This window comes from Actinoplanes subglobosus (genome assembly GCF_042650585.1).
In the GTDB taxonomy this organism is placed as follows: Bacteria; Actinomycetota; Actinomycetes; order Mycobacteriales; family Micromonosporaceae; genus Actinoplanes; species Actinoplanes subglobosus.
Window position 1 is genome coordinate 1 of sequence record NZ_JBHSBL010000037.1, and the last position, 57,671, is coordinate 57,671.

The 57,671-nt window shown below is 71.1% G+C and carries 37 protein-coding genes (1 of these 37 running past the window's edge); 15 read left to right on the forward strand and 22 right to left on the reverse strand.

Going from position 1 to position 57,671, the window contains the following annotated elements; all coding sequences use genetic code 11:
* Together ACFO0C_RS46595 and ACFO0C_RS46600 are read right to left on the reverse strand one after the other, a co-directional pair.
* A partial coding sequence (locus ACFO0C_RS46595) for a non-reducing end alpha-L-arabinofuranosidase family hydrolase (protein WP_449192084.1) occupies positions 1-957 on the reverse strand: 957 nt, incomplete at its 3' end.
* 200 nt (positions 958-1,157) lie between these two features.
* Entirely contained in the window at positions 1,158-2,561 is a 1,404-nt protein-coding gene (locus tag ACFO0C_RS46600) for a sigma-70 family RNA polymerase sigma factor (RefSeq protein ID WP_378073321.1), read from the reverse strand.
* Between the two features lie 182 nt (positions 2,562-2,743).
* On the opposite strand from ACFO0C_RS46600, the gene ACFO0C_RS46605 reads away from it, so the two are divergent.
* On the forward strand, positions 2,744-3,163 hold the full coding sequence (locus tag ACFO0C_RS46605; RefSeq protein WP_378073322.1) for a hypothetical protein: 420 nt from the start codon (positions 2,744-2,746) through the stop codon (positions 3,161-3,163).
* A 103-nt stretch (positions 3,164-3,266) separates the two neighbouring features.
* Here the strand turns inward: ACFO0C_RS46605 and ACFO0C_RS46610 are convergent, their stop codons facing one another.
* On the reverse strand, positions 3,267-3,686 hold the full coding sequence (locus ACFO0C_RS46610) for a hypothetical protein (protein WP_378073323.1): 420 nt from the start codon (positions 3,684-3,686) through the stop codon (positions 3,267-3,269).
* A gap of 132 nt (positions 3,687-3,818) precedes the next feature.
* On the opposite strand from ACFO0C_RS46610, the gene ACFO0C_RS46615 reads away from it, so the two are divergent.
* Both ACFO0C_RS46615 and ACFO0C_RS46620 read left to right on the forward strand, forming a co-directional pair.
* A complete protein-coding gene (locus ACFO0C_RS46615; protein WP_378073324.1) occupies positions 3,819-4,547 on the forward strand; it encodes a hypothetical protein in 729 nt (242 codons plus the stop codon).
* A 57-nt stretch (positions 4,548-4,604) separates the two neighbouring features.
* Positions 4,605-5,459 carry a Clp protease N-terminal domain-containing protein gene (locus tag ACFO0C_RS46620; RefSeq protein WP_378073325.1) on the forward strand — a complete coding sequence of 285 codons (855 nt, stop codon included), beginning with the start codon at positions 4,605-4,607 and terminating at the stop codon, positions 5,457-5,459.
* Here ACFO0C_RS46620 and ACFO0C_RS46625 read toward each other — a convergent pair.
* Positions 5,407-6,075: a maleylpyruvate isomerase family mycothiol-dependent enzyme gene (locus ACFO0C_RS46625; RefSeq protein ID WP_378073326.1), complete on the reverse strand. Its 669-nt coding sequence runs from the start codon at positions 6,073-6,075 to the stop codon at positions 5,407-5,409. The two genes, ACFO0C_RS46620 and ACFO0C_RS46625, sit on opposite strands and share 53 nt — an antisense overlap.
* A gap of 5 nt (positions 6,076-6,080) precedes the next feature.
* Positions 6,081-6,305 carry a DNA-binding protein gene (locus ACFO0C_RS46630; RefSeq protein ID WP_378073327.1) on the reverse strand — a complete coding sequence of 75 codons (225 nt, stop codon included), beginning with the start codon at positions 6,303-6,305 and terminating at the stop codon, positions 6,081-6,083.
* Between the two features lie 79 nt (positions 6,306-6,384).
* Between ACFO0C_RS46630 and ACFO0C_RS46635 the strand changes: the two genes are divergently transcribed.
* Positions 6,385-6,948 (forward strand): TetR/AcrR family transcriptional regulator, encoded by a 564-nt coding sequence (locus ACFO0C_RS46635; protein WP_378073328.1) that lies wholly within the window; start codon positions 6,385-6,387, stop codon positions 6,946-6,948.
* Positions 6,945-8,063, forward strand: coding sequence for a glycosyltransferase (locus ACFO0C_RS46640; RefSeq protein ID WP_378073329.1), 1,119 nt, complete (start codon positions 6,945-6,947; stop codon positions 8,061-8,063). The genes ACFO0C_RS46635 and ACFO0C_RS46640 overlap by 4 nt, the downstream gene beginning before the upstream one ends.
* 19 nt (positions 8,064-8,082) lie before the next feature.
* Here the strand turns inward: ACFO0C_RS46640 and ACFO0C_RS46645 are convergent, their stop codons facing one another.
* Entirely contained in the window at positions 8,083-9,309 is a 1,227-nt protein-coding gene (locus ACFO0C_RS46645; RefSeq protein ID WP_378073330.1) for an MFS transporter, read from the reverse strand.
* A gap of 46 nt (positions 9,310-9,355) precedes the next feature.
* On the opposite strand from ACFO0C_RS46645, the gene ACFO0C_RS46650 reads away from it, so the two are divergent.
* Positions 9,356-10,534, forward strand: coding sequence for an ROK family transcriptional regulator (locus tag ACFO0C_RS46650; RefSeq protein WP_378073331.1), 1,179 nt, complete (start codon positions 9,356-9,358; stop codon positions 10,532-10,534).
* Here the strand turns inward: ACFO0C_RS46650 and ACFO0C_RS46655 are convergent.
* Both ACFO0C_RS46655 and ACFO0C_RS46660 read right to left on the reverse strand, forming a co-directional pair.
* Positions 10,506-14,486, reverse strand: coding sequence for a PAS domain S-box protein (locus tag ACFO0C_RS46655; RefSeq protein WP_378073332.1), 3,981 nt, complete (start codon positions 14,484-14,486; stop codon positions 10,506-10,508). The two genes, ACFO0C_RS46650 and ACFO0C_RS46655, sit on opposite strands and share 29 nt — an antisense overlap.
* Before the next feature lie 48 nt (positions 14,487-14,534).
* Positions 14,535-15,713, reverse strand: a complete 1,179-nt coding sequence (locus ACFO0C_RS46660) for a cytochrome P450 (protein ID WP_378073333.1) — start codon at positions 15,711-15,713, stop codon at positions 14,535-14,537.
* Positions 15,714-15,804: 91 nt separating this feature from the next.
* Between ACFO0C_RS46660 and ACFO0C_RS46665 the strand changes: the two genes are divergently transcribed.
* From ACFO0C_RS46665 to ACFO0C_RS46685, 5 genes are all read left to right on the forward strand, one after another.
* Positions 15,805-15,999, forward strand: a complete 195-nt coding sequence (locus ACFO0C_RS46665) for a ferredoxin (RefSeq protein WP_378073334.1) — start codon at positions 15,805-15,807, stop codon at positions 15,997-15,999.
* Between the two features lie 230 nt (positions 16,000-16,229).
* Positions 16,230-22,466 (forward strand): carboxypeptidase regulatory-like domain-containing protein, encoded by a 6,237-nt coding sequence (locus ACFO0C_RS46670; protein WP_378073335.1) that lies wholly within the window; start codon positions 16,230-16,232, stop codon positions 22,464-22,466.
* Between the two features lie 16 nt (positions 22,467-22,482).
* Complete coding sequence (locus ACFO0C_RS46675) at positions 22,483-28,632, forward strand: RHS repeat domain-containing protein (RefSeq protein WP_378073336.1); 6,150 nt, start codon at positions 22,483-22,485, stop codon at positions 28,630-28,632.
* A complete protein-coding gene (locus tag ACFO0C_RS46680; RefSeq protein ID WP_378073337.1) occupies positions 28,632-28,967 on the forward strand; it encodes a hypothetical protein in 336 nt (111 codons plus the stop codon). Before ACFO0C_RS46675 ends, ACFO0C_RS46680 begins: the two co-directional genes overlap by 1 nt.
* Before the next feature lie 342 nt (positions 28,968-29,309).
* Positions 29,310-29,918: a TetR/AcrR family transcriptional regulator gene (locus ACFO0C_RS46685; protein ID WP_378073338.1), complete on the forward strand. Its 609-nt coding sequence runs from the start codon at positions 29,310-29,312 to the stop codon at positions 29,916-29,918.
* Between the two features lie 1,190 nt (positions 29,919-31,108).
* On the opposite strand, the gene ACFO0C_RS46690 is transcribed toward ACFO0C_RS46685, so the two are convergent.
* The 7 genes from ACFO0C_RS46690 to ACFO0C_RS46720 are packed head-to-tail and all read right to left on the reverse strand — an operon-like array spanning position 31,109 to position 43,121.
* Positions 31,109-33,196 carry an AMP-binding protein gene (locus tag ACFO0C_RS46690; protein ID WP_378073339.1) on the reverse strand — a complete coding sequence of 696 codons (2,088 nt, stop codon included), beginning with the start codon at positions 33,194-33,196 and terminating at the stop codon, positions 31,109-31,111.
* Position 33,197: 1 nt separating this feature from the next.
* Entirely contained in the window at positions 33,198-34,841 is a 1,644-nt protein-coding gene (locus ACFO0C_RS46695; RefSeq protein WP_378073340.1) for an acyl-CoA dehydrogenase family protein, read from the reverse strand.
* Positions 34,729-35,538 carry a thioesterase II family protein gene (locus tag ACFO0C_RS46700; RefSeq protein WP_378073341.1) on the reverse strand — a complete coding sequence of 270 codons (810 nt, stop codon included), beginning with the start codon at positions 35,536-35,538 and terminating at the stop codon, positions 34,729-34,731. The genes ACFO0C_RS46695 and ACFO0C_RS46700 overlap by 113 nt, the downstream gene beginning before the upstream one ends.
* Positions 35,535-38,423 (reverse strand): type I polyketide synthase, encoded by a 2,889-nt coding sequence (locus ACFO0C_RS46705; RefSeq protein ID WP_378073342.1) that lies wholly within the window; start codon positions 38,421-38,423, stop codon positions 35,535-35,537. Before ACFO0C_RS46705 ends, ACFO0C_RS46700 begins: the two co-directional genes overlap by 4 nt.
* Complete coding sequence (locus tag ACFO0C_RS46710; protein WP_378073343.1) at positions 38,420-39,745, reverse strand: MFS transporter; 1,326 nt, start codon at positions 39,743-39,745, stop codon at positions 38,420-38,422. The genes ACFO0C_RS46705 and ACFO0C_RS46710 overlap by 4 nt, the downstream gene beginning before the upstream one ends.
* A gap of 2 nt (positions 39,746-39,747) precedes the next feature.
* A complete protein-coding gene (locus tag ACFO0C_RS46715) occupies positions 39,748-39,951 on the reverse strand; it encodes an MbtH family protein (protein WP_378073344.1) in 204 nt (67 codons plus the stop codon).
* 23 nt (positions 39,952-39,974) lie between these two features.
* Positions 39,975-43,121, reverse strand: coding sequence for a non-ribosomal peptide synthetase (locus tag ACFO0C_RS46720; RefSeq protein WP_378073345.1), 3,147 nt, complete (start codon positions 43,119-43,121; stop codon positions 39,975-39,977).
* Positions 43,122-43,250: 129 nt separating this feature from the next.
* On the opposite strand from ACFO0C_RS46720, the gene ACFO0C_RS46725 reads away from it, so the two are divergent.
* Both ACFO0C_RS46725 and ACFO0C_RS46730 read left to right on the forward strand, forming a co-directional pair.
* A complete protein-coding gene (locus ACFO0C_RS46725; protein ID WP_378073346.1) occupies positions 43,251-44,138 on the forward strand; it encodes an ArsR/SmtB family transcription factor in 888 nt (295 codons plus the stop codon).
* Positions 44,139-44,179: 41 nt separating this feature from the next.
* Positions 44,180-44,713 carry a GNAT family N-acetyltransferase gene (locus ACFO0C_RS46730; RefSeq protein WP_378073347.1) on the forward strand — a complete coding sequence of 178 codons (534 nt, stop codon included), beginning with the start codon at positions 44,180-44,182 and terminating at the stop codon, positions 44,711-44,713.
* A 46-nt stretch (positions 44,714-44,759) separates the two neighbouring features.
* On the opposite strand, the gene ACFO0C_RS46735 is transcribed toward ACFO0C_RS46730, so the two are convergent.
* Positions 44,760-47,531: a glycosyl hydrolase gene (locus tag ACFO0C_RS46735; RefSeq protein ID WP_378073348.1), complete on the reverse strand. Its 2,772-nt coding sequence runs from the start codon at positions 47,529-47,531 to the stop codon at positions 44,760-44,762.
* Between the two features lie 164 nt (positions 47,532-47,695).
* Between ACFO0C_RS46735 and ACFO0C_RS46740 the strand changes: the two genes are divergently transcribed.
* The gene (locus tag ACFO0C_RS46740) at positions 47,696-49,291 is read left to right on the forward strand and encodes a tetratricopeptide repeat-containing diguanylate cyclase (protein ID WP_378073349.1); all 1,596 of its coding nucleotides are present in this window, start codon (positions 47,696-47,698) and stop codon (positions 49,289-49,291) included.
* A gap of 13 nt (positions 49,292-49,304) precedes the next feature.
* Here the strand turns inward: ACFO0C_RS46740 and ACFO0C_RS46745 are convergent, their stop codons facing one another.
* From ACFO0C_RS46745 to ACFO0C_RS46765, 5 genes are all read right to left on the reverse strand, one after another.
* Positions 49,305-49,976: a response regulator gene (locus tag ACFO0C_RS46745; protein WP_378073350.1), complete on the reverse strand. Its 672-nt coding sequence runs from the start codon at positions 49,974-49,976 to the stop codon at positions 49,305-49,307.
* Positions 49,976-51,388, reverse strand: coding sequence for a sensor histidine kinase (locus tag ACFO0C_RS46750; protein ID WP_378073351.1), 1,413 nt, complete (start codon positions 51,386-51,388; stop codon positions 49,976-49,978). The genes ACFO0C_RS46745 and ACFO0C_RS46750 overlap by 1 nt, the downstream gene beginning before the upstream one ends.
* 26 nt (positions 51,389-51,414) lie before the next feature.
* Positions 51,415-52,218: an ABC transporter permease gene (locus tag ACFO0C_RS46755; protein ID WP_378073352.1), complete on the reverse strand. Its 804-nt coding sequence runs from the start codon at positions 52,216-52,218 to the stop codon at positions 51,415-51,417.
* Positions 52,215-53,153, reverse strand: coding sequence for an ATP-binding cassette domain-containing protein (locus tag ACFO0C_RS46760; protein WP_378073353.1), 939 nt, complete (start codon positions 53,151-53,153; stop codon positions 52,215-52,217). Before ACFO0C_RS46760 ends, ACFO0C_RS46755 begins: the two co-directional genes overlap by 4 nt.
* A gap of 136 nt (positions 53,154-53,289) precedes the next feature.
* On the reverse strand, positions 53,290-55,263 hold the full coding sequence (locus ACFO0C_RS46765; protein WP_378073354.1) for a cellulase family glycosylhydrolase: 1,974 nt from the start codon (positions 55,261-55,263) through the stop codon (positions 53,290-53,292).
* Between the two features lie 150 nt (positions 55,264-55,413).
* Here ACFO0C_RS46765 and ACFO0C_RS46770 point away from each other — a divergent pair, with 150 nt between their 5' ends.
* Positions 55,414-56,514, forward strand: a complete 1,101-nt coding sequence (locus ACFO0C_RS46770; protein WP_378073355.1) for a cellulose-binding domain-containing protein — start codon at positions 55,414-55,416, stop codon at positions 56,512-56,514.
* 46 nt (positions 56,515-56,560) lie between these two features.
* On the opposite strand, the gene ACFO0C_RS46775 is transcribed toward ACFO0C_RS46770, so the two are convergent.
* A protein-coding gene (locus ACFO0C_RS46775; RefSeq protein WP_378073356.1) for a hypothetical protein crosses the window boundary here: on the reverse strand, positions 56,561-57,671 show its 3' portion. It continues 14 nt past the right edge of the window; the window shows 1,111 of its 1,125 coding nt (coding positions 15-1,125); its start codon lies off the right edge, out of view; it ends in the stop codon at positions 56,561-56,563.

The following is a 57,671-nucleotide window of genomic DNA, read 5'->3' on the forward strand; positions in this document are numbered from 1 at the left end:
GCCGGAGCCGGAGATGCTCCCGGAGAACAGCGTCTGCGGTGCCGACCAGCCGTTCACATTCGCCGGATCGGTCGACGTGCGGTAGGAGAACGCCGGCCCGCCCCACTGGTAGGCCAGTACCCAGATGTTCTTGGGCGCGAAGTAGAACAGCGACGGCGCGACCGCTGAGAACGGCATCGCGTTCTGGCCCGCCGACGCCATGTCCGACCAGTTGGTGAACAGGCCGAAGTTCATCGAACCCCAGGACGTTCCGGTGTCATGGGTGGTCGCATAGACCAGCTGCCGCCCGTTGTACGGGGCGTGAGTGAAGTCCTTCAGCGACACCCAGCCCGAACGAGGGTTCGCCAGCGAGCCGGTCGACGTCCATCGGTAGGCCGACGGCAGTGACGTGCAGGCGCTCGAACCCAGCCGTACCAGCTGCCACTGCTGGTTGGCGCCGTTCCAGTCGGTGTACTGCACGATGTTGGCTCCGTCGGCGGTCGACGCGCCCTGCACCTCCAGGGCCTTGCCGCTGTTGCGGTTGATCAGCTGGATGTAGCCGTCGATGTCCTGAACGCTGAACTGCTGACTGGTGGCGTTGCTGTCGGCCCACTGCACGATCGCGCCGCCGTCGGCCGTCGACCGGTTGGAGACGTCGAGGACCTTCCCGGAGTGCTTCGACTTCAGCCGGTAGTAGCCGCCGCCGGAGTCGACGAACTGCCACTGCTGCTGCGCCTGATCGTTGCGCGTCCACTGGGTGATCCGGGCGCCGTCGGCGGTGGACAGGTTGTAGACGTCGAGGGCTTTGCCGCTACCGCGGTTGACCAGCACATACGACGCGCTGGTGTCGATCGTCGCGGCCGACGCGGCGGTCGCCGTGATCGCGACGGCTCCGCCGCCGGCGAGCAGAACCAGCGCGGCGAGGGCATGGCGCCAGACCGGACGCTTTTTCGGGGGTACGGGCGTGAGGTCACCCATGGACATGAGGTTCTCCCGGGGATGAACGATGAAGGGAACGGATGAATGGGGGCGATCGGCGAAATGGGAGCGCTAACATTTCGTGGCTGCGATGTTGCCAGAGGATTTCGGGCGCTTCAAGGCGACCATCTGGTGGGCACGCGCATAACGAATAACGCGTTCGAGAAAACGGTTATACGGGAGCGGGTCGCCGAGTCGCGTCAATCGGCCAGCGGTGGCCGTACCAGAAAAGAATCGTCCGCGCCGAAGGCAGCGGCGCCCTTGGACTGATCGACCCACAGCTCGTCACCGCGGTGGCGGAGGAACCAGCCGGGATAGTTCGACGCCTCCAGCGTCACCGAACCGGCGGTCCGGCCGGTCCCGGGGCAGAACGTGGCGTCGCCGCGGAAGAGATTGGTCCCGATGTTCTCGTCCAGGCGGACCCGCCACGACGAATGCCGCAGATAACGGCCGTCCCCCACCCGGAAGGAGAAACAATTCGCGTCGTTCAGCCCGGCGACCACCTCGAATGTCGCCTGCCGCCGCGCCGTCACGGTGTTCGACGGGCCGACCCGGGTGAGCACGCCCAGGCCGCCGGACGCCGTGACGAAACTGCCGGTCGCGTTCGCCGACTCCAGCGAGAACGACCCCGGCCGCAGCGTCTCGGCCACCGGCGCGCTCACCGGCGGCGGGTCGTCCTCCGCGGTGGCCAGCACGGCCGTCAGGCCCGCCACCAGGGCAGCCACGGTCGCCGCCACCATCACCGGATGTGCCGCGACCAGCTGACCGGGCCCTCGTGGCCGGTCCGGCGCGAGCGCCACCGCCGGGCCGTCGGCCGGGTTGCGGGCCAGGACCGCGGCGACCAGCGCGGCCGGGGCCGGGAGCATCACCAGGTTCGGCAGGAGCCGGTCGGTCTCCACCAGGTCGACCGCCGCCATCGAGCAGACCGGGCAGCCGCGCACGTGCCGGGCCAGCCGCTTGCGCCACAGTGGTCCCGGCACCTCACCGCCGGCCGGCAGCCCCGGGCAGCGCGGCCGGGCGTCCAGGGCGGCCACGATCGTACGAGCCAGGTCGAGTTGCGTACGCATCCGCTGGACCCGCACGCCCGCGTGCAGGATGGTGACCCCGAGCGCGGCCGCCAGCTCCGCGCGGGTCAGCTCGCCCGCCACCTCCAGCCACCACAGGGACAGCAGCGCCCGGTCCTCCGGGTTCAGCCACAACCCGGCCCGCCGCACCTGACGCCGCTGCGCCGACAGATCCACCCGCAGTGCCGTCACACCCTCGAACGGCGCGCCGTCGTCCGGCAGGTCCACGGCCTCGTCGAGTGGCAACGTATGCGCCGCGGCCCGGTTCACCCGATGCTGATGGGTGCTGACGTGCCGTAACGCGATGGCGGCCAGCCACGGCCGGAAACTCTCCGGCGACCGCAGCGACGGCAGCTGCCGCAGCGCCCGCACCATCACGTCCTGGGTCACGTCGTCGGCGTCCGGATGCCCGCCGAGCACCTGCCGGACGATCGCATAGACCATCGGCAGATGCGCCGCGACGAGCTCGTCCCGCGCGGCCCGGTCACCGGACTGAGCCGCCCGCACCAGTCCGGCGCCGTCCACTCGGGTAGCTCGCATGTTCGGGTAGCTCTCACACTCGGGAAGACCGTCGATGAAGACTTACCGAGGTTGGGCGGCGTACGCAAGGTTTCCGTTTCATTTCCCGCCATCTTCCGCGGCCGCCGATTCCACCACCGGAAAAGTGTTATGTGCGGGACCTGGAAAAGGTCGCCGGTTCCGGGCGTACCTACCATGGCGGCATGGGGTACGACCTGCATGTCACCCGGGCGATCTGGGACTACGAGAGCCCGCGCTTCCCGATCCTCGACGACGAGGTGGTGGCCGCGGTGCGGGCCGCGGCCGATCTGGTCGTGCCGGAGGACGCGCCGCGACGGCCCGGGTTCTGTTACGTGTTCTGGGCCGGGTCGGCGAGCGAGGAATACCTGCTGTTCCAGGACGGGCGGCTGTCCACCAAGAACCCGGAGGACGCGTTCGTGCGGCGGATGACCGAGCTGGCCGGGGAACTCGACGCCTGGGTGATCGGGCAGGACGCGGAGCTGTACGACTGGGACGGCACGAGTGTCGTCCGGCGGTGGCGCGGCCGGGAGGCCTATGCGCGCCGGAAACGCCTGGGCATCCGTCCGGGCGGCCCGTCCCGTTCTTCCACGACGAGGACCTGATCGAGGTCACCGACGCCGACGAGCCGACCGTGCACCGGATGACGGAACTCGCCGTCGTGCTGGCGGCCCGGGTGTCCGATCCGGACGAATAGGTGTTCCTCGCCTACGCCGTCGGCAGTTTCGCGTAGGCGTACCAGCCTCCGTCGTAGAAGAAGAACAGCCGGTCGCTTCTGGCGTCGAGGCTCGGCCCGCTCGAATTGACGTCCTTTCCCGCCAGGCGGCGGAAGTTCAGGTGCACGACGGATCTCCGTTTCTCCGGATCCTCGATCGGTGACGACAGGCGCCAGAATCCGGATCCGTCGATCGCCGCTCCGTCCGCAACGGGGGTGTCGAACATCCGGGCGGGCAGATCGGTGGCGGTGAACGTGCCGTCGCCGGCGAACACGAACGTGCGCCCCGGATCGCCCTGCCAGGTGCCCACCACGTTCTCGTACCGCAGATCGACGGGTTCGCCGTCGTCATTCACGCCACACCCGGAGACGGCGATCATCAGGGCGACGGTCACCGCGACGTTGATCTTCACGCACTCACTCAAGCAGCGAGTCGTGGAGATCCGGTGTGGCGATCGCGGAGAACCCGTCGCGGACATCGGCAGGTTTCGTGGTGGCCAGAGGCAAGGTCGAGTGTGACGATGAGGCGTTGCGGGGGAGGCCGGATGGGTATCGATTTCAGTTACGACTTCCTGGTGCGGCCGGAGGACGCCGGGCGTTTCCTGGCCGCCGTGTCGACGATCTGTGATCCGGAGGAGACCAGGTCGACCACCGTGATCCTTCCGGAGGGCGGGGAGGTCCGGGTTCCCGGGACGTACAGGTTCGCCGGCGATCAGACCGTCGAGCTGGCGAAACTGCTGGCCACTGGGGATCTCGACCTGTCCCTGCTGTTCCCCGAGGACGGTCCGCTTCTCGAGTACCGGGCCGACTCGTACACGCCGGAGAAGGCCGGCCCGGTCATGGTCGGATATGTCTACCTCCGCTTCTACGACGGCTCGTGGCTCCTGCCCGGCCACCTGAACCTCAGCTTCACGCCGGCCACCTCGGAACAGAGCCGGCTCTTCCTGCGGTCGCCGTCGATCCGGGAGACCTTCGCGAACCTGGCTGTGACCACCGGGACGCCGCTGTGCCTGTTCGACGTCGAGGCCGGCGACCGGATCATCGTGAGCGCCGGAGAACACCGCGTCTCCACCCGGGTGCCGGGGCCGCTGCTGCTGTGGCACGGCGGCGCCCCCGGCGACGAGGCGGCCGCCGAACTCCGGGCACTGCTCGACGGGCACCCCGCCGACCCGCCGCTGTGGATCATCGAGCCGGACCGGACTTTCGTCGACGACCTCGCCGAACTGTCCCGGGTCGAGCCGCGCCACTGGCTCGCGGTACGACCTGAGTCATAGACGGAATCGGTCTGTGGGCCGACGCGGAGTATGGCGGTCGATTTCTAGTCTCTGGTCATGACTGACAAGGTTTCCGCGGTGATGACCGTGGCGAAGGCTCTCGGCGGCGAGCGGATAGGCACCGAACACCTGCTCGCCGGGACGCTGAGAGCCGGGGCCGGGGTGCGGTCGGTGCTCGACGCCTACGACATCACGCCGACCGTGCTGCACGCCGTGCTCCGGTACCGGGCGGAGCGGGGGGCGGCACCCGACGACGGTCCGGCCGCCGTCGACCGGGCGCGGCTCACCCACGGTGAGCCCAGCGCCGAACAGCTGCTGGCGGTGCTGCTCGACGACCCACGGTCGCAGGCGGGGGAGCTGCTGCGGGAGTGCGGGGCCGACGTCGGCGCGGTGCGGGAGGCGCTGCGGTCCGGGCGGGCGCCGGTGCGGGTGGAGCGGGTGCCGGCCGATCTGCGCGCGGTCCGTGACCGGATGATCGGGCGGGCCCGTTACCGCGGACGGGGCCTGCGGGATTACCTGCTGACGGCGGTCGTGCGGGTGCGCATCAACTACGCCGAGACGCCGGTCCTGTGGGCGTCACTCGAGGCGGATCTGATCGCCAAGGCGCGCGGTGGCCCGAAACGGACCGACGACGTGCTGCGGGCGATGCTGATGACATACGAGGTGGCGTGCGCTTACCCCCACCTGATCGGCCCGGCGAACGAACGTTACGAGGGGGTTCGTGCACTGGTCGAGGTCGGGGTGGACTGGCGGCACGTCGCCCGGTGGGAGGGCGACGACGACCAGGTGCCGGTGAAGGAGCTGCTCAAACCGGGGTCGGACTGGCCGGAGGACACCAGCGCTCTGCTCGGTGTGCTGGTCAGCCACCCGGGGAACCGGGCGGGGCGGCTCCTGGCGGAGAACCTGGTGTGAGACGCGCGGTGCCGGGGCCGCTCAGCTCACCCGGACGGGTGGGGCGGCCGGACACCGCCAGCAGGAGGGCGAGGGCGCTGCCCCGGACGGCCGGGGAATTGCCGCCCACGTCGAGCGGCGCGTCGGAGGCGATGAGCCGCAGCCCCGCCGCGCGCTCCCGGCCACCGCCCATCTTGACCGAGGTGCGCAGCTGGAACTCCAGCGCCTGCACGGTCTCGGCGACCGGATAGTCACCGGTGTGCCCGATCGCCCGCCGGATGTCCTCACCGTGGACGAACGCCTCGACCAGCCGGGTCGCGATCGGCGCCGGTGGCGTGCTCGTGTGCGTCACGACCGCGCGCAGGGCGGCCAGGGTGGAGGCCGGCTCGGCCCGGCGCTCCCGCGCGACTCCCCGCGCATTCTGCCGGTCGAAGTCGAAACCGGCGGCGATCATGTCACGGACGAAGCCGAGCCGGGTCGTCCGCGCGCTGTCGACCAGGTGGGCCACGACGTCGTGCACATCCCAGCCGGCGCACGCCGTGGGGGTGCTCCACAGGTCGACGGTCATGGACTCCAGGTCGCGGACCAGGGCGGCGCGCTCACGGTGGACCGCCAGCCACACTCTGCCGTTGCTCACGGCGGTCACGTTACCCGCCGGGGCCTGCGGCGGGGCTCCAGCACACCCGGGTTGGCCGCCACCCACGCCTCGACCTCGGCGCCGAGCCACACCTTGCCCTGGGCGAGGTCGGCGATCGGATCGGGGAAGTCGGGGCGGGACGCGATCTGATAGGCGCGCTGGCGGGTGATGTCGCCGAGCAGGACGCCGATCTCTCGGGCGCCCACGAGGTACAGCGGTGGCCGGGCCATGCGGGAGACTATAGTCCAAGGACTAGATGGCTTCGGGCAAGGGGGTCCACTGTGGCATTCGGTGTTAACGTCCATTTACATGAAAGTGCCGCGCGCCTACACCCAGATCGCCCGCGCCGAGTCGGTGGCCGCCACCCGCCGGCGCATCGTCGAGGCCACGGCGGCGGCCCTCGGCAGGTCCCCCGAGCCGACGCTGGCCGAGGTCGCGGGCCGTGCCGAGGTCAGTGTGCAGACGGTGCTGCGCCACTTCGGCAGCCGGGACGCACTGATCGTGGAGACCGCCGGGTTGCTCGCCGCCGAGCGGGCGGCGGCGCCCGGCGATCCGGTGCCCGCCGTCCGGGCCCTCTACTGGCAGTATGAGCGGCGCGGCGACGCCAACATCCAGCTCCTCGCCCGGGAGGGCGGCGACCCGGCGGTCAAGCGCCTGATGGACCGGGGCCGTGCCCTGCATCGCGACTGGGTCGCGGAGGTTTTCGCCCCGCCGCTGCGGTCGCGTCCCGCGGCCGGGCGTGACGTGCTGGTCGACCTGCTGGTCGTCGCCACCGACGTCTACACGTGGAAACTGCTGCGCCGCGACCGCCGGCTCAGCCGCCGGGCGGCCGAGGCCCGGGTCGTGCGGCTCGTCGAGGGGATCCTGCGATGAGCGAGGTCCTGGTCGTCACGTGGGACGGTGGCGGCGCGGTCCCGCCGGCTCTCGGCATCGCCGGGGAGCTGCAAGACCGAGGCCATGTGGTGCGCGTACTCGGTCACGAATCACTGCGGGCCCGGGTCGAGTCGGCGGGGTTCGTCATGCACACGTATCGGCGGGCCCGCACCTGGCGGCCGTCCGCGCGGCAGAGCACCCGGCGAGCGGAGCTGGCGTTCCTCGCCACCTGTCTCGACCGGGGTGTCGGGCGGGACGTCGCGGCGGTGCTGCGGGCGCACCCGTGCGATCTCGTGGTCGTGGACTGCATGCTGTTCGGCGCGTTCGCGGCGGTCCGGCGGGCCGGGGTGCGGCATGTCTCGCTGGTGCACACGCTCTACGCGTACATGCGGCGGGAGTTCGGGTCCGGCGTGCTGGACGCGGCCGCCGCGGTGAAGGGGCTACGGCCGGGGCGGCTCTGGGACGGGGCCGATCGTGCCCTGGTGACGACCTTGCCGTCGCTGGAGGCGGCCTCGCCGCTGCCGTCCAACACCCGTGTCGTCGGCCCGGTCATCCCGCCCACAGCCGCTGCCGTGTCGGCTGGCTCGTCTGGGAAAGTCCTGGTCAGCCTCAGTTCGCTCTACTATCCCGGTCAGGTCGCCGTGCTGCAGTCCGTGGTGGACGCGGTGGCCGGCCTGCCGGTTCCGGTCGTCGTCACCACCGGTGACGCGGTGCGTCCGGCGGAGATCCGGGCGCCGCGGGGTGTGGAGGTGCTCGGTTACGTGCCGCACGCCGCCGTGATGCCCGGATCGTCGATGGTGGTCGGGCACGGCGGGCACAGCACGGCGATGCAGGCGCTCGCGCACGATCTGCCGATGGTGATCCTGCCGATGTTCGACCGCAGTGACCATCCGATGGTCGGTTCGGTCCTCCAGCGGGCGGGCGCCGCCGAGGTGGTGTCGCGCGACGCCGGTCCCGCCGCGATCCGGGCCGCCGTCGACCGGATGCTCGCCCCGGGCCCGCATCGGGCCGCCGCCGCGCGCCTCGGGGCCGAGATCCGTGCCGCGCCCGGCGCCGTCACCGCCGCCGATGAGATCGAGGCGCTGCTGCCCCCGCCCTCGTCCCGCCGGTCGTGAGCGCGCTGCCTGGTGATCGTCAGGTCTTTGCGGGCCGGCGACGGTCGGCCGTGAAGCCGAGGGCCGCGAGTGCCAGGCCCGCCACGCCGAGCCCGACACCGACCCAGGCCGGGGCGCGGTATCCGAGACCGGCCGCGATCACCACTCCGCCGAGGGCCGCACCGAGGCTGTTGGCGATGTTCATGGCCGACTGGTTGACGGCCGCGCCCATCAGCTGGGCGCCCGGCGCGACAGCGATCAGCCGCGACTGGAGCGCCGGCCCGAGGAACAGACTGGTCGCACCGATCAGGAAGGCCCCGGCGAAGAGCCCGGCGCCGGTGTCGGCGGTCAGCCCGAAGAGCACCGCCGTGACGATCATCGCGGCGAACCCGAGAAGTGTGGCGCGCGGCAGGTTCCGGTCGGCATACCACCCTCCGGCCGCGTTGCCGACGGTCATCCCGAGGCCCATCGCGACCAGCACCCACGGCACGGTTCCGGCGGACAACCCGGCGACCTCGGTGGTGACCGGCGCGATGTAGCTGTTGATCGCGAAGAACCCGGCGAAGCCGACGGCGGCGGTCACGGCGGTCAACCACACCAGCGGCCGGCGCAGCGACCGCAGTTCGGCGGCGGGCGAGCCGCCGGTGGCCGGTGCGTCGGGCACGGTCGCGGCGACGGCCAGGAGAGCGAGGGCGAAGACACCGGCGATCACGAGGTACGCCGTACGCCATCCGGCCGTCTGCCCGAGATGGGTGATCGCCGGCACCCCGACCACGTTGGACAGGGTCAGGCCGCTGAGCACGGCGGCGAACCCGCGCCCTTCGCTGCCCGGCCCCATCAGTGAGGCGGCCAGCAGGCCGGCGGCCCCGAAGTACGCACCGTGCGGCAGCCCGGCCAGGAACCGTGCGGCGATGACCAGCTCGAAGCTCGGTGCGACCGCCGAGGCCACGGTGCCCACCACGAACATCACGAGCAGCCCGAGAACCAGCCGCCGCCGGGGGATGCGGGCGGTGAGGGCCGCGATCGTGGGTGCGCCGACCACGACCCCGAGGGCGTACGCGGTGACCATCCACCCCGCATGAGCGACCGCGTCGGGTGGCGACGACGCGTACTCGGCACCGAGGACGTCCTGAGCGATGTCGGGCAGGAGCCCGGCCGGCACGAACTCGGTGAGACCGATCGCGACGGCGCCGAATGCCAGGGCGAGCAGGGCCGGCCACCGGCGGCGGGTGCCGACTTCCGCAACGCTGTTGCTTTTCTGGAGCATGCCGCGGACTTTAGCAACGCTGTTGCGTTAGCAGTAGTGTGAGCCCGTGCACCTCGCCTTCCTCCGCGACTACCACGAGGCCCAGGTCCTCGCCCTGGCCCGGACCAGGCCGACCATCGAGCGCGGCACGGTCGCCGAGGTCACCGGGCTCACCCCGCAAGCCGTCTCCAAGGTGCTGGCGCGGTTGCTCGACGAGGGCGTCATCGCGGCCGCGGGGGTGCGGCGGGCGGCGCTCGGGAAACCGGCCGCCGTCTACCGGCTCGTGCCGGAGAGCCGCTGGGCCGTCGGAGCGCACGTCACCCGGCGCAATCTGCGGCTGGTCCTCACCGATCTGGCCGGAGACATCCATGCCCGCGCGACCACGCCGCTACCGCCCGACTTCACTCCCGGCCAGCTGCTGACCCGCCTCACGGCCGGCGTGACCGCACTGATCGGCGAGCGCGGGCTGTCCGTACCGGATCGCTCCCCGACGGGCGCCCCCGGGGCGTCCGCGGCCGGCGCCGATCGCGCCGGTGGTGCCGGGGGAGTCCGGCTGCTGGCCGGGGTGGGGATCGGCATGATCGGGCCGCTCGATCAGGCGACCGGGACCGTGCGGGACGCGCATCGCCTGCGGCACTGGCACGACATCGCGCTCGCCGACCTCGCCGGTCAGGCACTCGGCCTCCCCGTGGTCGTGGACAAGGACGTCACCGCCGCGGTGACCGCCGAGGCGTGGCGGCGGGGAGCGGAGTTCCGGGACGCCGCGCTGATCATGGTGGAGAGCGGCGTCGGGGCCGGACTCTGGCTCGGCGGAGCGGCCCATCGCGGGGCGCACACCAACGCCGGTGAGTTCGGGCACGCGGTCGTTCAGCTCGACGGCCCGCCGTGCGTGTGCGGCCGGCGCGGCTGTCTCGAAGCGGTTCACGACGCGGCCGCCGACCCGGCTGAGGCGGCCAGGGTGCTCGGCGTCGGCGTGGTCAACCTGTTGCAGACCCTCGATCTCGGCCATGTCGTGCTGGCCGGGGCCGACCTGCTGCGTCACGGCGAGCTCTACCGGACCGCCGTCGAGGAGGCCGTCCGGACCCAGGTGCCGCGCGCCGACTGGCTGACGGTGGAGGTGACCCTGACCAGCCTCGGCACGGACGTCATAGCGGCCGGCGCGGCGATGCAGGTGCTCAATTCGCGGTACGGCCTGCCCGATCCCGCCGTTCTCCGTTTCAGGGGGCAGCCTCCAGGTCGAGGATGAAGCGGGAACCGCCGGACGGGTTCGGCTCGTGGTGGACGTCGCCGTTGTTGGCTCGGGCCAGGCCCCGCACGATGTACAGGCCGAGCCCCGTCCCCTTCACACTGGTGGCGTCACGATCGGCGCGGGTCAGGCGGTCGAACAACCGGTCGCGGAACTGCTCGGGTACGCCGGGGCCGTTGTCCTCGACGGTGACGTGCACCCACCCGTCGCGGGTGGTGATCCGGACGGCGGTGGCGCCCCCGCCGTACTTGGCCGCGTTCGACAACAGGTTGACCAGGATCTGCTGCAGATGTCCGGGCGCGAACAGCACCTGGGCGTCCGCCCCGTGCACCGGCAGGTTCTCCACGTCGACCGACGACAGCACACTGTCGATCTGCGCCCGGATGGACAGTTCCCGGCGATCGGCCCGGATGCTTCCGGCGTCGATGGTGACCATCGCGAGCACTTCGCGGACGATGTCGTCGAGCCGGGCCGCCTGTCGCCCGATCGCGTCGATGGCCCGCCCCCGCCGGGAGTCGTCGAGCCGGGCCCAGTCGTCGGCGAGGATCTCGGCGTGGCCCTGGATGGTGGTGAGCGGGTTCCCGATCTCGTGCCCGAGCATCCCGATGATGTCGAGTTTGAGCTGGTTGGCCGCTTCGAGTTCGGTGTTGCGTTCGGCGAGGGCGGCCGCCGCGTTGTCCCGGGCCCGTTCCGCGGTCCGCCGCCCACTGATGTCGGTGACCACGCCGATCAGGTGTTTGGGGCGGCCGGTGTCGTCGCGGACCAGGGACACGGTCGCCTCGACGTCGACCCGGTGGCCGTCGGCGTGCCGCAGCCGTCCCTCCCGGGTGTACGAGTCGGCGTCGCCCGCGAACAGTCCGGCGAGCAGGTGCCGGTTCTCGGCGATCTCGGCGGGGTCGAGCAGGTCCGCCTCGGGCCGCCCGGTGAGTTCCTCCACGGTGTACCCGAGCATCCCGGCGTAGGCGCGGTTGACGGCGGTGAGGGTGCCGTCGAGGGCGCGGATGAGCTGCCCGGCCGCCGAGTTGTCGAACTGGGCGCGCAGCCGTTGCTCACTGTCGGCCAGGGCGAGTTCGGCGGCGCGGGCCGCGGTCACATCGGTGTTGATCTCCAGGACCTGGACCGGCTCGTGATGGCCGTCGGCGCCGGGTTCGGGCTGGTGCAGGACCTGCCGGCTCATGACGGTGAGCAGCCGCCCGTCGGCGGTGACGTGCTGCAGCCGCCCTTCCCACCGTCCGTCGTGTTCGAGGCGTTCGCGCTGTTCGGCGGCGGTGCCGTGGCCGGGGAACGCGGTCGCCAGGAGACGGTCGGCGGTCTTGCCGGTGGCGGCGGTGAGCGGCCACCCGTACAGCTCGGTGGCCCGTGCGTTCCACCAGCGGATCGTCCCGTCGAGGTCCCGGACGATGACGGCGGCCGGGATGAGTTCCAGCAGGCGGGCCTGGCGGCGCAGTTCGGCGTCGGCGGCGCGCCGGGTGGTGATGTCCTCGACCTGGTTGACCACGTAGCGGGCCTCGCCCTGGTCGTCGCGGACGACGGCGACCCGGATGGCGACCCAGATGACGTGGCCCTGCCGGTGCCGGTAGCGGCGTTCGATGCCGAGTGTCTCGATCTCGCCTTCGCGCAGGCGGCGGGCGAGCTCGTCGGTGCTGGCCACGTCGTCGGGGTGCTGCAGGTCGGCGTAGGTCATCCGGGACAGTTCGTCGGCCGAGTAGCCGGTGATCGCCGACATGGCCGGGTTGGCGTGCAGGTACCGGCCGAGGTCGCCGGGCTGGAGGCTGGACAGGGTGAGCCCGACGGGGCTGTTGTCGAAGGTGAGGCGGAACCGGTTCTCGCTGACGGCCAGTTCGGCGAGCGCGCGGGAGGTGTGTGCGGCCTCGTCGGCGTGCCGCAGCGCGGAGGTGAGACTGTCGGCGAGCAGCAGCAACTGCTGTTCGTCGCTGTCGTCGAAGGCGTCGGCACGGTTCGCGGCGATCTTCAGGATGCCGATCGGGGTGCCTTCGGCGTGCAGTGGCGCCACCATCATCGACCCGATGCCGAGGCGCCGGCACGCGTCCTGGTTGACCCGGCTATCGGTGCCGGTGTCCCGGCAGTGCGCCGGGACGTCGCTGGTCAGGGCCGTGCCACTGAGCGATCCGGTGACCGGGATCAGCGCTCCGGAGAACTTCGCGAGGCTGCCGGCGGCTGCCACGTACGACAGATGGTCGTCTTCGAGAAGTTCGACGGCAGCGCCGTCGGCCTCCGGGAACAGGTCGACCGCACGCCGGGCGACGATGTGCATGGCCTCGTGCCGGTCGGCGGCCGCCGCTGTCACCTCCCGCTGCACCTGGAGGGTGTCCTTGAGCCGGCGGACCTGGGCGTCGGTCATCGCGGCGCGGGCGGCGGTGTCCTCCGCGTGCCGCAGGGCGCCGGTGAGCGCGTCGGCGAGCAGGGTGAGCAGCTGTTCGTCGCCGTCGTCGAACGCGCAGGGGCGGCTGCTGGCGACCAGCAGCACCCCGAAGACGTCGCCGGCGGGCGTGTGCAACGGTGCCACGACCAGTGAGCGCATGCCGATCGTCCGGTACAGGGTGTGGCTGGCCCGCGGGTCGATGCTGGTGTCGTCGGAGCGAACGGTGGCACCGGTGGCGGCGGCCACCCCGACGAGGGTTCCGGTGAGGGCGACGGCGGGCACGTCCCGGTCGGCCAGGTCGCCGGTGCCGGCGACCATCCGCATGGTCAGGCCGTCGGGGTCGATGAGATGGACCGACGCGGCTGCGCCGGTCGAGATCACTTCGAGGGTACGATCGGCGATGAGCCTGAGTACCGCGTCGCGATCGGCGGCCACCGCGGTGATCTCCCGTTGCACCCGGATCGTGGTGCGCAGCCGGTCGGTCTCGCGGGCGGCGGACTGCTCGGCCACGACGGCGTCGGTGACGTCCCGCCCGGTCGCCATGATCACCTGCTGGCCCGCGACGACCCGTCCGGACCATTGCACCCATCGGTATCCGCCGTCGGCGGCCCGGCACCGGAAGGTCCCCTCCCACGGCGTGGTGCCGGTGCCGGTGTCGTCCGGGTGGCGCAGCGCGTCCAGCCGGGTGCCGGTCAGGTCGGCCTCGCTCCAGCCGAGCATCCGCTGCCAGGCCGGATTGACGCGCAGCACCGTCCCGTCGAGGGTGGTGAGCGCCAGCAGGTCCGGGCTCGCCGTGATCATCACGTCGAAGAGGTCCTGGCTGTGCCGTCCCGCGGTCACGTCGACGATCTGGGCCAGGAACCGCACCGGCACCCCGGACTCGGCGGTCAGCACGGTGACCGTGACCAGGCAGTGGAGCACCTGCCCGTCCTTGCGCAGCAGCCGCCGGGTCTCCTGCCGCCCGGCCCCGGCGGCCAGGTCGTCGCGGTCGTCGGGGTGGGTGACGGCGGCGAGGGTGAGCCCGGCCAGTTCGTCGCCGGTGTATCCGAGCAGCGCCGACACGGCCGGGTTGACCCGTGTCCAGTGGCCGTCCTCGTCCAGGACCGCCATGCCGATCGGGGACGCCTCGACGAGTGACCGGAACCAGGCCTCGCTGTCGGCGAGCGCCTGCCGGCTGCTGCTGTCGACGACCTCGGCGATCAGGAACGGCGCCCCGGCCAGGTCGTGGGCCAGGAAGTTACGGCTGGAGATCCACACCCGGGAGCCGTCGCGGCGCACGAGCACCCGCTCGACGACGGCCTCCTGGAAACGGCCCGCGATCATGCCCTCGAACACGTCACTGACCGCGTCCCGGTCCTCGGGGGCGACCACGATCTGCGACGACTGCCCGATCAGCTCGTGCCGGTCGTAGCCGAGCAGGTCACCGAAGGCCTGGTTGGCGGCCACGAACCGGCCTACCTCGCCCTCGGCGAGCGTGAGCACCACCTTCGGCACCGGACTGGCGGTGAACGCACCCACCAGCAGCTCCAGGGGCTGACCGTCGACGCGTTCGAGGATCCCGACATGCACGAGTACACGATCGGCCGGTCCGGGCCGAAAGTGAGCACACCGAAATGGTCACCAGCGCACGGGGACCTCCTCGAGCCCACCGACCAGCAGACCCTGGCGGCGGCGCAGCTCCTCGACACCGACCGCGAGATCCAGCGTGGGCAGGCGCTCCAGCAGGACGCCGAGCACGGTCCGCAGCTCGACGCGGGCCAGTGACTGGCCGAGGCAGGAGTGCGGGCCGGCGCCGAAGGTCAGATGCGGGTTGGGGGAGCGGGCCAGGTCCATGTCCTCCGGGTCGGTGAAGATCCGTTCGTCACGGTTGGCCGAGGGCATCGCGGACAGCACGGTGGTGCCGGCCTCGACGACGGTGCCGGCGATCTCGACGCGTTCGGTGACCAGGCGGTGCGTACCGAATCCGAGGTTGGCGTCGAATCGCAGGACCTCCTCGACGGCGGTCGGGACCAGGGTGGGGTCGGCGACGAGGCGTTCCCAGCGCTCGCGCCGGGCCAGCAGCATGGCGACCATCTTTCCGATCATGTTGGCGGTGGTCTCGTGGCCGGCGACGAGCAGCGCCTGGCCGGTGAAGACCAGCTCCGGCTCGGAGAGCCGGCCGTCCTCGGCGTCGACGACCGTGACCAGCTCGGACAGCAGGTCGTCGCCCGGGTTGTCGCGCTTGGCCTCGACGTGGGCCTGCATGTACGCCCACAGCTCCCGCCCGGACCGCTGGGTCTCCTCAGCGGTGAACCGGGTGATGTTGAGGAACCGGTCGGACCAGTGGGCGAACCGCTCCCGGTCGGCGGCCGGCACCCCGAGCAGGTCGCAGATCACGTAGACCGGCAGCGGGAACCCGAGCGCCGTGCGCAGATCGGCCGGCGCCCCCTGCTCGACCATGTCGTCGACGAGCGCGTGGGCGATCCGGGTGATGCCGGGTTGCAGGGCGGTCATCCGCCGGGCGGTGAACGACCGGGTGAGCAGCCGCCGCCAGCGCTGATGCTGGGCCTCGTCGTTGAGGAACGCCGGCCCGGTGCCCATGGCGTTGCTCCCGGCCGGGGTGTTCCGGACGAACCGGCGGTCACTGATCATCATGCGGACGTCGTCGTATCGGGTGAGCAGCAGCGCGTCGGTGCCGGCGGCGGTCCGCACATGGGCCACCGGACATGTCGCGCGGAGCTCCTGCCACTCCGCCGGCGGGTCCACCGCCGTCGGGGGTGTGAACGGGTAATCGAGCACGTTCTCCTGATCCGGCATGCCGTCTCCTCGAGTAAACGTCTGATTACTTGGTAGCGTACGGGCAGGGCGACCAGGCAGCAAACGGTCAAATCAGTCACCGGGAGGTCCTGTGCAGATCGCCGCCGACGAGAGCAAGTGCATCGGTGCTGGTCAATGTGTGTTGACTGCGCCGCACGTCTTCGATCAGGGTGACGACGGCGTCGTGGTGGTGCTCGACGAGTCCCCGGCCGAGCCGGAGTGGCCGGCCGCCCGCGCCGCGGCGGCCGGCTGTCCCGTCGCCGCGATCGTGCTGGCGACGGACTGATCCCTCACTTACAGCGCCCTTGAGGGCATCTGTGTCACACCTCTGTACGCCGATCGCCGATCGGTCTACTGTGCACGTTTGATGCCCCTTCACCAGGCGATTCAAGCCTTTGAAGAGCATGCTTTACACAAGTGATCTTCGATGCCTAGAGTCCCGGTCGACGAGGTGGATCGGCCCACGGGGGATCGATGATTGCTGCTGTCCACGCGCGTTTGTCACGGTGTGTCGCCGTGCTCTGCGCCGCCACGATGATCACTTCCGGCCTGCCCGCGCCCGCGTCGGCCGCGCCCGCCACACCTGTGGCGGCCTGTGTGCCGGTGCAGGCGACCGAGGCCGCGGCCGACCGGATGACCGTGATCTGCGGACGGCCGGTGGAGATCCTCGCCGACCGCACCGAGTTCTCGCAGACGTTCGCGAACACCGACGGGTCACGGACCCTGGAGCAGAGCGTCGAGCCGCAGCGGGTACGGCGTGGCGGTGCCTGGGTTCCGGTGGACACCTCGCTACGGCGTACCGCCGCGGGGGTCTCGCCGAAGGCGTCGGTGTTGCCGATGACCTTCTCCGGCGGCGGCGACAAGCTGGTCGGCCGGCTGGTGAACGGTGACCGCGAGATCACCCTCACCTGGCCGACGGTGCTGCCGAAACCGCAGCTCAAGGGCGACACGGCGATCTACCCGAACGTGTTGACGGACGTCGACCTCCAGGTCACCGCGTCGGCCACCGGCTTCTCCGAGGTGCTCGTCGTCAAGACCCGCAAGGCGGCGGCCGACCCGGGGCTGGCGCGGCTGAAATTCGGCCTGGCCGGCAAGGGCGTCACCCTCGGCGGCACCACGGCCGGTGGCCTGGCCGCCCGGGACGCCGACGGCGACGAGGTGTTCTCGGTCCCGGCGCCGTTGATGTGGGACTCGTCCGAGGCGATCGAGAAGCAGGCGCGGGCGGCGGCACCAGCCGCCGAGGACACCCGCGACGACCGGACCCGGCGGACGGTCATGCCGCTCAAGCTGGGCAAGGGCTCGCTGACCCTCACCCCGGATCGGGCCATGCTGACCGATCCGCGTACCGAGTTCCCGGTCTACATCGACCCGTCGGTGTCCGGCTCGATGTCGGGTGGCGCGTGGACGTCGGTGTGGAGCAAGTACCCGACGAAGTCGTTCTGGAAGAACACCACGGCGCTGACCGACGGATCGATCACCGGTCAGGCGGGCGTCGGCCGCACCGAGGACTGCGTCGGCTGCGCCGACCACCTCATCCGGTCGTTCTTCCGGATGGACACCAGCGGCGTCAAAGGCGACGTGATCTCCGCCCAGTTCTCCATCGAGCAGCGCTGGGCCTGGACCTGTAACCCGAAGAGCAACGCCAAGGTGTGGGAGACCGGCGCGATCTCGTCGGCGACGACCTGGAAGAACCAGCCGTCGTTCTCCAGCCGGACCGCCACCGACGTGGGTGACCACAAGTACGGCGCGATCCACGGCTGCTACGGCGTGGGCCCGGTCGAGTTCAACGTCACCAGCATGGTCACCGACGCCGAGAACACCGTCACCATCGGTATGAAGGCGATCGACGAGTCCACCAAGAACCACTGGAAGCGATACAAGCCGTCGACCGCGCGGATGTCGGTCACCTACAACCAGAAGCCGAACGCGCTCAAGGACCAGAAGACCGACGCCAAGGCGTGCGCCACCGGATCGAGCCGCCCCTACGTCACGAAGACGACCGGCGTGAAGCTGACCGGCTACCAGTCCGATCCGGACAGTGCGCAGACGCTGACCACGCACTTCTACTGGTGGCCGACCACCGTCGCGGCGAACACGACCAACTCGGTGTCGCAGTCGACCGGCAACAAGGCCACCGTCACCGGCACCCTGCCCGCCCTGACCGACGGCGTCACCTACGCGTGGCGGGCCCGCTCCTACGACAACGTGCCGGTCAAGTATCAGATGGAGACCTGGTCGGAGAAGACCTGCGAGTTCACCGTCGACGCCACGCCACCACCGGCTCCGGGTGGTCTCTCGTCGACCGACTATTCGTCGACGGTGCCCAGCGGTGGAGTCGGCTATCCGGGCACGTTCCGGATCGCGGCTCCGGCACAGACCAACCTCGCCAAAGACATCGATGTGTACGCGTGGACGCTCGACGGCGGGGTGAAGGTGTCATCGGGAACCGTGCCGGTGAACACCACCGACTACACCGGTTCGATCACGCTCACGCCGATGACCGACGGCATCAAGACGTTGCGGGTGTGGTCCAGGGACAGGGCCGGCAATGTGTCCGGGCAGGTCACCTACACGTTCACGGTCCTGCACGGCTCCGGCCCGGCGGCCGGCTGGGACTTCGACGACACGGCGGCCACCACCACCGGGGACACCGCCGAGCACGGCAACACCCTCACGCTGACCGGCGGCACCCGCGTCGCCGGACGTGGCAACGAAGGCAGCGCGCTGTCGCTGAACGGCACGTCGGCCCGGTCGGCCACGACCACCGGCCCGGTCACCTACCCGAACGCCGCCACCGGCGCGGCCGTCGCGGTCCGCACTGACGCCAACTTCACCGTCACCGCCCGGGTCAAACTGACCACCACGACCGGAGTGACTGCCCAGCAGATTGCGGTCGCTGCCAGCGGCACCAACACGTCGGCGTACACACTCGGCTACGACGGACCGGCCAACAAGTGGCGGTTCACGATGGCCGGCACCGACGTCGCGGCCCCGGCCCTGTACTCGGCCCTGTCCAACACCGCCCCGACCGCCGGTAAGTGGACGCACCTCGCGGGAACCTACGACGCCGCCACGAAGAAGCTGACCCTGTACGTCAACGGCGTCGCCCAGACCACCACGGCGACCCTGGTCGGCGGCTTCAACGCCACCGGGGCGGTGACCGTCGGCAAACGCCGCTGGGCCGCAGCAGACGACGGTCACCTCAACGGCCTGCTCGACGACGTCGAGATCTTCAGCTCGATCGCCCCCACCGACACGCTGATCACCCGGTCGAAGGCCCTCCAGCCGGCGGTCACCTTCCCGAACGGGACGGGTGTGCCGGCGAGCGGCAACCTCAAGGTCACGTTCGACGCCGAGGGCGACACCAACGTGACCAGGTTCCGCTACAGCCTCGACGCCGACGGCCTGGCCGGCGCGGTCACCGCGGCAGCCGCCGGCGGGACGGCGACCGTCGACATCCCGGTCGGCACGACCAAGGGCGACCGGCAACTGTTCTTCGCCGGTGAGGACGCCAGCCGGATCGGCGTCAAGGACCAGCGCACGTTCACCGTTCTCGCTATGGCCAGCCTGTCCGGGCCGGTGATCGACGAGGACGGGCTGCCACTGGAGAACGCCACCGTCACCCTCCAGCCGGGTGGTCTCACCGCGACCACCGACGCCAACGGCATCTACTCGTTCCCCGAACTGGAGGTGAACACCTACACGGTGCGGGCCACCCACAACGGGCGGTGCGGGACGGCCGGGAGCCAGTCGTTCCTGGTCGGGAAATACGGCCTGGAACTCCAGCTCACTGTCTACCGGGTCGGCGACAAGGCCGGGCACCTGTGTGCCGAGCGGACCACCACCTACGCCAACGGCACCACCGTTCTCGCCCTGACCGGCGACGACGCGGCCACCAGGCTGACCCTGCCGTTCGCGTTCCCGTTCTACGGCAGCGCCTACCTGGACGTCTGCGTCGACACCAACGGCCTGATCACCTTCGGTACGGCGTGCGCGTCCCACCCGTACACCGGAAATGGTGAACTCGGCGCGGTGGCCGAGCCCAACGGGGTGATCGCGCCGTTCTGGGACGACCTGGTCGTCGACGCGTCGGCGAACGTGCGCACCGCGGTCACCGGCTCCGGCGCCACCCAGGCCGTGCTGATCGAGTGGAACAACGTGCACCGCAAGGGCAACACCGCCCAGCGGCTCAGCTTCTCGGTGACTCTCGGCATCGACGGCACCATCACCACCAACTACTCAGGTCTCGACAACGCCGCCGAACAGGGCGACTTCGCCCTTGTCGGCATCGAGTCGCCGACCGGGGAGGACGGCCTCACCTACTCCGCCGGCGACCCGGCACTGACCGCCGGCAAGGCGATCGTCTTCACCGACCCGAACGGTGAGCAGCTGGAGGTCCACCACCTCACCGGCAAGCTGACCAGCGCGACCGGGACGGCGGTGGCCGGGGCGACCGTCACTCTCGACCCGACCGGGCTGACCGCGACCACCGGCAGCGACGGCGGTTACGCCTTCTACGGCCTGGTCGCCGACAGCTACACCGTCACCAGCCGGCAGACCGGGCGCTGCGGCGCCAAGGCGGAGGCGGTCGTCGACCTGGCCGCCGACACCGTGAAGGACCTGCGGTTCGCGCCCGACTACGGGCTGATGGGCTACTCCTGCGCCATCGGCACCTCCGGCTACACGGCCGCCGACACCAACACCTGGCTCACCGGCGACGACGTCGAGGGCACCGTCTACCTGCCGTTCTCGATGCCGTTCTACGGACGGTCGGCGACCTACGCGACGGTCTCCACCAACGGCTGGATCGGCATCGGCGGTGGCTACCTGACGCCGCTCTGGAGCGACCTGAACATCGACAGTCAGGCCGGCGTCTACACCAGGTCGGTGGGTACGGCCCCCAACCGCTCCTACATCATCGAGTGGCGCAACGCCCAGTTCGTCGGCACCACCGACCGGACCACGTTCGAGGCTGTCCTGCACGAGGACGGGCGGATCGCCTACCACTACGGGGCGATGACCACCGACGTCCAGAAGGGCGGCACCTCCACGGTCGGCATGGTCTCCATGTCGTTCCGGGCCACCGCCTACTGGTCGAACGGGGAGGCGGCGCTCACCGCGAACAGCTCGATCACCTACACCCCGGCCCCGTCGGGTGTGGTCGCCGGCGTGCTCACCGCGGCGATCACCACCGAGCCGATCGCCGGCCGGACCATCACGCTGAACCCGGGCGGCCTGACCACGACCACCGGCGCGGACGGGAGTTACCAGTTCACCGGCGTCGCGCCGGGCGCCTACTACGTGCTGGCCTCGACCGGTGACAGCCGCTGCCTGGGCCAGTACGCGTCGGCCGAGGTCTACAAGACCGGCGGCGACGCCAAGACCGACCTGTCCCTGAACAACGACGCCGACCCCTACTACACCTGCACCGTCACCAGTCAGCAGTTCATCGCCGGCGACACCGTGCAGACCGGCTGGACCGGCGACGACGCGGCCTGGCAGGCGACCGCACCGTTCCCGATCAAGCTGTACGGCGAGACCACCACCAAGCCCTGGATCAGCAGCAACGGCTTCCTCACCCTCGGGCCGGAGGGCGCGACCAGCCCGGACGCGACGGCGATCCCGGCCGAGGCCGAGGACGGCACCCCGAACACCGCCCTCTACCCGTTCTGGCACGACTGGGTGGTCGACAGCTCGGCCGCGATCGTCACGAAGACCAGCGGCACCGCACCCGACCGTCAGTGGGTCGTCGAGTGGCGCAACGTCTCCTCCTACGGCACCGACGAGGTCCGTACCTCCTTCGAGATCATTTTCGGCGAGGACGGGAGCGCCACCTTCGCCTACGCCGGCATCGACGACAACCCGGTCGAACGGGGCGCCGAGGGGACCGTCGGCGTCGAGGGTCCCGGCGGGGTGGCCGCCTTCCAGTACCTGTACAGCGCCGACCTGCTCTACGACACGCTCGGGGTGAGGTATACCCCGAAGGCACCGGAGACCGGTTACCTCAACGGCACCGTCACCTGTGCCGGCGAGCCGGTCGACGGCGCCACCGTCGCCGTCGCCGGCCAGAGCACGAACACCTGGTCGGACGGCACCTACTTCCTCGGTGACGTCCCGGCCAAGACCCAGACGGTGCTCGTCACGATCGGCTCGGGCGACTGTGCCGGAACGGTCACCCGTGCCGTTCTCATCGGCGAGCCGATGCAGCCCGTCGACTTCGCGGTGCAGGGCGCCGGCTATCTGCTCACCGAGACCGACACCGGTTACACGGCGCTCGGCGCGGACTCCGCACTGACCAGCGGCTACCAGACCTGGACGGCTGTCACGCTGCCGTTCCCGGTGACTGTTTACGGCCAGACCGGCACGACCCTGTCGGTGGGCAGCGAGGGCAGCCTCGACCTGGCCGGCGCCCTGGTGATGCCGTTCCGCGGCGACTGGGAGGCCGACGGCTCGTCGAGCGTGCGCGCCGCCGTCCGGGGCACCGCCCCGAACCGGCAGTACGTCGTCGAGTGGAAGGACGTCCGGCACCACACCGACACCGCCACCCGGGTCACCTTCCAGGCGATCCTCGACGAGACCGGTGGTTTCACCTTCGTCTATCCCGGCACCGACACCTCCTACCTGCGCAGCGGCGGCGTGGCCACGATCGGCCTGCGCGCCGCCGACGGCAGCGCCGCGCTGATCCACTCCGACCGGCTCACCGCGCTGCGGCCCGGCGTGGCGCTGCGCATCGATCCCGTTCCGTCCGCCTGATTCATCGGAGAACCAGATGAAAACGCTACGTGTGATGACGGCGGCGAGTCTCGCGGTCGTCCTTGTCGTGAGCCTCGGTCATGCCCCGGCCATGGCGGCCGCGCCTGATCCGTACAGATCAGAATCGGTCAAAGCGGTGCCGAAGGTGCCGGTGACCGCCGCCCGGATCGCCCCGGCCCCGAAGCTCGCCGATCCGCCTCCGGCGTCGGACCGTCCGGCACCGGCCTGGCCGAAAGCCGCGGGTGAGCTGGTCACCGGGCAGGCGGAGACTCTGCCGGTACGGGTGAAGCCGTCCACCAGGACCTCCCCGTCCCGGGTCAGTGTCGAGGTCCTCGACCGCAAGGCCACCGACCGTGCCGGAGTCCGGGGCGTCCTGATGCGCCTCGGCCGCGCCGACGGGGTGACCACCCCCGGCACCACGAAGGTGACCCTGGACTACCGGTCGTTCGCGACCGCCTACGGTGCCGACTGGTCCAGCCGGCTGCGCCTGGTCGCCCTGCCCGCCTGCGCCCTGACCACCCCGGCGAAGACCGCCTGTAAAGGCACACCCCTGACCACGGTCAACGACGCCGAGGCGCAGACCCTGACCGCGGATGTCGCCGTGTCGAGCGTGTCGACGCTGGTCGCGGCCGAGGCGGAGGCGTCCGGACCGGCCGGTGACTACGCGGCGACGACCCTGGACGCATCGTCGACGTGGGAGGCCGGCGGCAACTCGGGCGCCTTCACCTGGAACTACCCGATGCGGGTGCCACCGGCGCTGGGCGGCCCCGAACCCAAGATCGGCCTCTCCTACTCGTCGCAGTCGGTCGACGGCCGTTCCGCCGCCTCGAACAACCAGCCGTCCCGCGTCGGTGAGGGCTTCGCCGAGGTGGCCGGTGGTTTCGTCGAGCGCCGTTACCAGGTCTGCGCCGAGGACATGGGCGACGACGCCAACAACGACGAGAAGACCGGCGACCGGTGCTGGGAGACCGACAACGCCACCCTGTCGCTGGCCGGCCACTCGGGCGAGCTGATCTACAACGCCACCGAGGCCCGCTGGCACCTGCGCGGTGACGACGGCAGCCGGATCGAGCGCAAGACCAACACCACCAACGGCGACAACAACAACGAGTACTGGGTGCTCACCACCACCGACGGCACGCAGTACTGGTTCGGCGCGAACCGGCTGCCCGGCTGGACCACCGGCAAAGCTGTCACCAACTCGGTGCTGACCGCCCCGGTCTACGGCAACGACCCCGGCGAGCCCTGCCACGCCGACGCCTTCGCCGACTCCGACTGCACGCAGGCGTGGCGCTGGAACCTCGACTACGTCGTCGACACCTCCGGCAACTCGATGTCGTACTGGTACGAGAAGAAGACCAACAAGTACGCCCGGAACATGGACGAGACCGACGCCGCCCCCTACGACCGGGAGGCGCTGCTCGACCGCATCGACTACGGCACCCGGCGGATCAGCGGCATCGAGTCGGCACACAACACGCTCGCCCCGATGCGTGTCGACCTCACCTACGACGACCGGTGCCTGAGCGACTGCGACACCCACAACGCGACCCGCTGGCCCGACACCCCCTGGGACGCCGAGTGCACCGAGGCCACCTGTGAGGAGGAACAGGTCTCGCCGACCTTCTGGTCGACGAAACGCCTGGCGAGCATCACCACCCAGGTCCGCAACGGCGCCGCCTACCGGGACATCGAGAAGTGGACGCTGACACACACCTTCCCCGACCCCGGTGACGGCACCCGGGCCGGCCTGTGGCTGTCCAAGCTGTCGCACTCCGGCCTGGTCGGCGGTACGACCACCACCCCCGACGTGGAGTTCACCGCGGTCCAGAAGGCCAACCGGGTCGACGTCACCGGCGACTTCGCGGCCGCGATGAACTGGATGCGCATCGCCCGGATCCGCACCGAGACCGGCGGCACGATCAGCGTCGTCTACTCCGAGCAGGACTGCCAGGCCGGCGCCACCCCGGCTCCGGCGACCAACACCAGTCGCTGCTATCCGGTGAAATGGGTTCCGCAGGGGTACGAGGACCCGGTCACCGACTGGTTCAACAAATACGTCGTCACCACCGTCTACGAACAGGACAACACCGGCGGCGTGCCACCACTGGGCAGCGCCCGCAAGGTGTACCAGTACACCTACTACGACGGCGCGGCCTGGCACTACGCCGACGACGACGGCCTGATCAAGAAGAAGTACAAGACCTGGTCCGGCTATCGGGGTTACGGCCGGGTCGGCGTGACCGTCGGTGACCCGGGGGAGCAGACCTACTCGGAGACCCGCTACTTCCGGGGCATGAACGGCGACCGGCTCAACGCCGACGGCGGGCTCAAACCGGTCACCGTCGACGGGATCGCCGACGAGGACTGGTTCGCCGGCCGGCTGCGCCAGACCACCACGTTCAACGGGCCCGGCGGCGCGGTCGTCGAGAAGACCCTGCACACCCCGTGGGCGTCGGCCGCGACCGCCAGCCGCACCATCAACGGCGACACCGTCACCGCCCGCATCACCGGCATCGAGACCACCACCGGCCACGTCACCCTCGACGGCGGCCGCGGCGAGCGCGTGACCCGGACGGTCAACAGCTTCGACGAGTACGGCATGGTGGTGCAGACCGACGACCAGGGCGTCGACGGCGTCATCGGTGACGAGCAGTGCACCAGAACCGACTACACGCCGCGCAACACCACCTCGTGGATCCTCGACCGGGCCCACCGCACCCAGTCGTACGCGGTCGCCTGCTCCGCCACCACCGGCACCCTCACCGAAGCGCAGGTGATCAGCGAGAACCGGACCCTCTACGACGACAAGGCGTTCGAGGTCGCGCCGACCCGCGGCCTGCCCACCCAGACCCAGACCATATCGGCCTGGACGAGCGGGACCCCGTCGTTCGTGGTGGCCGGCAAGACCGGTTACGACGTGCACGGCCGGCCCACCTCGGTCACCGACGCGCTGGGCAACGTCACCACCACCGCGTACACGCCGGTCACCGACGGCCCGGTGAGCTCGACGCTGACGAAGAACCCGCTGCTGCACGAGACCACGGCGACCTTCGAACCGGCGTGGGGTCTCACGGTCGGCACCGTCGACCCGAACGGCAAACGCACCGACACCGAATACGACGCCCTGGGCCGGCTCACCGCGGTCTGGAAGCCGGGCCGGGTCAAGGGCACCGACACGGCGAACATCAAGTACACGTACGCCGTCAACGCCGGCAGCCCGTCGGTGGTGACCACGTCGACGCTGAACGCGGCCGGTGCCTACGTCACCTCCTACACCCTCTACGACGGGTTGCTGCGGGAGCGTCAGACCCAGGCGCCGTCGCCGTCGGGCGGGCGGATCGTCACCGAGAAGTTCTACGACACCGCCGGGCGCCGCACCCTGGAGTACGGCGCCTACCACACCAGCGGCAGCCCGGGCGGAACACTGCTGGCCACCAGCGACGCGGCCACCGTGCCGGACCAGACCCGGACGGTCTACGACGGCGCCGACCGGACCGTCGCGAGCATCTTCCAGCCGTACGGCGTGGAACGCTGGCGCACCGGCACCGCCTACGGGGGTGACCGCACCGACGTCACCCCACCGGCCGGCGGCACCACCACGTCGACGGTGAGCGACGCCCGCGGGCGGACCGTCGAGCTGCGGCAGAAGAGCGGCACCAGCACGTGGGTGAGTACGAAGTACGAATTCGACGCCCGCGGCTACCGGACCCGGATCGTCGACGACAAACTCAACGACTGGGTCTACACCTACGACGTCCGTGGACGGCAGACCAAGGCCGACGACCCGGACCGGGGCGTCACCACGTTCACCTACGACAACGCGGGCAACGTGGCGACCAGCACCGACGCCCGGGGCGAGAAGATCGCCTACCACTACGACGCGCTGAACCGGAAACGGGCCGCCTACGACGACGAGGTCGGCGGGGTGCTGCGCGCCCAGTGGATCTACGACACCGTGGCCCTGGGGCAGCTGTCCCAGTCGACCCGGTTCATGGGCTCGGTCGGATACCAGGTCAAGGTGCTCGACTACAACGACGCCTACCAGCCCGGCAACACCCAGATCGTGATCCCGGAGACCGAGACCGGCGTCGACGGCATCTACAACTACTCGCAGACCTACCACGTCGACGGCTCGGTCAAGTCGACGAGCGTGCCCGCCACCAACACCGGGCTGGAGGCGGAGACCCTCACCTTCGGCTACAACGCGCTCGGCGGGGCGACCACCGTGGACAGCCTCTACGGCAGCGTCAACCAGCAGTACGTGACCGGCACCGACTACAACGCGCTCGGCCAGCTCGACCAGGTCAAGCTCTACACCGGCACGGGCGCGGGCGGCCGGGTCTACACCAAGTACACCCGCGAGCTGGAGACCGGGCGGATCACCGGGATCCGCACCGACCGGGACTCGGTGGCGCCGTACATCCTGGCCGACGTCACCTACCGTTACGACAATGCCGGCAACGTGATCAGCGCCGCCGACGCCGCGCCCGAAGGCGTCGACGACACCCAGTGCTTCACCTACGACCAGCTCGCCCGGCTCACCCAGGCCTGGACGCCGGCGTCCGGTGACTGTGCGGCCGCCCCGGCGCAGGCATCGCTCGGCGGACCCGCCCCCTACTGGAGCAGCTGGTCGATCGACTCGATCGGCAACCGCACCGAGGAGACCGCCCGGACCGCCACGACGTCCGCGGTCACCGGGTACACGTACCCGGCGTCGGGTGCCTCCGCCGTCCGGCCGCACACGATGACCGCCACGACCGGGGCCAGGGTCGGCACCTACACCTACGACGCCACCGGCAACACACTCACCCGGCCGGCCGCGACCACCGGCACCCAGACCCTGACCTGGGACGCCGAGGGCCGCGTCGACACGGTCACCGGCAGCGGCGGCACCACCAGCTACATCTACGACGCCGACGGGCACCGGCTGATCCAGCGGGACGCCACCGGCCGCACCCTCTACCTGCCGGGTCAGGAGATCCGGTACACCACCAGCACCGCCACCCGCAGCTGCACCCGCTACTACACCCACGGCGAAGGGACCATCGGATCGCGGACCGCCGCCGGGCTGACCTGGCTGTCACCCGACCACCAGGGCACGGCGGGCGTCGCGATCAACGCGAGCACCCAGCAGGCGACCATCCGGCGGCAGACGCCGTACGGCAAGTCGCGCGACACGACGAGCAGCGTGTGGCCCAACACCCGTGGCTTCGTCGGCGGCACCATCGACAGCACCGGGCTGGTCCACCTCGGCGCCCGCGAATACGACCCGGTCAACGGCCGGTTCATCTCGTCCGACCCGATGCAGGACTTCAGCGACCCGCAGCAGTGGAACTCCTACGCGTACGCCAACAACAACCCGATGACCTTCAGCGACCCGACCGGCCTCTGCATCTGGGCCAACGACTGGTGTGAGCCGAAAGGCGTACCGGATCCGGGTGTCCGCCCCGAACCGGACGACACCGACGATGACAACAACAACAACAACGACGACAACACCGGTGGTGGCGTGCCCGACCCCGGCAGCCGTCCGTACGTCGGCGGTGGCGGTGTGCCCGACCCGGGCGTACGGCCGGTGATCGTGCCCGTCCCCGACGTCGGTGTCCGCCCGGTCGTCGGAGGTGTGCCGGACCCCGGTGTCCGCCCGGTCGTCGGCGCCGCCGTCGACGGCAAGAAGCCGACACCCAGCCCGAGCCCGTGGGGTGACGGCCTCGACGTCACCGGCATCCCGGAAGGCACCAGCGAAGGTCTGCTCGGCCGCGTCAACTGGGCCATGGTCGGCGGTGTCTGCGTCAACGCCAGCTTCCAGCTCGGTGTCCTCGGCGTAGCCGGCGGCTGCATCCTCGTCGACGGCGACGGTGTCGGATGGAGTGGCAGCGTCAAGGACGGCGCCGGCCCGGCGGCCGGATTCGATCTGACCATCGGCGGTATGGTGTCGACCGCCGACCGGATGGACGACCTGGAGGGCCCGCAGCTGTTCGGGTCGGTCTCCGGCGGCGAGGTCCTGACCGTTGGCGCGGAGGTGGACTCCGGCAAGGACCTGACGATCCAGCTCGACGGCGGGGTGGGCGCCCACATCAGCCCCGGCGGACCCGTCTCCGGAGGCGGTGGTGTCGTGATGACCTGGGTCGACAAGTGGGACTGGGCACAGTGGGGGGACTGATGATCTCCGCGGAGGAGCGGCAGCAGATGCGGGCACTCCCGGGCTACCGCCGGGCGGTGTGGGGGCTGCGCATGGCGATGGCCGGGATCCCCGGCCTTCTCCTGGTCGCCGTCACCGCCGGGCTCGGCGTACCCAGATCGGTCGGGCTGCCGCTCGCCGTCGCCGTGATCGTGACGGTGTTCTGCGGCGTGTTCCTCTTCTGGAGCGGGGCGCCGGCGATGAACAGCTTCGCCCGCACCCTGGCCAAACGCCACAACGAGGACGTCTACGAGATGTCCGCCGATGTCCGGGGCGTCTTCTTCCGCGACCTGTTCAGGTCCGGCGGCGGCGCCTGAGATCTCCCGCAGCCGATCGGCGCCCCCGCCCTGTGCGCGGGCGCCGATCGCTTCCTCGGGCGTGCCGAATGATTCCTCGGGCGTGCCGAATGATTCCTCGGGGCGGCGGTCGCTTCTTCGGGGGCGGTGATTGATTCCTCGGTGGCGGCGGTCGCTTCCTCGGGGGCGGTGATTGATTCCTCGGGGCGCCGATCGCTTCATCGGGGGCGCCGATGGCTTCATCGGGGGCGCCGAAGGCTTCATCGGGCGCGGCGATCGCTTCACCCCCGGGGTGTATATGCCGGGAAACGCCCGGAACACATCGGGGACGAACCGGCGTATCGGTCCCAGTACGGTCGACGGGTGACGAACGCCGCCGAATCCCGTAAACGCGGTCCGCGTGGCCCGTACGTCTCCGGCCGTGAAGCCCGCCGGACCATCCTCGACGCCGCGCGTGCCGTCTTCGCCGAGCACGGATTCCGTGGCGGTGTCCTCCGCGACGTCGCCGACCGTGCGGGAGTCAGCGCCGGCAACATCATCCACCATTTCCTGTCCAAGGAAGGGCTGCTCGTGGCCCTCCTCGAGGAACGCGACCTGGGCAACAGCATGAAGCTGGGCGCCACCTCCGGCGGTTTCGTCGCCGGGCTGCGTGACATGGTCAACCGTAACGCGGCGGACCGCGGCATGGTTCATCTCTTCACCACGCTCTCGGCCGAGGCGACCGCTTCCGATCATCCGGCCCACACCTTCTTCCGCAATCGGTACGACGAGGTCCGCCGCACCGCCACCGAAGGCGTCGAGACCGCCCGCGCCCAGGGCACACTGCCCCCGGGCCCGCCCGCCGCCCAGGTCGCGGCCGGGCTGCTCGCCGTGATGGACGGCCTGCAGACCCAGTGGTTGCTCGACCCGTCGTTCGACATGGTGGCCGCGTTCGAGGCCCACCTGACAGCGATCGGCGCCACCCTGCCATGACCACCGCGGCGTTGCTGATCACCGGAACCGTGGGCGTCGGCAAGACAACCTCGCGCAACCTGGGCGCGCGGCGGGCCACAACTTCCTCGACACCGGGGCGCGGTAGTCTGCGACTTCCTTGTTGCTGGGCGCGGTGAGCTGCGACTTCCTCGATGCTGGGGCGCAGTGTCTGATCCTGGCCGGTGTCATCGACAGTCGTGAGCGTGCCGCCTGTCAGGCTGCCTTCGGTGTCCCGCTCACTGTTTGACGCCCGCAGACCGCCCCGGCCACGACCCGTCAAGGGCCGACCACCAGACCCGGTGCCGGGTCCCGGGAACTGCCGGCCCGACGGCCCGTTTGGGTGCGTTCACCGCCCTCCTCAGTGGGTGGGCTGCGGCACCCGACGGCTCGTCCGGGTGCGTTCACCGCCCTCCGTGGGCGGCAGCCGCACCCGAAGCCGCGGGTGGGTGTGTTCGCCGCCCTCGGCGGGTTGGCCCCGGCACCCGATGGTGCGTCCGGGTGAGTTTATCGCCCTCCGTGGGCGGCAGGCCCACCCGAAGGTGCGGGTGTGTGTGTTCACCGTCCTCGGGTGGGCGGTAGCTGCGCCCGATGGTGCGTTCGGGTGTGTTCGTCGCCCTCCGTGGGCGGCAGTTGGGCCCAAAGGTGTGGGCGGGTCTGTTTGCCGCCGTTGGCCGGGTGGCGGCGGCGCCCGATGGCGGGTCCGGGTGTGTTCGCCGCCTTCGGCGGGGTGGTGGCGGCGCCCGATGGTGCGTTCGGGTGTGTTCGTCGCCCTCCGTGGGCGGCAGTTGGGCCCAAAGGTGTGGGCGGGTCTGTTTGCCGCCCTTGGCCGGGTGGCGGCGGCGCCCGATGGCGGGTCCGGGTGTGTTCGCCGCCCTCGGTGGGCGGCAGTTGCGCCCGAAGGCGTGGATGGTGTGGCCATCGTCCGCCCAGGGGCGGTGGCCGCGCCCGATGGTCGGTATGGGTGTGGTCACCGGTGGCCACCGGATCTGCTGACGACCCGGACCGGCCGGTCCGCCGAGCTGCGGCACACCACCCAAGACTGCCGGTGGCGAGACTGATCGCGTTGCTGGACGGCCCAGGCCTGGCCGCGGCGAACCCGTCTCTGCCCGTGACCGTGATGGAATGGCTTGGTTCGGAGACCCTGACGCGGCTGCTGGTCGTTGTTCTGGGCCTGATGGGCGGCTGCTTTTTCAGGAGGATTGGGGCGGCTGCCGGTCGATCTCGCGGGCCAGTTCGGCGACCGTTGGGTTGTCGAAGACGGTTCGCAGCCGGACGTCGACGCCGAGACGGGCCCGGATCCGTGACGCCATGCGGCCGGCCTGCAACGACTGCCCGCCCAGCTCGAAGAAGTCGTCGTCGCGGGTGACGCCCGGATGCCTGAGCAACTCGCTCCAGATCTCGGCGAGCGCCGTCTCGGTGGGCGTGTACGGATCAGTGGCCGGGTACGGATCAGTGGCCGTGTACGGATCGGTGGCCGTGTACGGATCGGTGGCCGTGTGCGGGTCGGCATGTGTGTGCCTAGCGGCATGCGTGTGCGGGCCGGCACCGGCACCGGCTGTGGCGGGAGTCTGGTCGGCCAGGGTGGTCAGGGCCTTGCGGTCCACCTTGCCGTTGGGGGTGAGCGGGATGGCGTCGACGGCCGCGAACCGGTCCGGCAGCAGGTGTTCGGGCAGGTGCTCGCGTAGCCGGCCGCGCAGGCCGGTGAAGAATTCGGGGCTGTTCGCGGCCGGCACCACGCAGGCGATCAGGGTGGTGTCGTCGGTGCCGGTGCCGCGCAGGGTCACGGCGGCGTCCTTCACCAGCGCGTCGCGGCGCAGCGTCTCCTCGATCTCGGCCGGTTCGACCCGGAAGCCGCGTTTCTTGAACTGGTGGTCGGCGCGCCCGAGGAAGTCGATCGTTCCGTCCGGACGCCAGGCTGCCAGGTCACCGGTGGCGTAGAGGCGCTGCCCGCAGGCCCACGGGTCGGGGACGAACCGTTGCGCGGTCAGTGCCGGGTCGCCGATGTAGCCACGGCTCACGCCGAGGCCGCCGGCGTGCAGGAATCCGGGTACGCCGACCGGCACCGGACGGAACCGGTCGTCGAGGATCTCGACGTGCGTACCGGAGATCGGCCGTCCGATCGGGACCCGTGGTTGCAGCGTGTCGTGGAGCGTCACGGTGTGGCAGGTCGTGAACGTGGTGACCTCGGTCGGCCCGTAACCGTTGATCAGCCGGCAGTCGGGTACCTCCTCGAGGAAGCGGCGGGCCCGCTGGGGCGACATCACGTCACCGCCGGTGAGCAGCTGCCGCAGCCCGCGCAGGCCGGTCAGGCACTCGTCGACCATGACGTTGAACAGGCCGGCGGTCATCCACGCGGTCGTCACCCGTTCCCGGCGGAGCAGGCCGGCGAGTTCGGCCGGGGACAGCGGTCCGGGCGGCGCGATGACCAGGCGTCCGCCGTTGGCCAGGGCACCCCAGATCTCGAAGGTGGACGCGTCGAACGACACCGTCGACAGCTGGGCGATCACCTCGTCCGGTCCGAGCCGGGCGTAGTCGGGGTCGTCGACCAGCCGGACGATCCCGGCGTGCCGGACCGCGACACCTTTCGGGATGCCGGTGGAGCCGGAGGTGAACATCAGATAGGCGACGTCGTCGGGGTGGACGTGCACCGCCGCGTGGCCGGTGTCGCCGGGTGTGTCGACGTCGGAGATCGCGCCGTCGTAGTCGGCCAGCGGCCCTGGGGCCGGCAGCGTCCGGACACCGGCGACGTCGGAGATCGCGCCGTCGTAGTCGGCCAGCGGCCCTGGGGCCGGCAGCGTGCGGACACCGGCGACGTCGGAGATCGCGCCGTCGTAGTCGGCCAGCGGCCCTGGGGCCGGCAGCGTCCGGACACCGGCGACGTCGAGGATCGCGCCGTCGTAACCGGCCAGCGGCCCTCGGGCCAGCAGCGTCCGGACACCGGCGACGTCGATCATGGTGGTCAGCCGGGCCGCCGGATACTCGGGGTCGAGCGGCACGTAGCAGCCGCCGGCCTTGAGGATGCCGAGCACCGCGACGACGAAGTCGGCGGAGCGTTCCAGGAGTACGCCCACCGCCTCGTCAGGGCGCACCCCGGCGGCCACCAGCCGGGCGGCGAGGCGTTCGGCGCGGGCGTTCAGTTCGCCGTAGGTGATGTCGGTGCCGTCGGAGGTGACGGCGATCCGTTCCGGTGTGGCCAGTGCGTGCTCGGCGAACAGCTCGTGGACGCACAGGTCGACGCAGCGCGTCTCGGAGGCCCGGATCGGTGAAGGGTCACGCATGTCAGGAGGCGTCCTCTCGTGCGGGGGTCATGTCGCGGAGCAGGAAGTCCCAGTCCGCCGTGCCGGCCGGTTCCTCGTCGAGTTGCGGCCACAGGGCGGCCAGCCGGTGGCGCGACGAACGGCAGGACAGGTCGGCGAGGGACAGCTGCGCCGGGTCGCCGCCGCACTGGTCGGCCCGGGCCAGGACGATCGACATGCTCAGCAGTTCACCGGCGATGGCGCCGAGGACCGTGCTGCGGCGCTGGGACGTGGTCGGTGGTGTGCAGGCGGTGGCGAGGTCGCCGGCCTGCTGGTGGAGGAACGCGAGGTGCGTACCGCAGGAGGGGTCGAGGCCCGCGCCGACCGGCGCCGGAGGCCGATCGGGGGTGAACCGGCAGCTGCTCAGGGCCGTCTCGGCGGTCCAGCGGTCGAGCATGAAGTCGACGCCGCCGGCGACCCGCAGCGCGCGGGCGTCGCGGAAGAACCGTTCGACGGGCAGTGGTGCGGCCCCGCGGCGTGCCTTGCTGGCCGCCGTCTCGTAGCCTTCACCGCCGAGCAGCGACATCGTCCGGTCGATCGCCCGCCAGCAGGCCAGCGAGGTGATGTTCTTGGCGGCGGTGAGTTCCGGCTGGTCCGGGTGGTGCAGCACCCAGCTGGTGACGCTGTCGATGGTGTAGACGTCGGCGGCGGTCAGCGCGATGCGGTGCCGGATCTCCTGGTAACCGTCCAGGGGCCGGCCGTCGATCACCCGGTGTGCGGTGAACTCGCGTGACCATTGCAGACAGAGCCGGGCGGTGGCCAGTGCGGGCGGACCGATGACCAGCATCCGGCCCAGTGACGCCAGCTGACCGAGACCGGCCGCCACCGACGGCTCGCCGGGGCGCATCCGCCAGCCCTCCTCGGACTCGTCCATCAGGGCGTACGCCGGCACCCGGACCCGGTCGAGACCGATGCGCCCGATCTCGGCGCCGCGCAGCCCCATGAACTCGTGCCGCCCGAGGACCTCGAAGCCGGGCGTGCCGGTCTCCACGAACAGCAGCCGCACCTCGTCACCGACGGTCGCGGAGACGTCCATCAGCCCGGCGATCGCCGCGTTGCCGATGAACACCTTCTCGCCGGTGATCTCGTAGAACTTGCCGTCGTCGACGGGGGCGGCGGTGGTCGCGCGGCTCTCGTTGGCGGTGCCGGTGGGCTCGGCGTCGGCGCCGCCGGACACCACACCCTCAACGACCCGCGCGCTGATCAGGTCCTTGAGCGGCCCGTCCGGCATCAGCGGCAGGTAGGAGCCGGACCCGAAGCCGTTGGTGATGGCCAGGCTGTAGGCGACCGGCGACGACCAGGTGGCGCCGGTCTGCAGGACCCGGAAGGCGTTGTACGGCGACAGCCCGAGCCCGCCCAGCTCCTCGTCGATCATGAGCTGGAGGAACCCGCCGGCCCGCAGCGCCCCGGTCAGCCCGTCCGGCAGCCGCCCGGTGGTGTCGACGAGTTCCGGGTCGACGTGTTCGCGCAGCAGCCGGGCCAGGGCGGCCGCGACGGTGTCGCCGCGCTCGCGGTCAGCCGGCGACTGCGCGGGAAACGGATGCAACAGGTCCCACGGGACCGTGCCGGTGAAGATCCGGTGCAGCGGTCCGGGTGAGGACGGCGTCGAGGTGGTCGAAGAACTCATCGGGAGACTCCCGGAAGTAGAAGTGGTCACCGGGGAAGAGACGCAGATCAAAGGCGCCGGAGGTGTACGCCCGCCAAGCGCCCAGACCGTCGAGCGGTTCGTCGTCGTCCCGCCCGCCGAGCACGGTGATCGGGCAGGACAGCGGCTCCGACATCACCGGCCGGTAGCCGCTGACGATCTCCAGGTCGGCCCGCAGCCCGCCGAGCAGCAGTGTGCTGAGCTCCGGATCCTCGTGCAGTGTCGCCGGCACCGGCCCGTAGAGGCGCTCGATCTCGGCCAGCAGTTCCGGACCGTCCAGTCCGTTCAGCGACGGCCGCGGCGGCAGCGCGTGCGGGGCGGCCGTGCCGGACAGGACCAGGGCGTCCGGTCCCGGCAGTCCCCACGCACGCAGGGACCGGGCGGTCTCGTAGGCAACGAGCGCCCCGAGACTGTGCCCGAACAGCACGTACGGCGTGTCCAGGGCGAGGTGCCCGATCACCGCCTCGACCAGCGCCCCCATCCGGGTGAACGGCTCCTCGCCGAGGCGGCTGCCCCGTCCCGGCAGCTGCACGGCCCGGATGTCGTGGTCGCGCAGCCGGGCACCCCAGCGCAGGTATTCGCCGGGGGAGCCGCCGCTGTGCGGGAAACAGTACGTCCGGGTGACGGCCGGGGTACGCCGTGGCCGGGACAGCACCCACCGTGGTTCGGCCCGGGTCACGACGCCACCGCCGACATCCGGGTCAGTTCCTCGGCGAGCCGGGCCACCGTGGGCGCCTCGAAGACGGCCCGCACGGTCAGCCGGGCCCCGGTCGAGTCCCGCACGAGCCGGCAGTACTGGGCGGCGACGAGCGAGTCCCCGCCCAGGTCGAAGAAGTTGTCGTGCCGGCCCACGTCGTCGAGTCCGAGCACCTCACCGAACGCGGCCGCCACCGTCTCCTCCAGATCACCGACCGGAGCCTCGAAGTCGTCGCCGTCCTCCGCCACGGCGACGGTCGCCGGGGAGTCCCCGGCCGTCAGCCGGAACCGCTGCCGTTCGAACGGATACGTCGGCAGCGGGGTCCGGCGGGGTTCGTCCCCGGCGTGCACGGCGGCCCAGTCGACCGGAACGGCGTGCTGCCACAGCCGGCCGAGTGCCGCCATCATGGTCGGACCGCCCCCACCGGCGTCGTCGGCGGCGTGCGGCAGGCTCGCCACCACCGGACGATCCGTCCCGCATTCCGGGTGGCGGCGGGCCAGGGTGGCCAGGGTCCGGCCCGGGCCGATCTCCAGCAGGGCGTGCTCACCGGAGGCGAACAGCGTCCGCAGCGCCGCGTCGAAGTGGACGGTGTGCCGCAGGTGCTCGCTCCAGTAGGACGGCGAGCACGCCTGCCCGGCGGTGACCGGCTGCCCGGTACGGTCCGAGATCCACGGCAGGCCCGGTGGTCGCAGCGTGACTCCGGCGACGATCTTCTCGAAGGCGGGCAGTGCCGGATCGACCAGCGCCGAGTGGGCGGCCGCACTGATGTGCAGCAGCCGGGCCTCGACGTCGCGTGCGGTGAGCGCGTCCCGGACCGCCGCGACCCGGTCGGCCGGGCCGGTCACCACGCACTGCCGGGGGCCGTTGACCGCCGCGATCGACAGGTCATCGGAGAGCATCGGCGCCAGCTCGTCCTCGGGCAGCGACACCGCCAGCATCGCGCCGCTGGGCAGATCACCCAGGATCCGGCCGCGGTGCAGCACGAGAGCGAGCGCGTCGGCCACGTCGAGCGTCCCGGCGACGGTCGCCGCCGCGTAGGCGCCGAGACTGTGGCCGAGGACCAGATCGGGCTCGACACCCCAGGAACGCCAGAGGGCGGCGAGGGCGTACTGAACGGTGAAGACCGCGGCCTGCCCGCCCAGCATGCCGGTCATCCGGTCGGCGGCCGTCGCCCGCCCGGCGGCGTCCGGGTAGATCATGGTGCGCAGGTCGAAACCCAGGCGCGGCTCGGCCAGGTGGGCACAGCGATCGACCGCGGCGCGGAACACCGGCTCGTACGTGTACAGGTCGGCGGCCATACCGGGGTACTGCCCGCCCTGACCGGGGAAGAGGAACGCCACCGGCCGCGGCCGGTCCGGGCTGCGCACCGCCGACATGCTCTCGCCGGCCAGCAGCTCACGGGCCTGCCGCACGTCACCGGCCGCCACGAACCCGCGATGACCGAACACCGCACGCCCGGTCTGCAGCGTCCACGCCACGTCGCCGAGCGCGGCGCCGTCGTCCAGCGCCCCGGCCAGCCGCTGCGCCGACGCCCGCAAGGCCGTGCCGGTCCGCGCGGACAGCGGCAGCAGCTGGTAGGGACGTCCCGCCTCGCGGGGCGCCGGCACCGGCGCCTCCTCCAGCACCACGTGCGCGTTCGTGCCGCCGATGCCCAGCGAGTTGACCGCCGCCAGCCTCGGCCGTGACGAGCGCGGCCACGGCTGCGGGCGGGAACTCACCCGGAACGGCGTGCGCTCCAGGTCCAGTGCCGGGTTCGGCTCCCGGAAGTGCAGGGTGCCGGGGATGATCTCGTGACGCAGCGCCAGCACGGCCTTGATCAGGCCGATCACCCCCGAGGCGGCGTCGGTGTGCCCGAGGTTCGCCTTCACCGACCCCAGGACACAATCCCCCCGCGGTACGCCGTACGCCTTCGCCAGCGCCCGCACCTCGATCGGGTCGCCGACCGGCGTACCCGTGCCGTGCGCCTCGACATAGCCGACGTCGGCACCGTCCACACCGGCGATCGACAGCGCCAGCCGGGCCGCCCCGGCCTGACCGTCGACGCTCGGCGCGGTGAACCCGGCCTTGGCCGACCCGTCGTTGTTGACCGCCGACCCGCGGATCACGGCCCGGACGTCGTCGCCGTCGAGTACCGCCTCGTCGAACCGTTTGAGCACCACGACACCGGCGCCGTCACTGGCGACGGTGCCACCGGCGGCCGCATCGAAGGCCCGGCAGTGTCCGTCCCGCGACAACACCCCGTCGTCGGAGAACTCGTCGACCGGATGCGGCACCCGCAGCGTGACCCCGCCGGCCAGGGCGATGTCGCAGTCACCGGCCAGCAGCGCCTGCACCGCCGTGTGCACCGCGACCAGCGACGTCGAGCAGGCGGTCTGCACGGTCACGGCCGGACCGGTCAGTCCCAGCTTGTACGACACCCGGCTGGTCAGGAAGTCGGCGCCGCTGGCCAGCCGCAGCTGCCATTCGCTGGTGCCGGGCAGCATCGCCCGGTGCGCCAGCAGCGCCGAGAAGTGGCCGGTGTCGCCGCTGCCGCCGAAGACACCGATCGTCCGGTCGCCGCGGGCCGGGTCGTATCCGGCGTCCTCCAGGGCCTCCCACGCGCATTCCAGGAACACCCGGTGCTGAGGGTCCAGCAGCAGGGCCTCGCGTGGTGCGTACCCGAAGAAGGCCGCGTCGAACTCGTCGGCGCCGGCCACCACGCCGTAGGCGGGGACGTGCCCGTCCGCTGCCGGGAACCGGGTGATCATGTCGTCGCCGCGGACCAGCGCGTCCCAGAGCCCGCCGGCCCCGTCGGCGGCCGGCACCCGCGCGGCCAGCCCGACGACCGCCACGTATCCGCTCGTGTCCTGCTCGTGCGGCCCGGTCATCGCGGGTCCCGCGCGTCGAGCAGGTCGGCCGGGCCGGTCGCCCCGGCGGAGGCCGTCTCCTCCTCGGCTGCCGGTTCCCCGGCTGCCGGCTCCTCGGCTGCCGGCTCCTCGGTGAGGGCCGGTGAACCGGTCCGGATCTGCGAGAACAGCGGCGGCAGCACGGCCAGGGCGCACACCCCGGCGGCGATCCACAGCACCGCCCGGATCCCGAGCGGCGCCACCAGCAGACCACCGACGGCCGCACCCACCGGCACCGCGCCCCAGGAGAGGAACCGCAGCGTGGCGTTCATCCGGCCGAGCAGCCGCTCCGGCGTGACGGTCTGGCAGATCGTCATCTGGAGCACGTTGAACACGACCACCCCCAGGTAGACCACGAACAGGCCGGCGGTGAACCCGGCGACACCGGTGGCCAGCGGCACCATCGCCGCGCCCACGCTGAACACCACGACACTCGCGGTCACCGCCCGGCCCGAGCCGATCCGGTCGGCGAGCGGGCTGCTCAGCACCGCGCCGAGCAGGCCACCGGCACTGCCGATGGCGAGCGCGACACCGATGGCGCCGGGCTGCAGGCCGAGGGTGTTCGCGGCGTACGGCACCTGGAGTGCCAGCACCGCCGCGAAGGCCAGGTCGGCGGCGAGCGCGCACAGGGCCAGCGGCCGGACCAGCGGGTGGCCGAACACGAACCGGACGCCCTCGGCGATCTCCCCGCGCAGCGTCATCTTCTCGATCGGCTCCGGCGGCGTCTCGCGCCCGCGGACCCGGAGCAGGAAGATCGCCGACGCGACGTACGTGAGAACGTCCAGCGCGATCGCCAGGGGCGCGGTGAACACCTGGACCAGGAAGCCACCGGCGCTCGGGCCGGCCAGCTGCGCGAACGACCGCGCGCCCTCCATCTTGCCGTTGCCGTCGGCCAGCTCCTCCTCGGCGATCAGTGCCGGCAGGTAGGACATCTGGGCCACGTCGAAGAACAGGGTGCCGAGGCCGATCACGAACGCGACGACGAACAGCAACGGCATGGTCAGGACGTCGAAGACGTAGGCGGCCGGGATCGCGGCCATCGCCACGGCCCGGGCGACATCGGAGACGATCAGCACGGTACGCCGTGGCAGGCGCTCCACCCACGCGCCGGCCGGGAGTCCCAGCAGCAGCGACGGCAGGAACTCCACGGCGGCCAGCAGGCTCACCTCGGTCGCCGAGGCGTCCAGCAGGAGCAGGGCGATCAACGGGAAGGCCAGGATGCTGATGTGCGTGCCGACCAGGCTCACCGAGTGCGACAGGAAAAGGTTGCGGTAGTCGGCGACGTGCCACAGATTGCGCTTCATCGTCACCGCCCGGCCAGGTCGCGCAGCGTCTTGGGCCGCAGGTCGGTCCACACCCGGCTCACGTGCTGCAGGCATTCCTCCTGCGAGCCGGTGAAACCGTCGGTGTGCCAGCCGTTCGGCACCGGAAGACCGGCCGGCCAGGTCGAGTACTGCTCCTCGTCGTTGTGCACGACGACGAACCGCTGGGGAGCGGGATCGGTGGACATCGGGAACCTTTCGTGATGATGGGTCATCGGCGTTGCAGGCGGCGCTGATGCAACCGGGACCGGCCGGCGTGCCGGCTCTCGGCGTCACCGCCGCCCACGGTGCGTTCGCCGTCGTCCGAGCAGGTCAGGTGCTCGGCCAGGGCGGCGATCGTGGGGTGCTCGTACAGGGCGATCAGCGGCAGCCCGTCGAAGTGCTCACCGAGCCGCGCATGCACGGTGGCGAGCGTGTACGACGTACCGCCGAGGTCGAAGAAGTTGTCGTCCGGACCGACTTCGCCGAGGTCCAGGACGTCACGCCAGACCGCCGCCAGCAGCCGTTCCGTCGCGGTGCCCGCCTCGGTTCGTCCGATGCGGCGCGTCACGGGTGGCTGCGGTTGCGGCAGGGCCGTGCGATCGACCTTGCCGCTGGGCAGCGCCGGAAGCAAGGGCAGACAGGTGAACGAGTCGGGTATCAGATAAGCCGGTATCAGGGCCGACAGGTGGCGTCGCAGGTCGTCCGGGACGGTGCCGCTGCGGGTGACCACGTACGCCGCGAGCCGGGCCGTCCCGTCCGGTCCCGGGCGCGCCGCCACGGCTGCCTGGATGACGTCAGCGTGGGTGCAGATACCGGACTCGACGTCACCGGGCTCGATGCGGTGGCCGCGGATCTTCAGCTGGGCGTCGGCCCGGCCGAGCAACTCCACCGTGCCGTCACCACGACGGCGGGCCAGGTCACCGGTGCGGTGCATCCGGCTGCCCGGGGTGGCGGCGAACGGGTCGGGCAGGAACCGGGCCGCCGTCAGGTCCGGGCGGCCCAGGTAGCCGCGCGCCAGACCCGCCCCGCCGATGTAGAGCTCGCCCGTGACTCCGGCCGGCACCCGGTTCAGGTGGTCGTCGAGCACGTATGCCCGTACCCCCGCGATGGGTGTGCCGACCGGGACGGTCCCGCCCGCCGGAACCGGCAGGGGATGGGTGAGGGAGGTGATCGTGGTCTCGGTCAGGCCGTAGGCGTTGATCACCGGCACGTCGCTGACCGTCTGCCAGGCCCGCAGCGCCGACGGGTCGACCGGCTCGCTGCCGATCACCAGCAGCCGCAGCGTGCCCGGCAGCGGGGCCTCACCCTGGGCGATCGCCGCGGTCCAGCGCTGCCAGTAACTCGACGGCAGGTTGGCGACGGTGATCCCGCGCTCGTCCAGCAGGCCGGTCAGCCGCTCCGGCGCCGGCGGGTGCTCGCACAGCACCACGCACGCACCGGCCGCCCAGGTCGGGAAGATCTCCTCGGCGGCGACGTCGAAGGCGGCGTTCGCCAGCTGCAATACCCGGTCGCCCGGCTGCAGGGCGAAGGCGTCCCGGATGGCGAGGGCGTGGTTGGCCAGCGCGCGGTGCGGGACGCCGACACCTTTGGGCTCACCGGTCGAACCGGAGGTGAAGATGACGTAGGCCAGGTCGTCCGGGTGCGGGTGGGCGTACCGTGCCGGGTGTCCGTCTTCCGACTCGGCCCGGACCGGCTCGACGCCGAGACCGTCGAGTCGTGCGGCGTTGCCGTCGTCGGTGATCACCCACCGGACACCGGCGGCGGTCAGGACGCGGCGCAGATGGTCACGCGGGTGCACGAGATCCAGCGGCAGATAGGCCGCCCCCGACCGCAGCACCCCCGCCATGGCTGTGACCAGGGACGGGCCGCGGGGGAGCAGGATGCCGATCACGTCGCCGGCCTCCGCTCCGGCCCCGATCAGACGGCCGGCGAGCGCGTCGGCCCGCTGATCGAGCTCGGCGTAGGACAGGGTTCCGGCCGGGGAGTCGACGGCCGGATCGGTGCGCCGGGTCACCGCGTGCCGGCGGATCCAGTCGGTGACCGGCGGCCGGTCACCCGGGGCGTCCGCGGGGACCGGGGCCGCCTCGGCCGCGGTGAGCACGGGCAGGCGGTGCAGTGGCACCGTCGGATCCGCGACGCCGGCGGCGACCACACCGAGCAGGCGCTCGGCGAACGCGGCGGCGGTGGCGGCCTCGAACAGGTCGGTGTTGTAGGTGACGGACAGGTCGAAGTCGCCGCCGCCACCGGGCGCGCGCACGATCATGACGTCCAGGTCGAACTTGGCGGTGCCGGTGAACATCGGCCGCACCTCGGCCTCCACACCCGGCAGCCGCAGCTCGGCGAAGGGCCGCGACTCGAAGGTGAGCAGAGCCTGCACCAGCGGTACGGACGCCGGGTCCCGCTCCAGCCGCAGCGCACGCACCAGCGCGTCGAACGGGACGGCGGCATGCTCGACGGCGTCCAGTGTCGACCATCGGACACGCCGGATCAGCTCGTCGAAACCGGGGTCGCCGGACAGGTCCACCCGCAGCGGCACGGTGTTGACGAAGAAGCCGATCAGCGGCTCGAACCGGGGGTCGTCGCGGCCCTCGACCGGGGTGCCGACCAGCACCTCACGGGTGCCGGTGAGCCGGCCGAGCAGAGCGGCGTACGCGGCCGTCAGCACCACGAACGGTGACGTCCGCAAGCGCCTGGCCAGCACCGACACCTCCGCCACCAGGTCCTTCGGCAGCCGGTCGGTGTGGGTGGCACCCCGCCCGGTGCGGACCGCGGGCCGCCGGTGGTCGGTGGGCAGGGCCAGGCTCGTCGGCGCACCGGCCAGGTGCTCACGCCACCAGCCGACCCCGTCCTCGGCGACACCGGCCGACCGCTGCTCGATCGCGTGGTCGGCGAACCGGGCGGTCAGCGGCTCGGGCTCGTCGTCGCCCGCGTAGAACCGGCCCAGCTCGTCGAAGAACAGGTGCATGGACTCGCCGTCACAGGCGATGTGGTGCAGGACGACGACCAGCAGATAATCGTCGTCGGAGGTCTGGACCAGGGCCGCGCGCAGCGGCCGGTCCCGGGCCAGGTCGAACGGCCGCGCGGCCCACTCGTCCACGCTCCCGGCCGCGTCCAGAACGGCCAGCGACACCTCCTCGGCGGGCAGAACCTGCTGGTAGGGCGTTCCATCGGCGGTCGGGTACACGGTTCGCAGCACCTCGTGCCGGTCCGCGACCCGGGTCAGGGCCCGGCGCAGCGCCTCGACGTCCAGCTCACCGCGCAGACGGACGGCGACCGGCACGTGGTACTCCGGTGACCCCGGATGCAGGCGGTCCAGCAGCCACAATGCCTGCTGGGCGAAAGAGAGCGGCAGGCGGCCCGCGTTCTCTGTAAACATGGCGTCATCAAATAGTCCGTCGTGGATTTGAGGCGAACATTTAGTCTCGGCGGAATGTTGGTGCTTCGATTCGACGCTGACGACCTGGCGTCGGTCCGTTTCGCGTGTTCACCGCTTCAGGAAGCGGTGATGAGCCTCTGGATCTGGCAGAACCCCGGCCGGTACGCGATCCACCTCCCACTGGTGCGGATGTCCGCCCCGCACCTGACCCGCATCGACTGGCCGCTGCTCCAGGCACTGATCGGTCCGGCCGGTTTCCTGCCCGACTTCCTCACCCCGCACCCCGCCGTCCCGCGCCCCGACATCGCCGACGAACTCGACACCGTCCGCGCCACCGCCCACGAGGTCGTCCGGCGGGACCTGCGCAACGCCGCCGGAGCCCGCGGCCTGCACCCCCGGCTGCGCGGCGACGTGCCCGCGCTGCTGGAGGAGATCACCGCGACGCTGCACGACTACTGGACCCTGATCCTCGAACCACATTGGCCGAAGCTGCGGGCAGCCCTCGATGCGGACATCCTCTACCGGGCCAAACGGCTCGCCGACAAGGGCGCGCAAGGCCTGTTCAACGACATCGACCGGATCATGAGCTGGGGCAACGGGATGCTCCGGGTCGACGAACCCGGGCTGCAGGCCGAGGTCGACGTCAGTGGACGCGGTCTCACGTTCACACCGTCGCTGTTCTGCAACCGGGCGGTCACCCTGATCGACACGTCGCAGCCGCCACGCCTCTGGTACCCGGCCCGCGGGCGCGGCACCGTCTGGGGCACCCGGACCGCACCGTCCGAACAGGCGCTCGCCGACCTGCTCGGCCGCTCCCGGTCGCAGATCCTGCAGATACTCAACCAGCCGCTCAACACCGCCGAACTCGCCCGCCGCCTCAGCCTCAGCCCCGGCGCGGTCAGCCAGCACCTCGGCGTCCTGAGCCGGGCCGGCCTGCTCGACCGCTCCCGGCACGGCCACGCCGTGCTCTACTCCCGGACCACCCTGGGCGAGCGCCTGATGACCCAGATGACCTGACCGGGTTGCCCGCTCCCGCGATCTTCGGCTACCAATAGGCGATGATCCGCGGCGAGAAGGTAGGGCTGAGAGCCCGACACGACGACGATGTGGCCGTTCTGCACGCCGAGCTCTATGACGACGTGCGCACCCAGGCGCTGGCCGACTCCGCCCCGTGGCGGCCGATCCGGGCCGACTCGGCCAAGTCGCCGTACGCGGTGGGCGAGCACGACGACGACATCGCCTACTTCTCGGTGGTCGAGCTCAGCACCGGCGACCTGGCCGGCGAGGCGCTGCTCTGGGGCATCGACACCTACAACCGGCGGGCCCACCTGGGGCTGTCGGTGCTGCCGGCCAAGCGTGGTCTCGGCCTGGGCACCGATATCGTCCGGGCACTGTGCGCCTACGGTTTCGCGGTCCGGGGCCTGCACCGCCTCCAGATCGAGACGGCCGCCTCGAACGTCTCGATGATCCACGCGGGCCAGCGGGCCGGTTTCACCGTCGAGGGCACGTTGCGCCGCTCGGCCTGGGGTTACGGCGAGTTCACCGACGAGGTGATCCTGGGCCTGCTCGACGACGAGTGGAAGACCCGCTGACTCCCACCGGCGTGATCGTGCTGGTCGGAACGCGTTCGGTTGCCGGTCAGCACGAGCCGTAGACCTTGAACTCGAACAGTGAGTAGCCGTACGGCGTACCGCGGGATGTGCCGTTGACCCTGATGTGACGCCCGCTCCCGGAAAGGGTGACCGCGTCGGTGCCGCCGTCACCACCGGTGACCGTCGCGGCCGTTGACCAGGAGCTGCCGTCGGTGGACGTCTGGATGGTGTAGGCGCTGCCGAAGGCCGCCTCCCAGACGAGTTCGGCCCGGCTCAGCGCCTGCACCGATCCGAGCTCCACCTGCAGCCACTGCGGGTCGGCGAAGGCGCTCGACCAGCGGGTGGCGGTGTTGCCGTCGACCGCGTTGGACGCCGGGAAGTCGGCGCTCTCGGTGGAGGACGCGCTGGCGGGCTTCCCCTGGGACAGCAGCGTCCCGGTGGTGCAGGACGGTGACGGTGACGGGCTCACGACCCCGCCACCACTGGCGTTGCCGCCGCTCCACGTCAGACCACCCACCGTAGCGGTCTTGCCGGCGGCGACACTCATCGTCCGCCCGTCGGAGAACGTCACGGTGAGGGCGCTGCCGGTGATGTTCGAGGCGACGTATGTCTTGACGCCGTTCCTGGTGAACACCTTGGCCAGCGGATGGTTCGCCGTGACGGTCCTGTCGATCGTGCCGAGCGCCGCGATGTTGCGGATCCAGTGGAAGGTGTGCGCTTTGCTCTCGCCCTCCTCGGACGTGTAGTCGCCACCGCTGGCCCGGAACTTCGACAATGCCGAGTCACCGTCGCCGAGGGCCAGGAACTGCCAGTGCATGTCGCGCCATTGCTGTGGTTCGCCGCCGTTGTTGCGGACGAGTTCGGCGTAGGTGTCGCGGACCGACTCGGGGTAGTCGCCGAGGTAGAGCTGCCCGCCGGTCATCGGGAGCATGTTGATGCCCACGACGAGGGCGTGCTCACCGCTGAACCAGGTGGCGTAGGCGCCGCCGGATCCCCACACGATGGCCGCGTAGTTGTGCCCCCACTGGGTAGGGAAGTTCTCGCCGGTGACGTCGAACCAGTACTCGTTGATCGCCGCGGCCTGGGTGGTGTGCAGCCAGATCCCGGCGTCCCGGACGGTACTGTTGCCGGTCGTCTGACCCCATTGGATGAGCGCGTTGGAGAAGTTCTGGCCCTCCGACGACGACTCCTGGTTGTTGCCCGCGCCGAAGGCGCCGTGCCCGGACGCCCAGTCATGACCGGCATAGATGTCAAAATCGCGGAGGTACGGGAACCGCGTGTCACCACGGTCGTAGTTGTTGGCGTCGCGGATCAGCAGGTCGACCATGCCACCGTACTGACCGGTGGTCGCCCAGTTCGGATCGAACTTGGCGAGTGTCGCCGCGGCCGCCACGAAGTATCCGTAGTGGAAGTGGTGGTCGTTGAGGTCCTCGTCGGAGGCGTAGGACGCCGGGTAGCCGATGAGCGTGCCCCAGTTGCGGTCGTAGTAGAAGACCCGCGCGGTCTTGCCGGCCGGCGCGGTGAACCAGTCGGTGATCCGGGACTTGATGATGCCCAGGGCCGCGTCCCGGACGCCGGTGAGGTTCAGCTGGTCGGCGATCTCCGCGATCCGGGCGGCCCGGCCGAGGCCCTTGCCGGTCCAGTAGGTGTCGTCGCCCCGGAAGTCGGCCGGGTTGGCGAGTTCGGCGTTGAGATAGCCGGTGATCGTGGTGAGGTCGGCGCCGCTGTTGTCGGCGACGGCCGGGATCTCCGGGAGCACGCCGGTGTACTTCATCGTGGTCCGGAACTGCGTGCCGGTCACGATCTTCATGCGGCCGCGCGGGGAGACGTACGTCTGCGTCAATGGTGTCGATCCGGTGAGGTGACGCCACTGGTGCGGGTAGAGCGCGATGACCGTGCCCGATCCGTTGCCCTCACGCGCGGTGGTGGTGAAACCGTAGGTGGTGTCGACCGTGCCGCTGGCCTGGTCGTAGCTGTAGGAGACGCGCGTCCCGGTCACGTGGTGGTGCGCGTAGGCGGTCCACGAGTCGGCGATCGCGATCTTCTCGGCCGTGGTGTCGGCCGTCGTGGTCGGCAGCACGCCGACGGTGAAGTAGCCCTTGCCGGCCAGCGTCGAACGGAACGTGTTGCCGCTGGCGGTCCAGGTCGAACCGGCCGGGCCCCAGGCCACGTAGTCCTGGCCGGCGATCGAGAAGCCGAGCCGGTTGCCGCTGTTGGACCAGGCGGTCGGCGGGCCGGTCACGCTGATCAGCGCGTCACCGCCGGTGGCCTGGAAGTAGGTGAGCGGCAGCCCGTGGCCGATCGTCGCCTTCAGGGTGCGGGTGCCGTCGCTCCACGAGGGCGTCACGGTCCAGTCGGTCCAGCCGTCGACCAGCGCCTTCGGCGCGTTCAGACCCGCGACCCCGACGATCAATTTCTGCGCGTACGGGAAATGGTACTCACCGAGGCCGGTGGCGCTGCCGCTGATCGCCGGCGTCTGTTCGTAGGAGAACCCGAGACCGCCGGCCACCGGCCGGTAGGCGAGCGGGTGCGCGTAGAGCGGCTGGGAGAACGCGCAGTCGTCGCCCTTCTTGAACAGCAGCGACGACCACCAGTCGTTGGTCGGCACGGCGCCCGCCGGTGCGTTCGCGGTGACGTTCTCCCGTGGATTCGTCGACACCGATCCGCAGCCGGTGGGCAGCTTCGCCCCCGCCGGCAGGGTCTCGGTGTAGCTGCCGGCGCCGACCGTCGCGGCGTCGGCGCTGCCGGACAGGGAGACGGCCAGGATGCCCGAACCGACCGCGACCACGAGCGCGGCCGCCGAACGTGCCAATCGCATGGGGGAACCCTCCGACGGGGGATTGCTGAGAGCGCTCTCTCGGCGGTGACGGTAACTGTGTCCAACTAGTTCGGTCAATGTTTCCAAGCAGTTACCCAGGTACGGGATGCGGATGGTGCGAACAGAACCCTTGGTTTCCTGATCGCGCCGCCGATAATGGGCAGGTGAGCGGATCTTTGAGCACCGGCTCGATCCCGCCGGCCACACAGCCGGCTCTCCCCGCACACCTTCCGCCACGCTCGGCGACCGAGATCACCGCCGAGATCCAGTCCCTGGAGTTCCGGTTCGGCATCGACGGCGCCTATGTGCTGGGCCGCGCCGCCGAGATCGCCGCCGAGGCCCGCGCCGCCGGTGAGCAGGCCCTGCACCTGTGGGCCCGCCTGCTCGAAGCCAACATGCTGCGCCGCACCGGCGAGCTCGCGACCGCGGCGGCGATCTGCTCCGAGGTCAACGCGTGGGCGCAGCACCACCAGCACCGGCCACTCCTGGCCCGCAGCCACCAGCAGCTGTCCATAGTCCACGACAATCTCGGTGACATCGCCGCCGGTCTCGAACACGCCGTGCGGGCCGTCGAGGCCCTCGACGACGACGCCACACCCCGGGCCCGGGGCACGATCCTGCTGCGGCTCGCCGACGTGCTCGCCTCCGGCGGTTCGATCGAGGCCGCCCGCACCCGGTACGGCCACGCCGAACAGGTCTCGATCACCGGCCACGACGACGAGATGCGCCTGGTCGTGCTGAACAACCTGGCGTACGCCGAGCACCTGTCCGGCAACAACGAGCAGGCCTGGACGGCGATCCAGCGCCTGCGCGCGGTGACCGAGGCCGACGGCGGAGAGCTGTCACCGGACGCGCTCGACACCATGGCGATGATCCAGATCGGTCTGGGTCGGTATGCCGAGGCCGCCCGGATCGCCCTCGGCAACGTCGAGGCCTACGAGAGCAGCGGCCTGGACGACGCCGACGGTCTCGCCGAGTTCCTGCTCACCCTCGCGATCGCCCAGCGGCATCTCGGCGACACCACCGCGGCCCAGGACAGCCTGGACCGGTGCGCGGCACTGTGCGACGTGCGCGAACTCGCCGGCGTCGGCGTCCGGGTCCTCCAGGAACAGGCCGAGCTGCACGCCGCCACCGGTGACACCGGCCGTGCGTTCACCGTCTACAAGCGGTTCCACGAGGCCGAACGCGAGCTCCATTCCCAGCAGCGCGACGCGCAGGCGCGGGCCCGGCACGCCGTGTTCGAGACCGCCGAGGCCCGCCGCGAGGCCGAGCGTTTCCGGGAACAGGCCCGTCGCGACCCGCTGACCGGCCTGCCCAACCGGCGTCACGTCGACGAGAACCTGCCGGCCCTGCTCGCCGACGGTGGCCCGGTGGTCGTCGCGCTCGTCGACCTCGACCACTTCAAACGGGTCAACGACCTCTGTTCGCACGAGATCGGCGACCGGGTCCTCGTCGTCGTCGCCGAGTTGCTCGCCCGCGACTGCGGCGCCGGGTTCGCGGCCCGGCTCGGCGGCGAGGAGTTCCTGCTCGTGCTGGCCGGGTGCGGCGCGTCCGAGGCGTTGCCGATCCTGGAGCGTTTCCGCAGGTCGGTCCAGGAGTATCGGTGGCAGCCGCTCACCGGGAACCTGCCGGTAACGGTCAGTGTGGGCGCCACGGTCGCGGGCCCCGGCGACACCCAGGCGGTCGTGCTCGCCGCCGCCGACAAGCTGCTCTACGACGCCAAACACGGCGGCCGCAACCGCTGCGTGATGTCCGCCTGACAGCCGATCGCCGTCAGTTGGGGCGCGGCTGGGCCAGGCCGGTGTCGTAGGCGAAGATCACCGCCTGGACCCGGTCGCGGGCGTCGATCTTCGCGAGCATCCGGCCGACGTGCTTCTTCACCGTCGACTCGGTGAGCGTCAGATGGTCGGCGATCTCGGTGTTCGACCAGCCCTGGGCGATGGCGATCAGCACTTCACGTTCCCGTTCGCTGAGTGCCGCCAGCCGCGGGTCCTCGTGCGGTGCCGCGGCCTGATCGGCGGGCGCCCGGTCGGTGTAGGCGTCCATCAACTGCCGGGTCAGGCTCGGGGCGACGACCGCGTCCCCGGTGGCGACCGCCCGGATCCCGGCGATCAACTCCTCCGGCCGGGTGTCCTTGAGCAGGAAACCCGACGCACCGGCCCGCAACCCCGCATAGACGTATTCGTCCAGCCCGAACGTCGTCAGGATCAGCACACGGGTGCGTTCCCCGGCCGCGGTGATCCGCCGGGTGGCCTCGATACCGTCCATGCCCGGCATCCGGATGTCCATCAGGACCACGTCGGGCCGCAACTGCGCGACCAGGCGTACGGCGTCGGCGCCGTTGTCGGCCTCACCGAGCACCTCGGTCTCCGGCGTCCCGTCCAGCAGCATCCGGAAGCCGAGCCGCTGCAACGGCTGGTCGTCGGCGATCAGCACGGTGATCATCACGGGTTCCTCGTGGTCGTAGCGGTCATGACGACGTCGACGGTCCAGCCGTCGCCGTCGGGTCCGGCGGTCACCACACCTCCGTAGAGACCGGCCCGCTCACGGATCCCGACGACCCCGTGCCCACCAGCCGGTCCGGTGCTGGTTCCCCGGTGTGTACCGGCCGGCCCGGTGCCGGTTTCCCCGGGACGGGCGGCCGGTCCGGTGCCTGTCTCCCCGGGACCGGCGGCCGGCCCGGAGTCGGTGATCCGGACTCGGACCCCGTCACCCTCGACGGTGACGGCGACCTTCGCGACCGCCGCCGCGCCCGCGTGTTTGAGCGTGTTGGTCAGGGCCTCCTGCACGATCCGGTAGATCGCCAGTTGCAGCCCGGGCCCGAGCCGTTGCAGGTCACCGCTGGTCCGGTAGGAGACGGTCAGCCCGGCGGCCCGCACACCGGCGAGCATCCGCTCCACCTCGGCGAGTCCGGGCTGTGGGCTCAGCGGCGCCTGGACGCCGTCCTCCCGGAGCACGTCCTCCCGGAGCACGTCCTCCCGGAGCACGTCCTCCCGGAGCACGTCCTCCCGCAGGACCCCGAGGACCCGCCGCAATTCGTCGAGCGCCTGCCGCCCGGTCTCGCCGATCAGCCGCAACGGTTCGGCCGCGGTCTCCTGGCGGCTGGCCGCCATCGTCGCACCGCCGTCGGCGAGGCCGATCATGATCGACACATGGTGGCCGACGATGTCGTGCATCTCCCGCGCGACGCGGGCCCGTTCGGCGGCGACGGCCAGCCGCGCCTGCCGGTCGCGGTCGATCTCCAGCCAGGCGGCCCGGTCGCCGAGGGCGGCGAGATAGGCGCGAGAGGTGCGGGCGGCGAGCCCGGCCGCGATTCCGGCCGAGCAGGTCCCCAACAGCAGCAGGAGTACGGCCAACCGGTTCTCACCCACCGGGAGCAGCAGATACAGCCCCGCGGTGAACTCGGCCGCGGTGATCGCCGCCGCCCACAGCAGCATCCGCATCGTGGAGTGGGCGGCGACCCCGTAGAGCATCACCAGCATCACCACGCCGGTGCTGATCCAGATCCCGGCCGTCCACTGGGCCAGCAACGTCACCGCGACGGCCGCGAACGCCGCGAACGGGGCCCGCCGCCGCCACCACAGCGGCAAGAGCAGCAGCACCGCCCCGGCGAGCCGGACACCGAGCGGCTGGGTCGCCTCGATGCCGCCGTCCCGCCCGCCGGTCACCACCTGGGGCAGGCTGAACAGCAGAACCGCCAGAGCGACCAGCGAGTCCAGCACCCAGGGCCGCCGCCGGTCGGCCCGCCGGATGTGGTCGCGCCGGCCCAGGAGCCAGCGGCCCACCGGATGCCGCAGGAACGGGTCCGGCTCGGGCGGCAGGGTCGCCGTCCGAGCCGGAACACTCACGCCGTCCATCCCGTCATTGTCGGTCGTCGTACCGATCAGGCGTCGGTCTTTGCCAGCCGCCACGCCGCCGCGCCCAGCACCGCCGCGACGTAGACGCCGAAGACGGCGAGTCCCGCCCACGGGCCGAGCGAGCCGTCCGCGGTCTGCATCGACATGATCGCGCCGCCGGCGTTGCTCGGCAGGTAGGGGGTGATCGTGTCGGCCCACGAGTCGGGCAGCAGCATGACCAGGCCGGGCACGATCAGCAGCGCACCGGCGAGGACCGCGATGCCACCGGCGCTGGACCGCATCAGGGCGCCGAGCCCGACGCCGAGGACGGCGACCAGGCCCAGGTAGAGCCCGGAGCCGAGCAGGGACCGCAGCACACCGTCGTCGCCGAGACCGAGACCGGCCAGCGCGTCCGGCACCAGCGGGGAACCGGCCATGAAGGACACCAGCGCACCGGCGGACATGACGACCAGGGCGAGACCTCCGGCGATCAGCGCCTTGGACCACAGCACCGGCAGCCGGGACGGCACGGCGGCCAGGGTCGAGCGGATCATCCCGGTGCTGTACTCCCCGGCGGCCAGCAGCACACCGAGGACGCCGACGGCCAGCGCGGCGAACGTGGAGCCGCTCAGTGCCAGGCCGACCGCGTCGCTCGCGCCGGGCCCGCCGGGTCCGCCGCCGGCACCGGACGGGTCGGAGGAGGCCGCGGCGATCACCCCGACCAGGACCAGCAGGAAAACCGACACGGCGAGGGTGATCCAGCTCGATCGCAGCGACCAGAACTTGGTCCACTCGCCGGCGACGATGCCGCGGGCGGTCAGCCGGTAGGTGGGGGCGGTGGTGACGCTCATCGGGTGGCCTCCTGCAGCACACGGGTGGTCTCGGGGGTGGCGGCGTACTCGACGGCGTCGCGGGTCAGGTCCATGAACGCCTCCTCCAGCGACACCTGGTGCGGGACGAGCTCGTACAGCGGGATGCGGTGCTCGGCGGCGATCATGCCGATCTCCCGGCTGGTCAGGCCGTTGACCCGCAGCTCCTCGGAGGCGGTGGAGGTGACCGTGACACCGGGACGGGACAGCAGGTCGCGCAGCAGACCCGGGTGGGAGGTGGCGACCCGGACGCCGCCGCCGGCGGCCTGGGCGACCAGGTCGGCGACGGTGGTGTCGGCCAGCAGCCGGCCCCGGCCGACGATCACCAGGTGTTCGGCGATCAGGGCGGTCTCGCTCATCAGGTGCGAGGAGAGCATCACGGTACGGCCCTCGGCCGCCAGCCCGGCCAGGAGGTTACGCACCCAGAGCACGCCTTCCGGGTCGAGCCCGTTGACCGGCTCGTCCAGCATGATCACCGACGGGTCGCCGAGGAGTGCCGCCGCGATGCCGAGGCGCTGGCCCATGCCGAGGGAGAACCCGCCGACCCGTTTGCCGGCCACCTGACCGAGCCCGGCCAGATCGATCACCTCGTCGACGCGGCGGCGGGGGATGCCGTGGGTGCGGGCCAGACCGAGGAGGTGGCTGACGGCGGTGCGGCCGGGGTGGACGGCCTTGGCCTCCAGCAGCACGCCGATCTCCCGCAGCGGGGCGGCGTGCTCGGCGTAGCGGCGCCCGTTGACCAGCACCTCTCCGCTGGTGGGCCGGTCCAGTCCGACGACCATCCGCATGGTGGTGGACTTGCCGGCGCCGTTCGGCCCGAGGAAGCCGGTGACCTGTCCGGGCCGTGCCACGAAGCTGAGCCGGTCGACGGCGGTTTTCGTGCCGTACCGCTTGGTGACCTCGCGAACCTCGATCATCTTCGTGCCTCCCGTAGCTCTGACCTGCTGAGATCCAAGCTACGGAGGGTTCGCGGCGGCGACCTGGTACCGGGGTCGACACTTCGCGGCCCGCGTTGGTACCTGAGTACCAACGCGGGCCCGTGGTGCGGGGCGACTACTCGGCGCGGACGTGGTCGATGTCGACGGTTCCCGGGTTGATGTAGATCCACAGGACGCGGACGTCGGCCAGGGCGGTGCTGTCGCACGACATCGACGACAGCAGGTCGATGGTGGCCGTGGTGGTGGTGTCCTGGCCGATCCAGGTGAAGTTCGACTGGCACCAGGCGAAACCGGAGCCGGTCTGCACGGCGATCGCCGCGTTGGTGCCGGTGGCCGGCGCGGTCCGCAGGTCGTATTTCAGCGCGCTACGGGTGGACAGGTCGATCGGCTCGGGAAAGGTCACACCGAACCAGCCGCCGTCGGCCGCGTTCACCCGTAGGCCGTGTGTGCCGTGCGTCGCGAACGCGGTGGTCTGCTCGACCGTACCCCCGTTGGTCTGCCAGGACGCCGACGCCCAGCCCTCGGTGCCGGTCTCGAAATCGGCGAGGATCGCCACCGCCGCCGGGTCCGGTTTGACGGTGATCGTCACCGTTGCCGTGTTGGACAGCCGCCCGGCCTGGTCCTTGACCGTGTAGGAGGCGCTGGACCGGCCGGTCACACCGGCGGCCGGGGTGAAGGTGAGGGCGCCGGCGGTGGTCGCGGTGAAGGTCCCGCCGGCCACGGTCAGTGTCCGCTGCCGCCCGGCGGTTGCCGGATCGAGGTCGAGGCTGGCGGGCTGGACCCGGGTGCGGTAGGCGATGTCGTTGGCGGTCGGCTGGAGCGTCACGGCGGTGTCGAACTCGGTCACGGCGGTGTCGTGGTCGGCGACCGGCGGCAGTGACCGCTGACCGAAAGCGATCTCATTGCTGGCGTTGCTGATGTTGGTGCACACCGGGCTCGGGCAGTAGACGGTGAACCCGTCGTAGTCCGGATAGAGCGTGCCGTCGTCCTGCGAACCGGAGAGGATCCAATAGAGGAAACCATTGCCGCCGGTACGGGTGAAGTCGCTCTGCCACTGCTGGTAGACGGGGTTGCGGGTGTTCTTGTTGCGCCATCCGAACTCGCCCAGCATGACCGCCTTGCCGAGCCGCCTGGCCGCCTCGTTGTGCCGGATGATGTAGTCCGACCCCCACTGGGCGGTGCGGTTGCCCCAGCCGTCCGGATAGAGGTGGTAGGACATCACGTCGATGGCCGGCAGGCTCGCCAGGGCGATGCTGTCGACGCCCTCGCCACAGTTGTCGATCCAGTCCGGGGCGTCCGGGCCGTCGCAGAAGAAGCCCTCGTCACCGACGCTGACCAGGTGCCGCGCGTCGACCGACTTGATGTGCCGGGACATCTCGTCGGCCCAGGCGGTGACCGTCGTGGTGGTGCACGCGGGGCCCTGCGGGTAGACGCCGGAGCCCTTGCAGCGCGGCTCGTTGCCCAGCTCCCACGTCATGATCGTCGGGTCGTCCTTGTACTTGACGCCGGTGATCGTGTTGGTGCGGTTCAGCAGGTGGTCGAGGTAGTCCTTGTACCAGCCCTTGATCACCGGGTCGGTGTAGAACTCGTCGTGGTACGTGCCGCCCTTCCACCGTACGTATTGATCGATCCCGCCGAAGTCGGACCAGTTGTTGGTCAGCGGCAGCACCAGTCTCTGGCCGTGGCGCCGCGCCGAGTCGATGACGTAGTCGAGGCGTTCGAGGCCGTTCGGGCCGTCGTTGAAGGCGGGCTTCTCGCCGTCCCAGTACTGGAAGTAGACGCCGTCGGGAGCGGGGGCCACCGAGTTGCTGCCGTCCGCGTTGCCGATCAGGCCGAACGCCCACGTGCGCATCACCGTGAAGTCGGCTTCCTGCGCGTCGGCGAACACGTCGTCGACCATCGCCCGGCTCTTGTAGAAGAGGTAGTAGTTGTTGGTCCCGCCGAAGCGGAACGTCTTGCCGTTCAGCATGAGCCGGTGCCCGTCCCGGACGACGAAACCGTCGCGAGGTGGGGGCGCCGCCGTGGCCGGTGCGGTCGCGGCCAGCGCGCTGACCAGCGCCGCCAGGAGAACGACGATGCGGCTCCTCATGAGAACTCCTACCTCTGTCGACTGTGGCCGATGTCACGTTAAGGCTCGTCTCGCGGGGCGGTCAACGGCGTGCGAGCAGAAACTTAGAGCATTTAAGTAAGGGGTTATGCGTCCTTGCCGAAAACGTTTTCGGCGCGCATCTTGATTGACATGCCTCAATCAAATGCTCGACGAGCCGGTAGCCTGCTGGCGGTTGCCGGCACGGCCGTCCTCGCTGCGACGACGGTCGTCGCAGCGCAGGGGGCCAGTGCCGCGGCGGCCGGATGCCAGGTGACCTACACGGTCAGCTCACAGTGGCAGGGAGGTTTCGGCGCCAACGTCGCCGTGACCAACCTCGGCGATCCGCTCACCGGATGGACCGTGCGCTGGTCCTTCGGTGCCGGACAGTCCGTCACCCAGGCGTGGAACGCGACGGTGACCCAGAGCGGCGCGGCGGTGACCGCGGTCAACGTCTCCTACAACGGCAGTCTCGCCACCGGCGGGAGCACGTCGTTCGGCTTCAACGGGTCGTGGACCGGCGGCAACCCGGTACCGGCCGCGTTCACCCTCAACGGCGTCGCCTGCACCGGCGGAGTCACGCCGTCCAGCCCGGCACCCTCCAGCCCCGGGCCCTCCAGTCCCGCGCCGTCCAGTCCCGCGCCGTCACCCTCCGGGAGCGCTGCCACCAGGACCGTGCGGGTGTTCTGGCTCAAGCCGACCGACGTGGCCTACGACCAGCGCTATCCCGACGGCATCGCGGCCGTCATGCGGGAGGCGCAGAGCTACTACCGGCAGGAACTGGGCCGGACCTTCACCCTCAACAACGTGGTCGTCGAGGTGGTCAACGGCGAGCACGACCGGAACTGGTACATCACCACCAACTGCACCGGCGGTGACCACTACTGGTGCGTGGTGGGCAACATGCACCAGGAGCTGATGCGCCGGTTCGGGATCAGCAACCCGGACAGCCGGTGGCTGTGCGTGGGCCTGATCAGCGCCGAGGAGACCAACCAGTCCGGTGGCGGCGCCAGCCCCGGGTGGGTGGTGCTCAGCGGGCACGACGCGGACGGTGCGGCCGGCGTCAACGGGCCGATGAACCGCTGGTACGGCGGCATGGTCCACGAACTCGGCCACGCCTTCGGGCTGCCCGACTCGACGTCGACCGACGGCACCCCGATGTCCGCGTCGTTCTACTCCTACCCGGACACGCACTTCAGTCCGGCGCAGAAGAACGCGATCCTGGCCGGGCCGTACGGCGGCTTCCTGTCCTGACAGACGAGGTCCCGGCGCGCTCGGACGGCGCCGGGACCTCCTCGGCTCACCGCTCGACGGTGACCGTGGTGGCGGTCGTGATCGGCGTGGTGGCGCCCAGCAGCTTGGCCGCGCTCACCACCTTGCCGGTGCCCTTGCTCACGCCCTTGAGGGTGACCGTCCACGAGGCGGTGCCGCCCGGCCGCCCGCCGGTGCTGGTGACCCGCAGGTCGACGGTGGGCACGGTGCCGGCGGGCAGCCGGACGCCCACGGTGCCGTCGGCGTTCTCGGCGCCGATGGTCAGCGGCCTGCCCGGGTCGCTGATGGTGTCGAACTTGTAGGCGTACTGGACGTCCTGGACGCCGTTGGTGCCGATCCACGCCTGGAACACCCGCGGCGACGTGGTGCCCTTCACGTTGACCTGCCACTCGACGACGATCCAGCTGCCGACGCCGTCGGTCAGGACGTTGGCCAGGATGCCGGTCGCGCCGGTGCCGTCCAGGTCGGTCCAGAACGGGGCGATCACGTTGTTCGGGCGGGCCGGGCCGGGCAGCGCGCCGGACGGGGCGACGTCGGTCGCCGCGCCGCCGCCGGCCACCAGGTAGCCGTTCGAGGAGACGCCGACCCTGGTGTACGCCGTGCCGTTGAACACGAACGACGGGACGTCGAGTTCGGTGATCTCCTCATCGCCGATCGGCCGGACCGTGTTGCCACCGAAGGCGGTCAGCGGGATGTATCCGAAGACGTTGCCCGGGTCCGGCGCGATGCCGCTCGGGCCGGCCGCCCTCGCCGGTGCCAGTGTCGCCCGGGGCGCCTTGGTGATCTGCGGCGTGGTCACCGTCGCGCCGGTCGCGCCGGCGAACAGCAGCGGCGGCATGGTGACCGAGCCCAGGTCGACCACCGCCGTCGTGGCGCCGGTGTTCTCGGCCGTCACCGAGCACGTGGTGGTCGCCTTGACCTTGATCGTCGCCGGGGTGCACGACTGGGTGAGCTCGACGGTGGCCGGCGGGGCCGTCGGGGTGCCGCCCGGTGGCCGGACTCCGCGGATCGGCGGCTTCGCGACGAGCCGCTTACCGGCCGCCTTCAGCTTGTCGGGGTCCGGTTTGGCGGACGCCGGAGCCGGGGCCGCGACGGCGAGCAGTGGCACGACGACCGCGGCGACGGCTGCCCGAATCCAC

Coding starts and splice junctions, on each gene's coding strand:
- ACFO0C_RS46600 (WP_378073321.1), bottom strand. CDS start 2,561: ATGCGAGCTACCCGAGTGGACGGCGCCGGACTGGTGCGGGCGGCTCAG.
- ACFO0C_RS46605 (WP_378073322.1), top strand. CDS start 2,744: ATGGGGTACGACCTGCATGTCACCCGGGCGATCTGGGACTACGAGAGC.
- ACFO0C_RS46615 (WP_378073324.1), top strand. CDS start 3,819: ATGGGTATCGATTTCAGTTACGACTTCCTGGTGCGGCCGGAGGACGCC.
- ACFO0C_RS46620 (WP_378073325.1), top strand. CDS start 4,605: ATGACTGACAAGGTTTCCGCGGTGATGACCGTGGCGAAGGCTCTCGGC.
- ACFO0C_RS46630 (WP_378073327.1), bottom strand. CDS start 6,305: ATGGCCCGGCCACCGCTGTACCTCGTGGGCGCCCGAGAGATCGGCGTC.
- ACFO0C_RS46635 (WP_378073328.1), top strand. CDS start 6,385: ATGAAAGTGCCGCGCGCCTACACCCAGATCGCCCGCGCCGAGTCGGTG.
- ACFO0C_RS46640 (WP_378073329.1), top strand. CDS start 6,945: ATGAGCGAGGTCCTGGTCGTCACGTGGGACGGTGGCGGCGCGGTCCCG.
- ACFO0C_RS46645 (WP_378073330.1), bottom strand. CDS start 9,309: ATGCTCCAGAAAAGCAACAGCGTTGCGGAAGTCGGCACCCGCCGCCGG.
- ACFO0C_RS46660 (WP_378073333.1), bottom strand. CDS start 15,713: ATGCCGGATCAGGAGAACGTGCTCGATTACCCGTTCACACCCCCGACG.
- ACFO0C_RS46675 (WP_378073336.1), top strand. CDS start 22,483: ATGAAAACGCTACGTGTGATGACGGCGGCGAGTCTCGCGGTCGTCCTT.
- ACFO0C_RS46680 (WP_378073337.1), top strand. CDS start 28,632: ATGATCTCCGCGGAGGAGCGGCAGCAGATGCGGGCACTCCCGGGCTAC.
- ACFO0C_RS46690 (WP_378073339.1), bottom strand. CDS start 33,196: ATGCGTGACCCTTCACCGATCCGGGCCTCCGAGACGCGCTGCGTCGAC.
- ACFO0C_RS46695 (WP_378073340.1), bottom strand. CDS start 34,841: ATGAGTTCTTCGACCACCTCGACGCCGTCCTCACCCGGACCGCTGCAC.
- ACFO0C_RS46705 (WP_378073342.1), bottom strand. CDS start 38,423: ATGACCGGGCCGCACGAGCAGGACACGAGCGGATACGTGGCGGTCGTC.
- ACFO0C_RS46710 (WP_378073343.1), bottom strand. CDS start 39,745: ATGAAGCGCAATCTGTGGCACGTCGCCGACTACCGCAACCTTTTCCTG.
- ACFO0C_RS46715 (WP_378073344.1), bottom strand. CDS start 39,951: ATGTCCACCGATCCCGCTCCCCAGCGGTTCGTCGTCGTGCACAACGAC.
- ACFO0C_RS46720 (WP_378073345.1), bottom strand. CDS start 43,121: ATGTTTACAGAGAACGCGGGCCGCCTGCCGCTCTCTTTCGCCCAGCAG.
- ACFO0C_RS46725 (WP_378073346.1), top strand. CDS start 43,251: ATGAGCCTCTGGATCTGGCAGAACCCCGGCCGGTACGCGATCCACCTC.
- ACFO0C_RS46730 (WP_378073347.1), top strand. CDS start 44,180: ATGATCCGCGGCGAGAAGGTAGGGCTGAGAGCCCGACACGACGACGAT.
- ACFO0C_RS46735 (WP_378073348.1), bottom strand. CDS start 47,531: ATGCGATTGGCACGTTCGGCGGCCGCGCTCGTGGTCGCGGTCGGTTCG.
- ACFO0C_RS46745 (WP_378073350.1), bottom strand. CDS start 49,976: ATGATCACCGTGCTGATCGCCGACGACCAGCCGTTGCAGCGGCTCGGC.
- ACFO0C_RS46750 (WP_378073351.1), bottom strand. CDS start 51,388: ATGGACGGCGTGAGTGTTCCGGCTCGGACGGCGACCCTGCCGCCCGAG.
- ACFO0C_RS46755 (WP_378073352.1), bottom strand. CDS start 52,218: ATGAGCGTCACCACCGCCCCCACCTACCGGCTGACCGCCCGCGGCATC.
- ACFO0C_RS46760 (WP_378073353.1), bottom strand. CDS start 53,153: ATGATCGAGGTTCGCGAGGTCACCAAGCGGTACGGCACGAAAACCGCC.
- ACFO0C_RS46765 (WP_378073354.1), bottom strand. CDS start 55,263: ATGAGGAGCCGCATCGTCGTTCTCCTGGCGGCGCTGGTCAGCGCGCTG.
- ACFO0C_RS46770 (WP_378073355.1), top strand. CDS start 55,414: ATGCCTCAATCAAATGCTCGACGAGCCGGTAGCCTGCTGGCGGTTGCC.